The following is a 56359-nucleotide window of genomic DNA, read 5'->3' as shown; positions in this document are numbered from 1 at the left end:
TACGCTCGGCGTTCATGCCGGACAGGATGTAGCGGAAGCCCCTGCCCTCCTCGCCGATCAGGTTTTGCGCCGGCACGCGAAGGTTGTCGAAGAACACCTCCGTGGTGGCGTGGTTCATCATCGTTCGGATCGGCCGGATGGTAAGGCCGTTGCCTCGCGCCTCGCGCATGTCGACGAGCAGCACCGACAAGCCGTCCGTGCGCTTCATGCCCTCGGTGCGCGGCGTGGTGCGGGCGAGCAGCAGCATCAGGTCCGAATGCTCGGCCCGGCTGGTCCAGATCTTCCGACCGTTGACCACGTAGTGGTCGCCCTCGAGTCGCGCGGTGGTCTTGAGGCTGCCGGTGTCGGTCCCGGAGGTCGGCTCTGTCACCCCGAAGGCCTGGAGCCTCAGGCGCCCCTCCGCGATGGCGGGCAGGTACGCGGCCTTCTGCTCATCCGACCCATGCCGGAGGAGCGTGCCCATCGTGTACATCTGCGCGTGGCAGGCGCCGCCGTTGCAGCCCGCCCGCTGAACCTCCTCGAGGATCGCCGCCGCGGCGGAGAGCGGCAGGCCGGCCCCGACGTATTCCTCGGGGATCAGGACAGAGAGATAGCCGCTCTCGCTCAGGGCGTTCACGAACGCGGTCGGATAGGCCATCTCGCGGTCGAGCGCCCGCCAATATGGGCCGGGAAAGCCCGCGCAGAGCTTGGCCACCGCCTCGCGGATCTCGGTATAGGCTTCCATGCCGAAACGCTCCTCAGGCCGTGCGGCCGCCGTCGACCGGCAGGTCGATCCCGGTGATGAACGCCGCCTCGTCGGAGGCCAGGAACAGGGCCGCCGCCGCCAGGTCGCTCGCCTGGGACATCCGCCCCAGCGGAATCGTCGCGATGAATCGCTCGCGATTCTCCGGGGTGTCGGGCAGGCCCATGAACTGTTCGAGGAGGCCCGTGGCGCCCATCACCGGGCACAGGGCGTTGACCCGGATCTTCCAGGGGGCCAGCTCCAGGGCCAGGGATTTGGAGGCGAGGCTCGCCGCGCCTTTGGAAGCGTTGTACCAAGTCAGTCCCGGCCGCGGCCGCAGAGCGGCCGTGGAGCTGACGTTCAGGATCACGCCGCCGCCGTTGTCGCGCATCAGTGGTGTGATCGCGCGGACGGAGTGGAAGATCGACTTCACGTTCACCCGGAACACGCGGTCGAATTCGTCCTCAGTGACCTCCATCAGCGGCTTGTTGCGATGGGTGGTGCCGGCGTTGTTGACGAGGATATGCGGGACTCCGAACCGCTCCCGGGTCTCGGCGACGCTGGCCTCGACATCCGATGCGGCCCCGACATCCGCGGCGATCGGGATCGCGTTCGCGCCGATGCCGTTCGCCACCCGCTCGGCCGCGCCCCGGTCGATGTCCACGCAGGCGACGCGTGCGCCCTCGGCGGCGAAGCGCTGGGCGATGCCGGCGCCGAAACCGCTCCCGGCCCCCGTCACGATCGCGACCTTACCGTCCAGCCTCATCGTCTCCTCCAGATCTGACGTTGCGCTCTCAATCTAGGGCTCGACCGCGGGACGCGAACCCCGCCCGGATGCGCGCATTGTGCTCCCCGATATCCGGCACCCGGCCCAAAGCCCGGACCTTCCCATCGATCAGGACGGGCGGCGCGACGATGCACGCCGGGCCGTCCGGCGTCTCGACTTCGGCGCGCAGGAGCGCCGGATGCGCGGCGAGGTCGGCCAGCGTGTTCACGAAGCCGTAGGCGGTGCCGGCGGCCTTCAGCCGGGAGGCGGCTTCGTCGCGGCTCAGCCGCACCAGGACCGCGCCGACGCGCAGGTCAACCGCGGCCCGGTTGGCCACGCGGGCGTTGTTCGACGAGAAACCCTCGGCCCGGGCAAGGTCTGGCTCGTCCAGCACCCGGTCGCAGAAATTCGCCCATTCGCGCTCGTTCTGGATCGAGATCAGCACGAGGCGGTCATCCGCCGTGGGGTAGGCGCCGTACGGCGAGATCGAGGGATGAGCGAGGCCGACCCGCTGCGGCGCGCGGCCAGTGCCCTCGAAATAGAGCAGCGGGACGTTCATCCAGTCGGCCGCAGCGCTGAACAGGCTGACCTCCAGGGCGCAACCCTGCCCGGAGATGCCCCGGGCGATCAGTGCCTCCAGCACCGCGGCGTGCGCGTTCATTCCGCAGGCGATATCGCAGACCGAGACGCCGACGCGACCCGGCCCGGCCGGGTGCCCGGTGATGCCCGCCAAGCCGCTCTCGGCCTGGACCAGCAGGTCGTAGGCCTTCATGTCGCTGTAGGCGTGGCCGGCGCCGTAACCGGAGATGTCGACCGTGATCAGCCGCGGATAGCGTGCCCGAAGCGCCGCCGAGCCGAAGCCCGCGCGGGCGGCGGCCCCGGGGGCGACGTTCTGAATGAACACGTCGGCCTCGGCCAGGATCGCGTGCAGCAGGCGGGCATCGTCCGGATCCTTGACGTCGGCGACGAGGCTCTCCTTGCCACGGTTAAGCCAGACGAAATAGCTCGCCAGCCCGTTTACGGCGGAATCGTAGCCACGGGCGAAATCGCCCTCACGGCGCTCGATCTTGATCACCCGGGCGCCCGCGTCGGCCAGGCGCGAGGTGCAGTAGGGCGCCGCGACAGCCTGCTCAAGGGCGAGGACGGTCAGTCCGCGCAGCGGCAGGGTCTCGGCCATCCTGATACCTTCGCGTCCGGAACGGCTCGCAGGGCGAGGCCGGGGCCGGGTGAACTGGGTCGGCGTCCCGCCGCGCCAACCGGAAGCGGGTTACATTTGGCGTGGAGCCCTACTCCGCCGCGCGCAGCGCTTGCGGCCCACGAACCTCCTCGGTCGCGAGCGCCTCGACCGCATCGGGCTTGTCGCGGAAGGACAATCTCTGGGCCAGCCGGTCGAGGTAGATGTAGATGACCGGCGTCGTGAACAGCGTCAGCACCTGGCTCACCGCGAGGCCGCCGACCATGGCATAGCCGAGCGGCTGCCGGATCTCTGATCCGGTCCCGGTGGCGATCATCAGCGGGATGCCGCCGAGAAGGGCCGCCATCGTAGTCATCAGGATCGGGCGGAACCGCAGCAGGGCCGCCTGCCGGATCGCCGCCTCCGGATCCAAGCCTTCCTCTCGCTCGGCCACGATGGCGAAGTCGACCAGCATGATGCCGTTCTTCTTCACGATGCCGATGAGCAGGATGATCCCGATGAGCGCGATCAGGCTGAAGTCGAAGCCCGCCCACATCAGCACCGCCAGGGCACCGACACCGGCCGATGGCAGCGTCGAGAGGATGGTGATCGGGTGGATGAAGCTCTCGTAGAGGATGCCGAGGATCAGGTAGACGACGAACAGGGCGGCCAGGATCAGCAGCGGGACCGTCGACAGCGACTGCTGGAACGCCTGCGCGGTACCCTGGAAGCCGGTGACCACGGTCGGCGGAACCTGGAGTTCCTGCATCGCCCGAGCGATGGCGTCCGTCGCCTGCCCGAGCGCCACGTCGGGAGCGAGGTTGAAGCTGATCGTCACCGCCGGGAACTGACCCTGATGGTTGACGGAGAGCGGGGCCACGGGATCCGTCGTCCAGCGGGCGAAGGCGGCCAGCGGCACCTGCCCACCGCCGGTTGGCGCCTTGATGTAGATCCTGTCGAGGCTCTCGGTCTTGCCTTGAAGCGCCGGGAGCACTTCGAGGATCACGTGGTAGCTGTTGAGCTGCGTGAAATACTGCGCGATCTGCCGTTGGCCGAACGCATCGTAGAGCGTGTCGTCGATCAGCTGGGGCGTGATGCCGTAGCGCGAGGCGGCGTCGCGGTCGATCGCCAGCGTCAGGGTGGTCCCCCGGTTCTGCTGGTCGGTGGCCACGTCGCGCAGCTCGGGAAGCGTCTTCAGCCGGTCGAGGATGCGCGGCGCCCAGGTGTTCAGCTCGACCAGGTCGGGGTCCTGCAGCGTGTATTCGAACTGCGTTCGCGAGGTGCGGCCGCCGGTCCGCACATCCTGCGAAGCCTGCAGGAATGCGCGAACGCCCTCCAGCCGCTCGAGCTTGGGCCGCAACCGGCCGATCACCTGGAACGCATCCGCCGTCCGCTGGTCGCGGGGCTTCAGGGTGATGTACATCCGGCCCGAGTTCAGCGCCGCGCCGTTGCCGCCGATCACCATGGCGATCGTGGCGACCGCCGGATCGGCCTGGATCACGGCCCCGACCTTCTCCTGGCGCTCCTTCATGGCGGAGAACGAGATGTCCTGGGCCGCTTCGGTAACGCCGATGATCAGCCCGGTGTCCTGCTGCGGGAAGAAGCCTTTCGGGATGGCGACGAACAGGTACACCGTCAGCCCCAGCGTGGCGAAGAACACCAGCAGCGTGACGAAGCGGAACCGCAGGGCCACGTCGAGGGCGCTCTCGTAGGCCGACAGCAGCCGCTCGAAGGCAGCCTCGCTGATCCGGTACAGGCGCCCATGGCGCTCGGCATCGTGCGGCTTGAGTAGGCGCGCCGCCATCATCGGCGTGAGCGTCAGCGCGACGAAGGCCGAGACCGCGATCGTCATCGACAGCACCACGGCGAATTCGCGGAACAGGCGGCCGATGATCCCGCCCATCAGCAGCAGCGGGATCAGCACCGCGATCAGCGACACCGAGATCGACACGATGGTGAAGCCGATCTCGCCCGCGCCCTTGAAGGCGGCCTCCATGGGCCGCATCCCCTCCTCGATGTAGCGGCTGATGTTTTCCAGGACGACGATGGCATCGTCCACCACGAAGCCGACCGAGATGGTCAGGGCCATCAGCGACAGGTTGTCGAGCGTATAGCCCGCAAGCCACATCAGCGCGCAGGCGCCGAGCAGGGCGAGCGGCACCGTCACGCTCGGGATCACGGTCGCCCAGAAGCTGCGTAGGAAAACGAAGATCACCGCCACGACCAACGCGATGGTCAGGAGCAGCGTGAACTGGACGTCCTCCACCGAGGCCCGGATCGTCTGGGTGCGGTCGCTTAGGATACCGATCTTGATCGCGGCGGGCAGGGTCGCGGTGATCCGCGGCAGCTGCGCCTTGATGCTGTCGACCGTGTCGATGACGTTGGCACCGGGCTGCTTGAAGATCACCAAGAACACGCCGCGCTGGCCGTTGGTCCAGCCCGCCTGCTTGATATCCTCAGGTCCGGCCACCGCGCTCCCGATGTCGCGTACCCGCAGGGGCGCGCCGTCCCGGTAGGCGATGATCACGTCGTTCCAGTTCTGCGCCAAGGTCAGCTGATCATTGGCATAGATCGTGTAGCTGTGGCTCGCCCCGTCGATGCTGCCCTTGGGGTTGTTGACCGTGGTGAGCGAGAGCGGCGTCCGCACGTCCTCCAGCGACAGGCCCTTGGCCACGAGCTTGGCCGGATCGACCTGAATCCGCACCGCGGGCTTCTGCTGCCCGCCGATGAAGACCTGCGCGACGCCGGAGATCTGGCTGATGCGCTGGGCGAGCTGCACGTCCACCGCGTCGTCCACCTCGGTGAGGGGCAGGCTGTCGGACGTCGCCGACAGCAGCAGGATCGGTGAATCGGCCGGATTCACCTTGCGATAGGTCGGCGGGCTCGGAAGATTCTTCGGCAGCTGGCCGCCCGCCGCGTTGATCGCAGCCTGGATGTCGTTGGCGGCGGCGTCGATGTTACGGTTCAGGTCGAACTGCACGGTGATCGACGAGATCCCGAGCGAGCTCGTCGAGGTCATCTGCGAGACGCCCGGAATCTGTGAGAATTGGCGTTCCAGGGGCTGCGCCACAGAGGACGCCATCGTCTCCGGGCTCGCGCCGGGCAGCTGCGCGGTGACCTGGATCGTCGGAAAGTCCACCTGCGGGAGCGGCGCGACCCCCAGCAGCGGATAGGCCACGATCCCGAGGAACAGGATGCCGACCATGATCAGCGTGGTGGCCACCGGGAAGCGGATGAAGGGCGCGGAGATACCGCCTTTCATAGCCGGACTCCGCGCGGATTCGGGCCCGCCACGCCGGAACTCCACCCCATCAGCGGCCGGCCTCGGCCTGCCGGCCTTCGATCGCGTCGGCGGTGTGCGCTGCGTGCGCATCGGCGACGAGGCTGCCGTCCTTGACCTTGTACTGGCCGCCGGTGACCACCCGCTCGCCCGGTTTCAAATCGCCGCCGAGGACCTGTGTCCGGCCGGCCTCGGAGCGCCCCGCCTTCAGGACGCGCTGATGCGCGTGGCCGGATTCATCGATCACGAATGCGAACAGGCCGTCGGGACCATGCTGGATGGCATCGTCCGGCACCGTCGTGGCGACGTCGACGGTGCCGACCCGCATCTTGGTCGAGACGGACAGGCCGGGCCAGAGCGCGTGATTCTTGTTCTCGTAAACGGCCTTCAGGCGGATCGTCCCGGTCGCCGTGTCGACCTGGTTGTTGAATAAAGCGAGCTTGCCGTCCGCGAGCTTGGTCAGGCTGTCTGAACTCCAGGCCTCGACCGGCACATCCCCCTTGCGCAGCGCCGCGACGATCGGGGGAAGCTGGTCCTCCGGCGCCGTGAACACCACGAAGATCGGCTCGACCTGGGTGATCGTGACGATCGCCGACTGGCCCGTCGCGTTGACGATGTTACCGATATCGACCTGCCGGAACCCGGTGACGCCGTCGATCGGCGCGCGGACCGTGGCGTAGCCGACCTGCGTGGTCGCGTTGTCGATCGCGGCCTGGTCGGAGGCGACCTGCGCGGTCAGCTGGGCGACCAGTGCGGTCTGCGTCTCGGTCTGCTGCCTTGACGCGTAGGCGCCTAGACCCGTGTAGCGGACAAGATCAGCCTTGGCGTTGTTGAGGTTGGCCGTATCCTGCTCCTTCTTGGCCTTCGCCTGATCCAGGGCCGCCTGGTAGGGGCGCGGGTCGATCTGCACCAAGATGTCGCCCTTCCGAACGGTCTGCCCCTCGCGGAAGGCGACCTGCTGGATCTCACCGTCGACGCGGGTGCGGACCTGAACGGTATTGTAAGCCTGGACGGTGCCGAGGCCGTTGAGCACCAGCGCGAACGGCCCCTGATCGACGGAGCCGAGCGTCACCGGGACGGGTGCCGGCGCGGACGCCTGCGGCTTGGCGACAGGCTGGCTGATGCGCGTGTAGCCATACGCGCCGCCGGCGACGATGGCGAGCGCCAGGAACGTGGTCACGAGCCCGCGGAAGCGCCGCGGTTTCCGTTCAACCCTCATCCGCTGCGGCTCCCTCCCTGTTGCAACGCGACGACCTCACGCGACCGAGGCCCGGTGCAATGTCCGCCAGCCCTCTCCGGCATCGACCCTTGACCGCATCGAGGTCGGGCAGCGGACGAGGCCAGGCCCCGCCGCCCCGAGCCAAGGTGCCGCCAACCATATTGCATTCCCTAGCATACAATCTGCGCCCTGACACCGGTGCGCCTCGGCGAAGGCGAGGCGGGACGCGGCGTACGATCTCGTAAAGCCCAGCTTGATCGTGAGCGGCACCGTCGCAACTCGGCCGAAAATGGGCCAGAAGACCGGTCCGTCGACGCGTGCCGAACGGCAGTGGACGGCTCGATTTTTGGCGCGGCCGGCGCGTAAGCTCCGCCGACCAGCGATCGCCGAGGCGTTTCGCGCTACGTCGGATACCGCGAGCGGAAGAGAAACCAGGACGCCGCATGGCCGTGAATCTGGAATTGGACGGATTGAACGAGTTGCTGGCCGCCCTCCTCGAGGAGCGGCAGACCATCGTCGCCTCCGTGCGGACATTGCGGGACTCGCGCCGGCAGAAGGGCACGTTCGTGCTCGGCGACGGCGCAGCCGCGGGGCCGCGGCTCGTGGCGGTGCAACGACAAATCGACGTCGTCGAATCTATCATTGCCGCAATCATTAATTCTAATTAGAAGTATTTTCTCTCCGTAAATTTAAATCGATCTTATTTAATAGCGCCTAAAAATGATCGAAACATTTTGTTCGCAAATATGTTCGATCGAACACACGTAAGTATTGTATCCGACCGAAAAAAACCGATGATCGCCCGGTTCGATCGCGGGAGCATTTCAGCATTTGCAGTGTCGACCGGGGCGTCCGTCCGAGCGTCGCTGTACGACTCGCCCTGCATGGAAGACAGCAAGCGACCCCATCGGCTAAACATCCTATCCGGCGTGATCTCGCGGGCAGCCTGTACTGCATCTGCCTCAATTTCAGGCTGGACTGCCAAAGAGGTGTGCTGATACCGGGCTGCAGCTCAAAGCGAAGGATACCCGGACATGGACGCCTTCGATCACACCGATCGCTCAACCGAGGCCGGCCAAGCGATCGAACCGCAGATCAGCCCCGAGGCGGTCGCGCTCTGGACGGCCCTCGAAGCGGATTGGCGGGCGCGCGACGAGCGCACGGCGCGGCTGCGTGCGATGCGCCTCACCGCCGGGGATGACGAAACGATCTGAACGGCTGAGCCGCGTTTAGTCCTCAGCTGTTTCATCCTGGTCGGACAGACGGGCGGCCAGCGCGAATCCGACCGCCATGGCCACAGCTTCGGCCTGCGCGACCAAGCCCAGATCCCCGAGATCACGGGCGGCCTGAAGCAGTCCGACCGCGTGCCGTCCGAGGCGTAGAGCGGCGTCGTCGTGGCCAGGGCCGACCCCGTCCGTGTCCCGTTCGTCCTGGCCTGAATCGATCATTGGCGTGCCGAAGGTTTCGAAGAGGCTGACGCGGGTTTGAAGGGCGCGGACCCAGCGATCCAGGATCGCGTGTCCATGACATCGGCGAAGGCGCGCATGACTGCGCTCACCGTGCGGTGGATGTCCTCGGCCGCTATGTCCTCAAGGTCGTGACTGGCCGAAGCGTCGGCCAGGAAGGTGACCTCCTGACCCCGATGGAAGCCATCGATCGTCGTGGCGAGGCAGGCCGCCTCGCCGGCGAAACCCGCGATCACCAGCCGCGCGCCGCCGCGCTCCATCGCGTCCGCGAAGGCCGGGCTGGCATAGCAGGACGGTCGATCCCGATCGAAGATCATGTCGCAGCCATGCGGCTCGAAACCCTCGATCCAGCGGGCGAAACGCGTCCCCGCCTGGAACAGCGGCCCACCGATCCAGCGCACATAGGCGACCGGGATGCCGCTGTCCCGGGCATGATCCAGGGCGAGGCGGCAATTCTCCAGGGCCGGGGCGATCCCCCGCAGCGCGAGGGGTCGACCGGCAATCTCGTATTCCTGTTGCATGTCGACCAAGACCAGGACCGGAACGCTGCTCGGCCGGCGATACAACGCCGGATTCATGTGCCGGATCATCGCGCCGGCACCCTGCCGTCGAACGAGGGGCGCGTCACGGCGCGGCCGCGTGACCGGTCGAGGACCCCCGCCTTATGCCAGCGTCCCTCGGGCCGGATGATCACGTAGGGATCGACGCCGATCCCGATGGCCTGGGGGTGAGCCTCCGCCTCCATCAGCATCTCGACATAGTCGAAGTCCGAGAACACGAGCTCCTGCGCGCCCTCGAACACCCGGAAGCCGAACCGGCTCCAGAAGCCGACGAGACGCTTCTGCGCGTGCCCGTACAGGCGGCGATAGCCCTTGATGCGGGCCAGCTCGATTCCGGCACGGACCAGCGCGAAGGCCATGCGGGTGTTGCGGAACTCGGCCCGCACGGCGAGGCGCTCGATCTTGGCGAAGTCGGCGAAAAACCGGATCCGCAGGCAGCCCGCCGGCTCGTCGCCGGCATAGCCGATCAGATGGGTGGCCGAGAGGTCGTTGCCGTCGAACTCCTCCTCGTAGGGGCAGGCCTGCTCGGCCATGTAGACCGCCGCGCGCAGCGAAATGACACGGGCGAGATCCTCGAAGCTGCGCGCGACGGCGACACTGACGCCGCTCATACCGGGGCGGTGGGTGTCGTAGGGGGGCGACGCGTCTGGCAGGGGCGCGCGCGCGAAATGATAGAGCCGACCGCTCGCCGCGCAGCCGGGCCTGAAGCCAAGTGCGGTCAGCAGACCGGCACCCTCCCGGGTCGCGCCCCGGGCATAGAAGTCGACTCCCTGGTAGAGCGGGCTCGACAGGCGGTCGAAGAAGAGACTGACGCCGCCCGCGAGCCGCCGGCGCGCGTAGACCGCCCAGACATAGATCGCCGCCGGACGCTCGTGCTGGGCCGCCAAGAGGGCTGCGCGCGGCTCAGCGGCATCGAACGTTCCCGCCTTCAGGGCAGCGAGCCCGTCGGCGTTGAGCATCAGGCAGGCGATGAAACCTTCACCGCGCGGAGCCGCGGCGTCGAACCGATGGCGCTGGGCAATCGCGACCACGCTGTCGGGATTGGCCGATATGACCCGCTGCACCGTTGCAAGCGGTGCGAGATCGGGGAGATCGACTCGTGCAGCCTCGATGAGCCGTCCGAGGTCGTCCGGAGTCGGGCTGAAGACGACGAGGTGTCGGGCGATGCGCCCAACCTGCATCATACCGAGCCCATGTCGCGGCTCCGGCGCGAGCGAAGAAACACTCAATCGAGCATGGTCACGCGCGTCGAAACGGGATCGAGCAACGTGCACCGTCATCGGATGACCTGTCATTCGGAAACGGATTGACGCTGCAGCACTTCGCATCTAGCGCTTCGGCTGTATGTGTATAATTTGAAATAGGGGTGTTCCCCGGATGGAACGCGTCGAGGTCGACCACGGCACGATGCCCGACTGGCATAGTGTCTGGGTGTTCCTGACCCTGCATCGGTGCGGGAGCTTCCGTTCGGCGGCCGCAAAGCTCGGCCTCTCGATCAATTCGGTCCGGAGGCGGATCGGCGACCTGGAGGCGCTGATCGGGGCTCCGCTCATCACCCGCCACGTGGATGGCGTCCGTTTGACTGCCGAGGGTCAGTCCATCCTGGACTCGGCCTGCCGCATGGAGGCTGCGGCGTTCGGGCTGATCCGCGCGGGCGAGGCAAGTCCCTTCGCCGAGGCCGGCGAAGTACGCATCGCGGTCACCGAAGGCCTCGGCGCATTCTGGCTGGCGCCGCGACTGGTGGAGTTCCAGCGGGCCAATCCCCGACTGACGGTCGATCTGCGTTGCGCCATGGAGTCCGCGGATGTCCTGAGGCTCGAGGCGGACGTCGCGATCCAGCTGACACGGCCGACGAGCCCAGACCTGCGGGTCGTCAAGCTCGGGCGCATGCACATCATTCCTTACGCCGGGCGCGGCTACGAGCAACTCTACGGACTGCCCTCCGAACCGGCGGACCTGGAACGTCACCGCATCGTCGTGCAGGCTGCGAGCCAAACGATCCGTCTTGAGGAATACGCCAAGGATCTAACCGGATTTCCCGAGAACATCCCGGTGACACTGAAGATCAACGTCAGCAGCGCGTATTATTGGGCGATCGCCAAGGGGGCCGGGATCGGCCTGTTGCCGACCTACGCGACTGCCATCGGTGCGCAGGTCGTTCCGGTGGACAATCTCGGGCGCTACAACCTGGATATCTGGCTGACGTATCATCCCGATTCCGAGCGGATCGGCCGGGTGCGTCGCGTGATCGACTGGCTGCGCGCCTCCTTCGATCCTGCTCGCTATCCGTGGTTCCGGGATGAGTTCATTCATCCCCGCGACCTGCCGAGCAGGATCAGGGGCGAGCCGCTTCCCGACCTGTTCGCGGGCTTCATGGCAATGCCCGACTGACATGCGTCGGTCTTGACCGCGCCGCGAGCATGATTCTTGCTCCCGCCGCCGCGACGACGAGGTTTCCCGTGCTGCTGACGCCCCGCGAGAAGGACAAGCTGCTGATCGCCATGGCGGCCCAAGTGGCGCGCAACCGCCTGGCACGCGGGGTGAAGCTCAACCATCCCGAGGCCGTGGCGCTGATCAGCGACTTCGTGGTCGAAGGCGCCCGCGATGGGCGGACGGTGGCCGAGCTGATGCAGGCGGGCGCGAACGTGCTCACCGCCGATCAGGTCATGCCGGGCATCCCCGAGATGATCCACGACATCCAGGTCGAGGCGACCTTTCCGGACGGCACCAAGCTGGTCACGGTCCACCACCCGATCCGGGGCGCGGCTTCGGCCGACGTGCCCGGCACCGTGACGACGCTGCCCGGCGAGATCGTCTTCAATGCCGGTGCCGAGCGTACGGTGATTGAGGTCGCCAACACCGGGGACCGGCCGATCCAGGTCGGCTCGCACTACCACTTCTTCGAGGTGAACCCCGGACTCGTGTTCGAGCGCGAGAAGGCGCGGGGCCGGCGGCTCGACATCGCCCCCGGCACCGCCGTGCGCTTCGAGCCCGGCTCGACCCGGGAGGTCGTGCTGGTGCCGCTCTCGGGCGGGCGGACTGTGTACGGCTTCCGCGGCGACGTGATGGGCAAGCTCTGACCATGGCGAATACCCCGAAACCGGCTCGCCTCCCCCGCGCCGCTTACGCCGACATGTTCGGCCCCACCACGGGCGACCGGATCCGCCTCGCCGATACCACCCTCGAGATCACCGTCGAGCGCGACTTCACCACCTACGGCGAGGAGGTGAAGTTCGGCGGCGGTAAGGTCATCCGCGACGGGATGGGCCAGGGCCAGGCGACAAATGCGGACGGCGCCGTCGATACGGTGATCACCAACGCAGTGGTGCTCGACCATTGGGGCATCGTGAAATGCGATGTCGGCCTCGTGCGCGGCCGCATCTTCAAGATCGGCAAGGCCGGCAACCCCGACGTGCAGCCCGGCGTCGATATCGTCGTCGGACCCGGCACGGAGGTGATCGCCGGCGAGGGAAAGATCCTCACGGCCGGCGCTTTCGACAGCCACATCCACTTCATATGCCCGCAGCAGATCGAGGAGGCCCTGTGCTCGGGGGTCACCACGATGCTCGGCGGCGGCACCGGGCCGGCGCACGGCACCTTCGCCACCACCTGCACCCCCGGCCCCTGGCACATCGCCCGGATGATCGAGGCGGCCGATACCTTCCCGATGAACTTGGCGTTTGCCGGCAAAGGCAACGCCTCGCGCCCGGAGAGCCTGATCGAGATGGTTCGGGCCGGGGCTTGCGCGCTCAAGCTCCACGAGGATTGGGGCACGACGCCGGCGGCCATCGACACGTGCCTGTCGGTGGCGGATGCGCACGACATCCAAGTGATGATCCACACCGACACGTTGAACGAGTCGGGCTTCGTCGAGGATACGATCGCGGCCTTCAAGGGCCGCACGATCCATGCCTTCCACACGGAGGGGGCCGGCGGCGGCCACGCGCCGGACATCATCAAGGTTGCGGGGCTGCCCAACGTCCTGCCCTCGTCCACGAACCCGACGCGGCCGTACACGCGCAACACCATCGACGAGCATCTCGACATGCTCATGGTCTGCCACCACCTCGACCCTTCGATCCCCGAGGACCTCGCCTTCGCGGAGAGCCGGATCCGGCGCGAGACGATCGCGGCGGAGGACATCCTGCACGATATCGGCGCGCTCTCGATGATGTCCTCGGACAGCCAGGCCATGGGCCGGGTCGGCGAGGTCGTGATCCGGACCTGGCAGACGGCGGACAAGATGAAGCGGCAGCGCGGGGCGCTCCCGGGCGACACTTCCGGCAACGACAACTTGCGCGCCCGCCGCTACGTCGCCAAGTACACGATCAACCCGGCCATCGCGCACGGCGTATCGCGCCATATCGGCTCGGTGGAACCGGGCAAGCTGGCCGACCTCGTGCTCTGGAGCCCCGCCTTCTTCGGCGTGAAGCCCGATCTCGTGCTCAAGGGCGGCAGCATCGCGGCCGCGCCCATGGGCGACCCGAACGCCTCGATCCCCACGCCCCAGCCTGTGCATTACCGCCCTATGTTCGGCGCCTATGGCCGCGTGCCCTACGCGACGGCGCTCACCTTCGTCTCCCGGGCCGCCATCGAGGACGGATTGCGGGAGCGGCTCGGCGTGCAGAAGGAGCTGGTCGCGGTGGAGAACGTCCGCGGCGGCATCTCGAAGAAGAGCATGGTGCTCAACGACGCCACCCCGGTGATCGAGGTCGATCCCGAGACCTACGACGTCCGGGCCGACGGCGAGCTCCTGGTCTGCGAGCCCGCCGAGGTGCTGCCGATGGCGCAGCGTTATTTCCTGTTCTGAGTGCTTCGGGCCCATGATCCGCGCCACCCGCATCCTCCGCAGCGACAGCCTGACCGGCGGCGAGATCGTCGACCGGGTCGTCCTCGATCATGGAGAGCGCCATCGCCGCCGAGTCGCCATGCGGGGGGCCGGCGGACTCAGTTTCCTGCTCGATCTGCCCGAGGCGGCTGTGCTGGAGGACGGTGACGCCGTGGTGCTGGAGGACGGCCGGCTGATCTGGGTCGAGGCGGCCCCGGAGCGTCTCCTGGAGATCCGCGCCGGCAGCGATCATGCCCTGAAGCGGCTGATCTGGCATATCGGCAACCGCCACATCGCAGCCGAGATTGGCGCGGATGCGGTGTGGATCGCGTATGATCACGTGCTGGCCGACATGGTGCGAGGGCTCGGAGGCACCGCCGAGCCGGTCGAGCGTCCATTCCGACCAGAGGGGGGCGCTTATTCCGGGAGCCAGGGACACGGCCACGATCACCCGCACGGACGACACCACCACCACCCCGTCCATGGCTGAGACCCTGGACGGGCTCCGGCTGATGGCGTGGCTGTCGCCGGGCTATCCCGTCGGCGCCTACGCGTATTCGCACGGTCTAGAATGGGCGGTGGAAGCGGGCGACGTGCGGGATGAAGCCAGCCTCGCGGAATGGCTCGCCGACGTCTGCGAGCGCGGCGCCCTGCGCAACGACTTGATCCTCGCGGCGCATGCTCAGCGGGCCGCGCAGGCGGACGAGCCGGACGTGATCGTGGAACTCAATGAGCTCGCATTGGCGCTCGCACCGTCCCGGGAACTGCATCTGGAGACCAGCCAGCAGGGTCGCAGCTTCCTCGACGCGACCCTGGGCGCTTGGCCCTGCGAAAGGCTTGCCGCATTGGCCGCGCGGCTCCCGGGCACGGTCGCCTATGCGGTCGCGGTCGGTGCCTCAGCGGGCGCACACCGCATGGCGCTCGCGCCCATGCTGGCCGCCTACGGTCTCGCCTTCCTCCAGAACCTCGTTTCGGCGGCCCTGAGGGCGGCACCGGTCGGTCAGGCCGCCGGCACGCGGTTGATCGCCGCCCTGGCGCCGCGCATCGTCCTACTCGCCGAGGCCGCCTGCACCGCGGACCTCGACGCGGTCGGCGCAGCCACGTTCCGCCTCGATCTCGGCTCCTTCCGGCACGAGACCCAGTATTCCCGCATCTTCCGATCCTGAGCGCGCAGCATGACCTACTCGAACGGCCCTCTCCGCGTCGGCATCGGCGGCCCCGTCGGCTCGGGCAAGACCGCCTTGATGGAGCAACTCTGCAAGCGCTTCCGAGATCGCTACGAAATCTGCGCGATCACCAACGACATCTACACAAAGGAGGATGCGCGTATCCTCACGGTGGCCGGCGCCCTGCCGGAGGAGCGCATCCTCGGGGTGGAGACCGGAGGCTGCCCGCATACCGCTATCCGCGAGGATGCCTCGATCAACCTCGCCGCGGTGGCCGAGATGAGCCGGCGCTTCCCGAAGCTCGACCTGGTGCTGATCGAGTCCGGTGGGGACAATCTCGCGGCGACGTTCTCGCCGGAACTCGCCGACCTCACGCTCTACGTCATCGACGTGGCAGGCGGGGAGAAGATCCCACGCAAGGGCGGCCCCGGCATCACCCGCTCGGACCTGCTGATCGTGAACAAGACGGATCTCGCACCGCTGGTCGGTGCGGACCTGTCGGTGATGGAGGCCGACACGAAGCGGATGCGCGGCGCCCGGCCCTACGTCTTCGCCTCCCTGCGCGGGGGCGCCGGCGCTGATGACGTCGCGCGCTTCATCGAGGAGGCCGGCGGCCTCCGTCCCTGATCGACCGGCCGCCCGTTCCCGGACGAGGCGGTCCTGGATGTGTCCTGCAGCGCGTCAGCGTCCGGCCTCGGCGGAGTGCGACCGCGGAGACGAGACCGAGGGCGTACCCATGAGGGCGTCGAGCCGGCTCATCCGCGCGCCGAAATCGTTCATCACGGACTGGCGTGCCTTGATCGCTGCGCTGATCTGGGGCTTGGCCGTCGCGCGAACCGGACGCGCCTCAGCAATCGGAGAAGCGAGAAGCGCGGCCAACGGGAGGAAGGTGAGAATACGAATCATGACGGAGGTCCCTCGCGCATCCATGGCGCAGCTCGGCAAAACCGTCGGGAGCGTATGTTCGCGCTCAGCGTGGCAGCGTGCGCGAGCGCACCGAACGAGCACCCGGACATCTGGCCGCCGGTCCGAACCGGACTGGACTGGGCTTCTGTCGTTCGAGATTGGTCTGCCCCGCTACGTCAGGGTGCATCGATCTGCATCGCCGACGCGAAATCTGCGGTGGCTCGCCGCGCTGCCTTTCCTCGGCAACCTGGTCGGACCATTCGTATTTGAATGGGCGTCGCGCGATTGCCGCGCGGCGGGCGCCCGGGCTGCGGGGTGAGAGACCTCAGGCACGTCCGCGCCGGTCGGTCAGCCAGGAAGCCAGGAGCACGGCCGCACTCACGAGGCCGACGAGGAGTGTCGATGCGGCGTTGATCTCCGGATTCACCCCGAGCCGGACCTGGCTGTAGAGCCGCATTGGCAGGGTGGTCGAGCCGGGACCTGAGACGAAGCTCGCGATGACGAGGTCGTCCAGCGACAGCGTGAATGACAGGAGCGCGCCGGCCACAACCGCGGGCGCGAGCAGCGGCAGGGTGATGGTGGCGAGCACGCGCACCGGCGTCGCGCCGAGATCGGCCGCCGCCTCCTCGAGGCTGCGGTCGAGCCCGCGCAGGCGCGCGGCGACCACCACCGTCACGAAGCCGGTGCAGAACGTGGCGTGCGCGATCACGATCGTTGCGACGCCGCGGTCGAGGCCGATGCCGATGAACAAAAGCAGAAGCGACAGGCCGATCATCACCTCCGGCATCACGATCGGCCCGAAGACCAGCCCGGTGAACAGCCCCCGGCCGCGGAAGCGTCCCTGGCGCTCGAGGGCCAGGGCCGAAAGGGTCCCGAGCACGGTGGCGATCAGGCTCGCCAGGACCGCGACCCTCAGGGAGACCCAGGCGGCGGCCAGGAGTGGCGCATCCGCCATCAGGGTGCCGTACCAGCGGGTCGAGAATCCGCCCCAGACGGTGACGAGGGTCGAGGCGTTGAAGGAATAGACGATCAGCACCAGGATCGGCGCGTAGAGGAAGCCGAGCCCGGCCACCAGCGCGGTGCGGGTCACCCAGGTCACGGACGCTCCTCCTCACCGGCCCGAAGGCTGTCGCGGAACAGCACCACCGGGCCGATCACGATGGCGAGGATCAGTACGGCGACCGCGGAGGCGAGCGGCCAGTCGCGGTTCGAGAAGAACTCGGTCCAGAGCACGCGGCCGAGCATCAGTGTCTCCGAACCGCCCAGAAGATCCGGGATCACGAACTCGCCGATCATCGGGATGAAGCACAGGCCCGCACCAGCGACGATCCCGGGTAGGCTCAGCGGCAGCGTCACGCTCCAGAAGACCCGCATCGGCGATGCGCCGAGATCGGCGGCGGCCTCCCTCAGGGCCGGGTCGAGGCGGTTCATCACCGCGTAGAGCGGCAGCACCATGAACGGCAGGTAGGCATAGACCAAGCCGATGACCACCGCGGCATCGGTGTTCAGGATCGTCAGCGGCTCGGAAATCAGGCCAAGCCGGAGCAGCACGAGGTTCAGCAGCCCCTCGGGCTTGAGGATCGCGATCCATGCGTAGACCCGGATCAGGAAGCTCGTCCAGAACGGCACCACCACCAGCGCGACGAGGCGCGGCTGCCAGCGGGACGGCGCCCGTGCCAGAGCGTAGGCGAACGGCGTGCCGAGCGCCACAAGGATGAGGCTGGCGGCGACAGCGTAGGCGAGCGAGCCAAGGGCGGCGTCGCGATAAAGGGTGTCGGCGGCAAGGGTGGCGTAATTGTCGAAGTTCAGGGCTTCGAGGAAGGTCGACCAGCCCTCGAGGCCACCCTGCCAATCGAGCACCGGCAGGTACGGCGGGATCGCGGTCGCCGGTTCCGAGAGGCTGATCTTCAGCGTGATGGCGAAGGGCAGCAGAAAGAACGTGGTCAGCCAGAGGAACGGCGGCAGCCGGACGAGCCGGTCGAACAGCCTCCTCGGTCCCGCGGCCTTCATCGATCCAGCTCCGTCCTCAGCCACCAGACCGGGCAGGCGAGCGCGGCGGCGATCGCGGCAGACGGCCTCATGCCGGCAGGATCACCGCATCGTCGGCCGCGAAGCCGGCCCGCGTCTCCGAGCCCACGGGCTGGTGCGCGTCTTGGGGCCGGCCGCTGGCCCGCAGGATCGTCCCGTCCGGCAGGTGCAGCGTTCGGCGCAGGCGGTCCCCCAGGAAAGTGGCTTCGGCGACCGTGACAGGCAGCCCCTCGGTCCCGAGGACGATGTTCTCCGGGCGCACGGCCACGACGACCGAGGCGCCCTCCGTCAGCGCTGTCAGGGCAGCGCGCACAGTCCCGTGCGCGGTCTGGACCGCGCGTGTGCCGCCCGGCTCGTCGGGCCCGAGACGGCCGGGGATGAGATTCACGTCACCGAGCAGGCCCGCCACGAAGCGGCTCGCCGGCCGCCGGTAGAGTTCTGCCGGCGGTCCGACCTGAACCAGCCTGCCGCGCTCCATCACGCCGATCCGGTCGGCGAGCATCATCGCCTCCTCGGGATCGTGGGTGACCACCACGAAGGCGGTGCCCAGGCGCCGCTGCACGGCGCGCAGCTCCCCTTGTGTCTCCTCGCGCAGGCCTCTGTCGAGGGCGCCGAGAGGCTCGTCGAGGAGGAGCAGCTTCGGCTCTCGGGCGAGCGCCCGGGCCAGGGCCACCCGCTGGCGCTGCCCGCCCGACAGGGTCTCGGGCCGGCGATCCGCGAAACCGTCCAGGCGCACGAGCCGCAGCAAGTCTGCCACGCGGGAAACCGCAGCCGCCCGGCCCATGCCCTTGAGGCCGTAGCCGACATTGCCGGCCACGCTCATATGCGGAAACAGGGCGTAGGATTGGAACATCATGTTCACCGGCCGGCGGTGAGGCGGCAGCACCGTCAGATCCAGTTCGCCCAGCCGCACGCGGCCGGAGGTCGGGGTCTCGAAGCCCGCGATCATGCGCAGGAGCGTGCTCTTGCCGCAGCCCGAGGGACCGAGCAGGCAGAAGAACTCTCCGGGCTCAAGCTCCAGGTTCACCGCGTGCACGGCTGCGTGCGTGCCGAACCGTTTGGTGAGGTCCTCGAGCCTCAGGCGCAGCGCGGTCGCGTCCGGCAAGGTGTCAGGAATCCTCGCGCAGCGCCTCGGCCACGCGCGCTTCCAGGAGGTCGGGCCTCCGCAACACCAGGGCGCCGCGGGTTCGGTCGACCAGACCCTCGGACGCCATCGCGGTGAACTCGCGGGTCACCTGCTCGCGGCGGCAGCCGATCCGGGCGGCCAGCACATGGTGATAGGGCGGCGGCGACACTACGCGCTCGCCGGAGGCGCCGGCCCTGGGAACCGAGAGGCGCAGCAATTCGGCATAGAGCCGGTGCTTCAGGTCGAGGAGCGCGTGCTCCATGATCCGGGTGTTCAGCTCGCGCACCCGCTTGGCAAGCAGTCGGAACAACCGGTCGGCGATAGCCTCGGAGGCGAATACCATCTGCCGGAACACCGCGGCCGGCACCACGCAGACCTCGCCGCGGGTAAGGGCCGTCACGTTGGCGGAACGGCCGATGCCGTCGATGGCGGCCAATTCTCCGAAGAACGCGCCGCCGCGCATTTCGCCGAGGATCACCTCCTTGCCGGACTGGGTCCGGTTCAGGATGCGCACCTCGCCCGAGGCGATGAAATAGACGTCCGTGGAAATGTCATCGAAATCGACGAGCACCTCGTTCTCGTCGAAGCGGCGCCAGTGACAACGGGACTCGTACGGGCCGAGTTCGATGCCTGGATCCTTGAAGAAGGGTATCGTCCCCAACCGTGCCATCGATCCTGTCCCCCCGACCCCGGCCTCCGTCCCTGCCCTGACGGGTGCCGGCCAGCAACTCTGGGGACGGGAGCAGCCCACATCGTTAGGCGGCGTGCCGTTCCGGCCGCGCTCGATGGGGCCTAAATATCGTGACGACCGCGCGTTGGCCGGTCAAGCCACGCTCTGCTGAACAGGAGTTTATTAGCGTGGACCGATGAACGGGGATAATTTCCCGCGCCGCTGCGGTAGGCGGTTCGCGATGCACGATGAGTACGAAATTGCAGGCCTCAAGTCCGGCACGGTCGCGCCGACGGGCCGCATGCAGGCAACACTGGCCGTTGCGTTCGAGCGCTCGGGGCGAAGCCTGCATTCGGGACGTCATGCCACCGTCCGGGTCTGCCCAGCGCCGGCCGGACATGGAATCGTGTTCCGCCGTCGTTTGAAGGACGGGCGCGCGATCGACGTGCCTGCGCTCTGGAAGTTTCGGGAATCGCAGCCGCTCTCATCGGCGATCCGGCGCGAGGGCGTGCTCGTGCGCACGATCGAGCACCTGATGGCGTCGTTGAGTGCCCTGAAGATCGACAACGCCCTCGCCGAGATCGACGCGGACGAGTTGCCTATCTTCGACGGGAGCGCGACACCCTGGTGCGAAGCGATCCAAGAGGCGCGCCGTGTGGAGCAGCCGCATCCCTGCCGGACGATCCGGCTCCGGCGGACCGTCTCGGTCCAGGATGGACGCCGTCGGATCAAGATCGGTCCGGGGACGGGTCTGCACGTCACCGGCCATGTCGCGCTCGCACATTTCGGCTCGATCGACTGGTCCGGCGCCATCACGCAGGAGAGTTTCGTGCGCGAGATCGCGCCCGCGCGCAGCTTCGGCCGCTATGTCCGTGCCATGGCCGGGCGTGCCTACGGATACGCCACCCGAAAGGACTTTCTGCAGGGCGTCTCCCCGCGCTCGGCGGCACTCCTGGTGCGCGGGCGCGTGCTCGGCGGAATTCGCGTCCCGGGTGAGCCGGTCCGACACCGGATCCTGGATCTCATCGGCGACCTGGCTCTGGCGGGCCACCCCGTGGAGGGCCGGGTGGCGGCCTTCCATACCGGCCACGAATTGAACCACGCGCTGGTCGCGGAACTGATGCGCGACGAATCCGCCTGGGAACTGGTCTGACGGCCGCCGCCGGGTCGGCGCGCGCGTCAGGCCGAGGCGCGATACGGCGGCGGTTCGCAGGCAATGGCGACACGGCCGAAGGCTCGGACGAGATCCGGGTCGAGTTTCGTGCCCATGCGCTCCAATATCGCGTAGGCTTCCCGGGCCGGTTTGGCCGCCTTGTAGGGCCGGGACTCGATGAGCGCCGCGAAGATGTCGCAGATCGTGGTCAGCCGGACGAGGTCCGGGATCTCGGCAGCCCGGAGCCCGTCCGGATAGCCCGTTCCATCGAGATACTCGTGGTGCGAGCGGACGACGGCGAGCGTCAAGGCGTCATAGCCACCATCCAGAAGCATGGCATGGCCGATGGCCGGATGACGATCCATCGCGACCCGCTCCTCCGGGGTCAGCGGGGCCGGCTTGTTCAGGATGGTGATCGGGACCCGGGCTTTTCCGATGTCGTGCAGCAGCGCGCCCCTGGTCAGGTGATGGGAATCCGCATCGTTGAGTCCGAGCGTACGGGCGAAGGCTGCGGCGAGTCCGGCCACGGTCAGGCAATGCCGATGGGTCTGGTCGTCGAAGCTGGCGACGACGTTCAGCCAGTCGCGGACCTTCGACTCGCGAATCGCCCTGTTGACGATGGCGGTTCCGGAATCGACGATCGTCGGCGCCGGCGCTTTGTCGCCGCGGAAGATGACCGTGAACTTGGCGCGGGCCTCCTGGGCGCATTGCCGGAGACTGCCGATTCCGACGGACGTGGGGTCGTCGGTGGCGCCCAGGGCCGCGACGGCGTTGAGGAGCATGGCGATCGCCGTCGAGGCCGGCAGGATCCGGGTCGCGCCGAGGGCTGTGGCCTGGATCTCGCCACGTCCAAGATTGCCGTGGATCAAGGCGAGGAACGGCGTGGACCCGCCCCGCGCTACAGCCAGTGCCCGGCGCAGCCGGAGCACGGCCTCCGAGGTCAGCGCGCTCACGTCGCTGATGACCAGGGTCGAGCCCGAGGGCGGCTCCGCATCGCCGTAGAGATCGTGGAGAACCAGGCTCGGACCGCCGCCAAGGCTGCGCACAAGCCGGTCGCCACGGCCGAGATCGTCTGTCAGGATCAGCGTGCGGCCCACAACGTCTCTCCTTCACAGCCCCCTGACAGGCCTGCGACCCAGAAGATTTTCGTGCCCCCGCGACCCGATGCTTCACGGCCGCGGAGATTCGACCGCCCGGAGCCGGCCATCGATCCGATGAAATGCCGACCGCGACGCAGTCACCGGAACCATTTCGCACAATCAGCGCGCGATTGATGCGATTCCGTTAAAATCAACGTTCCCGGTTCCACATTCAGGCCGCGCTACAGGCAATGTGTTCGTGCGCGCGCTTGCCGTGCAACACGCCGGGCGCCTGTGCGGACGGCGCGCTTGCCTCCCCGCGCCCGGACGGCCAGAACGCCGCCATGCTGCGCGTCAATGACCTCACCTACCGCATCGGCGACCGCCTGATCCTCGATTCCGCGAGCTTCTCGATTCCGGACGGGGCCCGGGTCGGCCTCGTCGGGCGCAACGGTGCCGGCAAGACGACGCTGTTCAAGGCGATCCTCGGCGATCTGCCGGTCGACGCGAAGTCGGTCTCGCTGCCCAAGGGGATGCGGATCGGCGCAGTCGCCCAGGAAGCACCGGCCGGACCGGAGACGCTGCACGCGGTCGTGCTCGCCGCCGATACCGAACGAGCCCGGTTGATGGCGGAAGCCGAGCACGCCGACGGCCTGCGGCGGGCCGAGATCGAGACCCGCCTGGTCGATATCGGCGCACATTCCGCTCCGGCACGCGCCGCCGCGATCCTGCACGGGCTGGGCTTCGACGCAGCCGCACAGGCGCGCCCCTGCTCAGACTTCTCCGGCGGCTGGCGGATGCGCGTCGCGCTGGCCGCGGTGCTGTTCTCCGAGCCTGACCTGCTGCTCCTCGACGAGCCGACCAACTATCTCGACATCGAGGGCACGCTCTGGCTCTACGACTACCTGGAGCGCTACCCGCGCACCGCGATCATCATCAGCCACGATCGCGACCTGCTCGACACCAGCGTCGACCACATCCTGCACCTCGACCGCGGCAAGCTGACGATCTACCGCGGCGGCTATACCAGCTTCGCCAAGCAGCTCTCCGAGAAGCGCGTGCTTCAAGCGAAGGCCAAGGCCAAGCAGGATGCCGAGCGGGCACATCTCCAGAGCTTCATCGACCGGTTCAAGGCCAAGGCCACCAAGGCGCGCCAGGCCCAGTCCCGGGTGAAACGGCTCGCCAGGATGGAGCCGATCGCCGCTCTGATCGACGACGACGTGCCGGTGATCCACCTGCCGAGCCCGGAAAAGCCCCTGTCCCCGCCGATCGTCGCGATGGAGCGGGTGAAAGCCGGCTACGGCGAGCGCGTCGTGCTCAGCGGGCTCGACCTGAACCTCGCCCCCGACGACCGCGTGGCGCTGCTCGGCGCCAACGGCAACGGCAAGTCGACCTTCTGCAAGCTGATCGGCGGCCGGCTCGGGCCGCTCGCCGGCGAGGTCAGGCGCTCCTCCAAGATGGAGGTCGCCTACTTCGCGCAGCACCAGCTCGACGAGCTGCGCCCCTCCGAGAGCGCCTATGCGCATGTCCGCAAGTTGATGCCGGACGTGCCGGAGGCCAAGGTCCGGGCGGCAACCGCCCGGCTCGGCTTCGGCGCCAACAAGGCCGACACGCCCGTGGAGAAGCTCTCCGGCGGCGAGAAGGCCCGGCTGCTGATGGGGCTCGCCGCCTTCCACGGCCCGCATCTCCTGATCCTCGACGAGCCGACCAACCACCTCGACATCGAGAGCCGCCAGGCACTGGTCGAGGCGATCAACGATTACGAGGGCGCCGTCATCTTGGTGAGCCACGACCGCTTTCTGGTCGAGGCCTGTGCCGACCGGCTGTGGCTGGTGGCCGACGGCACGGTGAAGACCTTCGACGGCGACATGGACGATTACCGCCGCTTCGTCCTGTCCGGCCCGGAGCGCGAGGACGAGCGCGATGAGGAGCCCACGGGCGGGCAGAAGGCCGAGGCGCGCCGGGCCGGGGTCGAGCGCCGCGCCGCGCTCGCCCCGTTGCGGAAGAGGCTCGAGGCGATCGAGGCGCGGATGGCGAAGCTGACAGCCGCGATCGAGAAGATCGACGCAGCCCTGGAGGACGGGTCCGCCTTCCGGGAGAACGCCGCCAAGGCCGGCGAGATCGCCAAGATGCGGGCCGACGCCGCGAGCGCTCTCTCGGTTGCCGAGGAAGAGTGGCTGACGGTCAGCGCCGAGATCGAGGCGGCCTGAGCCTGGCTATCCTACAGGCAGTCTTCGAGGGCGCGTTCCAGGATCTCGACGCCCAGGTCGATCTCCTCGTCCGAAACGGTCAGCGGCGGGGCGATGCGGAAGACGCCGCCCATGCCCGGCAGTTGCACGATGTTCATACTGAGGCCGAGTTCCAGGCAGCGCCGGGTGATCGCGTCCCCGAGTTCGGGCGCCGGAACCTTCGTGCGCCGGTCGGCCACGATCTCAAGCCCCTGCAGCAGACCCCGGCCGCGCACGTCGCCGATACAGTCGAACCGCTGCTGTAGCGCGCGCAGCCGCGCGGCGAGCCGCTCTCCGGCCCCGGCGGCCCGGGTGATGAGTCCGTCGCGCTGAACGATCTCCAGCACCTTCAGGCCCACCGCCGCCGGAAGCGGATCGGAGACGTGGGTGGTGTAGAACAAAAAACCGCGCGCATGGCAGAGTTCTTCGATTTCCGCCGTGGTGACGAGCGCGGACAGCGGCAGCCCGGCGCCGAGGGTCTTGGACAGGGTCAGGATGTCGGGCACGACGCCGTCTCGCTCGCAGGCGAACATCAGGCCAGTGCGGCCGACGCCCGTCTGGGCTTCGTCCAGAATGAGCAGCATGCCCCGCGCGATGCATTTACGCTTCAGCGCCGCGAGATAGCCCAGCGGCAACTCGATGATGCCGCCCGAGCTGAGGATCGGCTCGGCAAGGAAAGCCGCGAGGTTGCCGGTCGATTGCTGGTCGACCAGCGAGAACGCGTAGTCGAGTTCGGCCTGCCAGTCCGCGGCGCCGTCCTTCTCGAAGGCCGGCCGGTAGGCGTTCGGAGCCGGGATCGCGAAAGACCCGACCGCGGCCGGACCGTAGCCCTTGCGGCCGGCGCTGTAGGTCGCCGCGGCGGCACCAGCCGTCATGCCGTGCCAGGACTGAGCGAAGCTCACCACCTCCCAGCCCCCGGTTGCGAGCTTGGCCATGCGCAGCGCCGCCTCGTTCGCCTCGGCTCCCGTCGTCAGCAGCATCGCGCGTTCGAGGCCACCCGGTGCGAGGCGGGCCAGCTCCGTGGCGAGATCGACGACGGGCCGGGTCAGCATGCCGCTGAAAAGGTGGTCGAGATGCTCGGCATGATGCGCCACCACCGCGGCGATCTCGGGATGGCCATGGCCCAGGATGGCGCTCATCTGGCCGGAGGTGAAGTCCAGGATCGGCCGTCCATCTGCGTCGTAGACGAAGCTGCCTCTCGCGCGCTCGATGATCAGCGGCGCAAAGGTCCCCCCGTATCGCACGAGGTGCCGGCGTGCCCGCCTCCAGAAGTCAGGGTCCGCATTCCGTGCCATGGCCGCCTCGGGTCTGTCGAAGGTGCGGTCATGCTAGGGACGGCGGAGATCGCATGGTAGCTTATAGAGCTGAACCGAGACTTCAGAATTCCTGATGGCTGCCAGCATGGACATCGATCTGCTGCGGAGCTTCGCGCTCGTGGCCGAGACCGGCGCCTTGAGCCGCGCCGCGGAGCGGATCGGACGCAGCCAGGCCGCGCTCAGCATGCAGATGAAGCGCCTGGAGGACATCGTCGGTCAGCCGCTCCTGACGCGGACTGGGCGCGGGATGCTCCTGACGGTGCAGGGCGAGCGCCTCCTGGTCCACGCGCGCCGCATCCTGGCGTCCCACGATGACGCCCTGGCGGAACTCTCGGGCCGCAGCCTGGACGGGACGCTGCGCTTCGGGTGTCCAGATGATTATGCGGACGCTTTTCTGCCGGCTCTGTTGCGCAGCTTCGCGCAACTCCACCCTGCCGTGGTGATCGAAGTGGTCTGTGCGGCGACACCCCGCCTTGAGGGCCGGTTCGAGCGCGGCGGCCTCGATCTCGCTCTGATCTCGGTTCCCCTCGACACCGAGCACGGGATCCTGCGCCGCGAGGAGCTTGTCTGGGTGGGTCCGAAGGGCGACGCCGCCGACTGGCCGGACCCGCTCCGCTTGGCGCTCGGCGATCCGGACACGCTGGACCATCGCGCGGCGCTTTCAGCGCTCGACAGGGCCGGACGCGCCTATCGGATCGCCTATGCCAGCGGCAGCCTGTCGGGGCTTCTCGCCGTGGTGCGATCCGGCCAGGCTATCGCGGTGCTCACCAAGGCCGCCGTGCCGGCCGATCTGCGGGTCTTGTCGCGCGCGAGCGGGTTGCCCTCCCTGCCCCGGATCGGCCTCCTGCTGCGCATCGCGGATCGCCATGCTTCGCCGCTCACGCGCGCCTTCGCGATGCATATCCGGACCGTGCTTCCGATTCTCTGAACTGACGCGCTTTCCTTCAGCGGACAGTTCCTTTGCCAGCCGAGAGGGCCAATCTGGGATACCTTCGCGGCACGCCGTGACATGGGAGGGGATCGACGCGACCTGCCATCCTCGGCCGTACCCCATAGGACGAAGCTTGCAGGATACGGCTCAGCGGAAAGCGCGATGCGAGTGGCTTATGGCCCCCCGTCGCCGATACGAAGCCCGATCCACGACAGCTTCGCCCGTCACACAAGGACGGGCTCTTAGAGCAAAAACTGCTTTTCGAGCGTTGTCTTTGGCCAGAAAACCATAATTTTTTTGTCGTCCACATTGACCCAATATACATTTAAATTCGGATTTTTGTTCTTGAAATCCTCATAGTGCATATTGTTGCACATGAGGTAAACGCCGATCGCATTGATCCAGTCACAGCCGGGACGGGCCATGACCAATGGCTCATCCTTTGCCGCCGATGCACCGACTGACTTCAGAAAATCTTGATTTCGTTCGTACAAAGGACGCAAATCCAACGGTGTCGCGGCATCCGCTTCGTCCGTCGACAAAAGCGTGATGGAAATTGTCGGATCGACGGCCTCGTCATCGGAATGACGCCCCTGAACTATGGCCGGGCCTGAAGCGCTCTCCCCGCCCTCAAAGCGGATGGACAGGGCGGACCGAGACTCGAACCCGCCGGACTCCGGAAATGCATGTTTCGTCTGTGCCAACGACAGGATGGCATCAGCCGCTACGCTCGACAGGACAAAAGTCGATCTCGGATCCGGTGCCGCCGACTGAACGGGCGAGCTCTTTGTCGCGGATGCAACTTCCCCAGGCGTCTCAACCTGTGGAAGCAGGAAAGCCGCCATCGACCGAGGCGATACTGGGCTTACGGCGAACATATTTAACACCTCACTTCCGATTTTGATAATTGAATATCAGATCTAGTTGTCTTTATACATTATATTTTACTAAAAATTACATCGTAATTATCATATTGAAATCCCCTGACTGGGACCGGAAGCCGCCACTGCGACCGCAGACACATGGCTCCAGCATGGATACGCTCTGACAGCAGTCATTCGTGTCGTCGCTCGACAATCGCGCCCGATGACTGGCTCTTCCCACGGCTGATGCCAGTGGCAACCGAGCGTCTTGAGCGAGTCCGGAATTCAAAATAACTGCGCCTATCCGACCTCCGAAGGTCATCATGACCCAAGAGGCCCCGTTCTGAAGCCTCACGCTCCAGCACAGGCATTAGGCGCACTGGACGAGAACCGTGTCAATGAACGATTGGAAGAAAATCTAAGATATTTTTCGGTTGATATACATGGAATAAAATCACATTTTGTCATTTTTTAATTTCATTTTTTGGATTAATCAGAATATTAGTCATACACATTTACCAAGTATGATCGATAACAGGACTTCATCTGTCTCATTTGCCATACCGAACACGCTTCACAGCGCCCACGCGTCACAAAATACGGTTGGAAGCGACGATCCAGGCATGCGCCGACGAGGAAAGCGCCTGCCGTCGGCGTGAGCTTGCCGCGGGTTCGCGATCGTAAAAGATACGGCGCCGGGCTGACCGGCGAATCAGGCCTGCGCCGGCTCGATCGCTTTGGCACGCCGCCGCCCAAGGAGCAGAGCGAGCAGGCAGCCGGTGCCGGAGAGCACGGCCAGCGGCAGCAGCCCGAGCGGGTAACTGCCGGTGGCGTCCTTGATCAGGCCGAGCAGGTAGGTGCCGATGAAGCCGCCGATATTGCCGATGGCGTTGATTTGCGCGATGCCGGCCGCCGCCGCGCCGGCCGAAAGCCATTCGGTGGAGAGCGCCCAAAACGGCCCCTTCACCGTATAGGTGGCGGTCACGGCGAGGCAGAGAATCAGGATCGTCGGCACCAACTGTGTAGTGGCGGTCGAGGCGGCGAGGCTCAGCGCCAGCAGCCCCAGCGGCAGTGCCGTGTGCCAGACCCGCTCGCAACTCCTGTCCGAGGACCGGCCCCATAGCACCATCAGCACCGAGGCGATCCCGAACGGGATCGCGTTGAGCAGCCCGGTCTCCAGGTTGGAGAGGCCGAACGATTTGATGATCTGCGGCTGCCAGAGCGACAGGCACTGGCTGGCTCCCGACGCGCCCGCGTAGATCAGCGAGGCGGCGAGCACGTAGCGATTGCGCATCACCTGCCAGACCGAGAGGTGCCGGGCAGGAGCGGCCTTACCCGGGACCACCGACGCACGCTCGCTCGCCAGCCTGTCCTGAAGCCAAGCGCTCTGCTGGGGTGTCAGCCAGCGCGCATGGCCCGGACCGTCCGGAAGGAAGACCAGGGCGAAGAAGCCGAGCAGCACCGCCGGCACCGCCTCCAGGATGAACAGCCACTGCCAGCCGCGCAGGCTGAGCATGCCGTCGATGCCGAGGATCGAGGCCGAGATTGGTGAACCGAGGAAGCTTGAGATCGGGATCGCCACCATGAACACCGCCACGATTCGCCCGCGATAGGCGCGTGGGAACCAGTAGGTCAGGTACAGGATGACGCCCGGGAAGAACCCGGCTTCGGACGCGCCGAGGAGCAGCCGCACCGCGTAGAACGAGGAGGGCCCGACCACGATGGCCATCGCGGCCGAGACGAGGCCCCAGGTGATCATGATCCGGGCGATCCAGATCCGGGCGCCGAAGCGCTCCATGGCGAGATTGCTCGGCACCTCGCACAGCACGTAGGAGATGTAGAAGAGGCCGCCGCCGAGCCCGAACTGCGCCGCCGAGAGCCCGATGTCGTGGTTCATCTGCAGCGCGGCAAAACCGGCATTCACCCGGTCGACGAAGGCGACGAAGTAGGCGAGCATCAGGAACGGCAGGATGCGCCACGCCACCCTGCGCAGGGTCGCCCGCTCGATGTCCGGAACCGCGGCCGGCGCCAGCGTCGGGACCATGTCGCTCTCCTCCCCGTTCCAGCAGCCCGGCTCGGAGCAGGCGCATACTGGCCGCCAGTGCTGGTGCACGACAGCTTTGCTCGACTGTCATAGCCATGAATCGGGCGCGATCGTGCCGGCCCGAGACCTGCGAATAGCCGCCATGTCCGCGCCGGTTCGGTTTGCCCGCGGCCCGCGGACATGCGAGAGAAGCCCGCATGTTGACCGTCGATAGCCTTTGGCGCGCGCGGCACCGGATCGCGCAGATCGGAAAAAAGCGAACGGGATCGCCCCGCATTCTGGTGGTGGGTGTCTGCCAGGCCGGCGCCATCGCCAAGGCGACGCGATACCTACTGCCCGACGCGCAGGTGGATTTCGTCTCGGCCTTCACGGCGGGACGCCGCTTCGCGAAGCTCGCCGACCTCATGGCCCATGCCGATGGCTACGACCATGTCTACTCCAGCATCTACCTCCCGCGGTTTAAGGACGGGGGTACGATCGACACGCTGCGGACGCACCCTAAGGTCCGCCTCATCCCGACGATCGTGTTCGGCGCCTACCACCCCGATCTCGTCCATGTCGGCATACAGGATTCCGTGACGCTCAAGGGCCTGATCTCCGGGCCGATGGGGCATTCGCACTCCGCCATCACCCTCTACGCCTACCTCGCCGGCTTCTCGCAGGCGCAAGCCCTGCGCCTTTTCGCGGAACCGGTCTTCGAACGCCTCGGCTACTTCGATCTCTGGACGGATTCCGTGGCCTACCTGCGCGGCCTCGGTGCCCAGGCGCAGTACGACCTCGACACGCATCTCACCCGCTGGGCGCGTAGGGGGTGCTTCATGCACTCGATCAATCACACCAAGCTCTACGTGGTCGCCGACCTCGCCCGCGGCCTGCTGAGCAGGTCGGGCGTCGCCTACCCCGATTGCGACCTCGACGCGTTCCTTCCGGACGATCTCGGCGGTCAGGGCAGCTGGCCGGTCTATCCCGAGATCGCAGCGCATTACGGCGTCCCCGGCAGCGCCCTGTTCTTCAAGGCTGAGACGCGGCGCTCCGGACCGGCTCGTACGATGACGCGGGCCGAGTTCGTGGCAGCGGCATACGCGAATTACGACAAGCGCCCGCGCGAGGTCCTCATTTCCCAGCGCGTCCAGGGCTGGCGCGCCGATCCGGCGACCGTTGACTTCCTCCGCGAAGCCGCGGGCCGGGGCAGCGGCACGATCCGCCCGGCCGGCCGCGCCCCGTCGCTCGCCGCGGGCAGCCTCGCCGGCCACGCATCCTGAACCGGGGGCACTTTCGCCCGCCCCTGGCGTTGTCGCCCACCTAGGTCGGGGTGACCGACGCCGAGGCTACGATGAGCAGCCAAACTCCGGATCGAGGCCGCGCCGGTTCCTATCTGGCCGCAGCGGCTCTGAGTCTCGTGGGCGCGGCCGCCGGCCTGGTCGGCTGGACCCGGTTGGCGGTGGACCGCCGCATGCCTCTCCCAACCGCCCTCCCCGGCCAGCATGAACGCCTCGCCGCCGGGCCCGCCGGCGACGTCTCGCTCTACAGCTCTGCCGAGGCCGAGGGCGTGCCGCTCCTGTTGATCCACTCCATCAACGCGGCGGCGAACGCCTACGAGGTCCGCCCCCTGTACTTGCATTACCGTACGTCCCGGCCGGTCTACGCTCTCGAACTGCCGGGCTTCGGCTTCTCCGAGCGGTCGCGCCGGCGCTACACCCCACGCGTGATGGTGACGGCGATCGATGCGGCCGTCGCCGAGATCCGCCGACGCCACCGCGGCAGCATGGTCGATGCCGCGGCGTTGTCGCTGTCGGCGGCCTATCTGGCCCGGGCGGCCCTTGAGCGGCCCGACGACTATCGCAGCCTCGCCCTGATCAGCCCGACCGGCTTCGACGCGCGGCTCTCCGGCGAGCAACCGCCGGACGGGCATCGCGGTCGCGACTGGCTGCGCGACGTGCTGGATCGGCCGCCCTTCGGACGGGCGCTCTTCGACGCCCTGGTCACGCGCCCGAGCATGCGCTTCTTCCTCCGGAAGACCTTCGGTTCCAAGGACGTCGACGAGGGCCTGTTCGCCTACGATTACGCCTCGGCGCACCAACCGGGCGCCGAACACGCGGCCTTCTGCTTCATCGCGGGCCACCTGTTCCCGACCGACACCACGCGCCTCTACGAGGATCTGCGCCTGCCGGTGTGGATGGTCCATGGGACCCGGGGCGACTTCGTCGATTACCGGCTGGTGCCGCGGGTCGCCGACCGGCCGAATTGGCGCATCACCCGTCTGGATACCGGCGCATTCCCGCATTTCGAGCAGCTCGACGCAGTGACGGCAGCCTACGACGCCTTCCTGGCGGATCTCACGCGCGATCGGCGTCCGTGACGGGGTTGATGCGGTAGCGCAGCCACACGACGCCACCGGGGAGTTGCTCGCAGGCGGTCAGCACGAGCTTGGCCCGGCTTCCCATGGAATCCGCCTCCTCGCCGGGAACATCGAACACCGCGGGGGTGCCCGGAAGCCCGTCGACCGCCGGCGCGAGCAGAAGGCTCAGTTCGTCGATCACGCCGGCCTTGAGCATGGAGCCGTTGATGCGGCCGCCGCCCTCGACCAGCAGCCGCTCGATTCCGAACAACGACCGCAGCTTGGCGAGTGCCAGCGCGAAATCGATCTCCCGTTCGCCCGCGAACAGATAGGACTGGCCTCCGGCCCGCAGTGCCCGGAGATGTGCATCGGGTACGGATCGCGTGAGCACGACAACGACATGGTCGCCCTCGATCTCGTTCCGCGCCCCCCAATTAAGACGCCCGCTCGCATCGAGGGCGACGGCGTAGCCGGACGCTCCGCGCCGGGCGAGGTGATCCTCCCGGGATACCGCGCTGGCGTCATCCGGGACCGGGTCCGGCAGGGGATCCGCACTGTCGGCATAGCCCTGCATGGTGACGCGTCCGCACATCCAGGCATCACCCTTCAATTCGGCGTGGACGCGCTCGTAATGGCCATCGGCGTCGAGGGTCTTCCAGCGGCGAACCATGATCCGGCCGTCCACCGACGAGGTCATGTGGCAGATGACGTAGGGGCGCTGCGCGTCGGCCATGGAACTTCCCGGGCGTTTGATCCGGCAAGAACGATAGGGGCAGAGTGTGTCGCGGCAACGCGCGCGCTCGCGACGAACGGATTTCTAGCCGTCAGCGAAGGCGCGACAGGGCGAGGAGGCGGTCGATGGGACCGGGATTCAATTCCCGCCGGACCCTGCGCTCCGCGAACGCGTCAACCGAGAAGCGGTCGGTTGGCACCCGCCGCAGAAAACGCTCGGCGATCTCATAGACCACGAGGTCGGGCTTCACCGCCGCCACGTAGGTCCAGTCGATCTCGGCGGACCAGATCGTGTGCACTTCTCGAAAGCTCTCGGCCAGCATCGCCGTGAGGCGTGGCCCCTGGTCGAACACGTAGGAATCGCCGAACAGAACAACGCGCCGGGGGTCGCTCGCCTCAGAATTGCGCATCACCGCGCGCGACCCCACGAAGAAGCCGCTTCGCCCGGCGACGCGCCCCGTCTCGCGCAACTGCACCAGCGCGTTGGCCTCGCTCCTGTGCGCGCGCCTCGGGAAGTCGTGGGCGAAGTATGCCTCGTCGACGGGCGGGGTTAGCTTGCCCCCTAGGTCGAACACGAAGCGCGCGGAATGTCCCGTGCCGTCGAGCACATGGGCTGCGGGGGTGACACCCAGCGCGGCACATAGAGTACGGTAGGCCGCGATGTAGCCGCGATGGTTCCAGTGGGTATCGGTGCGGAGGTAGACAGGCCCCTCGCACCGCGCCTCCTGCAGGGGCCCGTAGAGGTCGACCACTTCGGCGCCGGTGCCGCCTACCAGAAACCGGCCGAGCCGCGCCCCGGGCGGATCTTCAAGGTTCGGGAACGGCCTATCCAGCGTGTCGGCGTGGACCGCGATCTTCTCGGGCACGATCATGTGAACGTAGGTCGCGCCGACGGCCTTCGCGCGGCGGACGCGTCCGTCGACGAGGCGCAACCAACGTTGCAGCAGGCGGCGGGACGCCGCGGTATCGGCGTACAGGCTGGCCAGTTCGTTCGCCCGCCCGACCCAGAAGAGCCAACCGTCCCGCCCGACCGCGATGCCGCGCGCGCCTGCCTGAGCCACCAATCGACCGTCCCCGAAGAATCCTTCCCGGCATTGCCATACCCATGCTGTCCGCCGGCCGCGGACACAAGCCGGAACCACACTTCACTACGGCGAAGCGGGGCGAGAGGTCGCGCGAGGTGACGGCGCGGTGCTGGGCAGGCTTTTGCGCGCAGGCTGAGGACGGCCTGCCTGTCGGCATGCCCGCGCTGTGGTGCCGCCACGTCCCGATCCGTTGAAGCACGATACCTTTTCGCGGACGCATCATCATGCTCTATCTCTTTGGTGTCGCATGATGATTTCGAACAATCGGATTCCACTTCTGCACATCATGCTCTAAGGAGATGACCGCCGCCCGGAGCGGCGCCGGCACGTGGAATCCGATGATCGACCTAACCCTCGAGGCCGCCAACACCATCGTGGACACCGCCCTGCGCGAGGCCCGTACCCGCGGATTGAAGCCTTTGGCGGTGGTGGTCTACGACGCCCGCGGTTCGCTGAAATCCGTAGCGGTCGAGGACGGCACGTCCCTGCGCCGGGCCGAGATCGCCTGCGGGAAGGCCAACGGTGCCCTGGCGCTCGGCCTCGGCTCCCGGGCGATCCACGCCCGCGCGGAGGCACAGCCCTATTTCGTGGCGGCGGTCAGCCATGTGGCCGGCCCCGCTGCGCTCGTTCCGGTGCCGGGTGGCGTACTGATCCGATCCGGCGAGGGTCGCCTGCTCGGCGCGGTCGGTATTTCCGGCGACACCTCCGACAACGACGAGATCTGCGCGGTAGCGGGCATCGAGGCCGCCGGCCTGGTGCCCGAGACCGGCGCCTGAGGATGCCGGTGCGCCGGCGCGACTGGCTGGCTGGCGCGGCCGCCATCGCCGCTGTCGGTCCCGCCCGCGCCGGCGCGGCGACGCTCTACCGGCGCGGCAACGACGCGGATCCCGAGACGCTGGATCCGCACAGGTCCTCCACGGTCGCCGAGGCGCATCTCCTGCGCGACCTCTGCGACGGCCTCCTCACCTACGACAATCGCGGCACCATCATCCCCGGCGCCGCCCGGTCCTGGACCGTCTCAGGCGACGGCCTGACCTTCGGCTTCGCGCTGCGACCCGACGGAAAATGGTCGAACGGCGAACCGGTAACCGCGGAGGACTTCGTCTATTCGCTCCGCCGTATCCTCGATCCGGCCACGGGGGCGAAATACGCCGAGGTGCTGTTCCCGATCCGCGGGGCGGCAGCCGTGAACCGCGGTGAGATTCCGGCCAACGCGCTGGGCGTCGTCGCGCAAGAGCCGCTCCGGCTCACGATCGCGCTCGAGCAGCCGACGCCATATTTCCTGGAACTCCTGACCCACCAGACCGCCCTGCCGGTGCACCGGGCGTCGGTCGAGCGCCACGGCGAGTCCTTCACCCGGCCGGGAAACTTCGTGACCAACGGCGCCTATCGGCTGCTCGACCGGGTGCCGGGCGGCGCGATCACCCTGGAGGTCAATCCGCACCATCCCGAGGCGACGACCATCTCGATCCCGCGCGTCGCCTTCATGCCGACGCCGGATCTGTCGAGTGCCGTCCGCCGCTATGCCGCAGGCGAAATCGATTCCCTCGCACAGCTCCCCGTCGATCAGATCGCAGATCTGCGCCGCCGCTTCGGCACGCAGGTGGTCCTGGGACCCTCGCTCGGTCTCGAGGCCCTGGTGGTCAACACCCGGAAGTTGCCGTTCTCGGACCGGCGGGTCCGCCAGGCCCTGTCCCTCGTGATCGACCGCGAGTACCTCGCCGACGGGCTCTACGGCGGCACCATGAGCCCGGCCTATTCCCTGTGCCCCCCCGGCCTCGACAATTACCGGACGCCCCCCGAGACCGAGGGGCGGAAGGGCTTGCCGATCGACCACGAGGCGCAAGCGTGCCGGCTGCTGGCCGAGGCAGGGTTCGGGCCCGGCCGGCCGCTCACGATCGAGTACCGCTTCAACGTCAGCGACAACAACCGCAACACCGCGGTCGCGGTGAGCGAGATGTGGCGCGATCTCGGGGTCGTGACCCGCTTCGTCTACACCGATTCCAAGACGCATTTCGCCCATCTGCGAGACGGCGGCGACTTTGACATCGCGCGCTACAGCTGGATCGCCGACTATTCCGACCCGCAGAACTTCCTGTTTCTGCTCCAAAGCGGAAACGACGGCCTCAATGCCGGGCACTGGTCGGACCCCGCCTATGACGGCCTGCTGGCCGCGGCTTCCGCTGAGCGAGACCTCGCCCGCCGCGCCGACCTCCTTTACGACGCCGAGGCCATCGCCCTGCGCGAGCTGCCCTGGATCCCGCTCATGCACTACCGGTCCAAGGCACTGATCGCGCCGCGGCTGCACGGCTACCATCCCAACCTGCGCAACGCAGCGCCGACACGCTTCATGAGACTCGACGCGTGATCCGCTTCATCCTGCGCCGCCTCGCGCAGGCGGTGCCGACGCTGCTCGCGGTCGTGACCGTCAGCTTCTTCCTGATGCGGCTCGCGCCCGGCGGCCCGTTCGATCTGGAGCGTCCCCTGGCGCCGGCCGCCATGGAGAACCTGCGCCGGGTCTACGGTCTCGATCGGCCGCTGATCGTGCAGTTCGGCAGCTATCTGGCGGCGCTGGCGCACGGGGATCTCGGCCCGTCCTTCTCGTTCCGCGACATGAGCGTCCTCGACCTGATCGCCCGGGGGCTGCCGGTCTCCGCGACCCTGGGGGCGCTGGCGCTGGTCCTGTCTGCCATCCTCGGCATCGGGCTCGGCACGGTCGCAGCGCTCCGGCGCGGCGGCGCCGTCGACCGGCTCCTCGGGCTCGGCGCAGCGCTCAGCCTGTCTCTGCCGAGCTTCGTGGTCGCGCCGCTCCTGCAGATCGCCTTCGGGCTCAGCCTCCGCTGGCTCCCCGTCAGCGGCTGGGATGGCGGCGCGCCGAGCCACCTCGTTCTGCCGGTCGTAACCCTGGCGTTGCCGCAGGTGGGCGCCCTGGCGCGGCTGACGCGGGCGTCCCTGGCGGAGGTCCTGCGCACCCAGCCGGTGCAGACGATGCGCAGCCTCGGTCTGCCGCCGTCCCGCATAACCCGGCACGCACTGCGGGGCGCGCTCCTGCCGGTGGCGGCCTATCTCGGACCGCTCGCAGCGGCGCTGCTGACCGGATCTGTGGTGGTCGAGACGATCTTCGGGCTACCCGGGATCGGGCGCTATTTCGTCGAGGGGGCGCTCAACCGCGACTACACGCTGGTGATGGGCACGGTGCTGCTGGTCGCCGGTCTCGTAATCGCCCTCAACCTTGCCGCCGATCTCGCCTGCGCGTGGCTCGACCCGCGCCTGCGGGTGGCGGCGTGAGCGCCCGCCTTCCTCTGGTCGGGCGAGGTCGACGCACCTTCCACCGCCTCGCCCGCGAGCGGGTGGCGATCGTCTGTCTGGCCGTGCTGGCCCTGATCGCTCTCACCTGCCTCTTTGGCCCTGGCCTGACCGGACACGAACCCGAGCGCACCTATCCGGACCTGCGCCGGCTCCCGGCCGGAATCGCGGCGCAGCCGGATGCCGATCACCTGCGCCCGGCGCTTGAACGTCTCGCCTTCCGCATGCGCGTCCGCCTCGATGACGTATCGCGCGAGGGCGACGCATTGCGCCTGACCCTGGGTTCCGATTCCGGGATCGACCGGCGCAGTCTCGTCTACCTGCCGCGCTCCGACCTGTTCGGGGAGCCCCGGGTCGTGGCAGACGCGGAGAGCGGAAAGCGGCTCGTGGTATCGGTGCCGGTCCGGCACCTGCGCTTCCCGCTCGGCACCGACGTGCACGGCCGGGACCTGCTCACCCGCTGCCTCGTGGCCGGGCGGATCTCACTGTTGATCGGGCTCACCGCCACCCTGGTCGCGCTGCTGATCGGTGTCGGCTACGGCGCCTCGGCGGGATTTCTAGGGGGGGGCGTCGATGCCGCGATGATGCGCCTCGTCGACGTGCTCTACGCCCTGCCCTTCGTGTTCTTCGTCATCCTGCTGCTGGTGTTCTTCCGCGCCAGCCTCGTGCTGATGCTGGTTGCGATCGGTGCCGTCGAATGGCTCGACATGGCCCGGATCGTGCGCGCGCAGACCCTGTCCCTGCGCGAGCGCGACTTCGTCCGCGCGGCCCGCGCCCTCGGTCTCGGCGCGCCCCGCATCATCCGCCGGCACATCGTCCCCAACACCCTCGGGCCGGTGGCGGTGGCCGCCACCTTGTTGGTGCCGCGGGTGATCCTGCTGGAGAGCTTTTTGTCGTTTCTCGGACTCGGCGTGCAGGAACCGCAGACGAGCTGGGGAGTGCTGATCGCCGAAGGCGCCCGGGCGATCGAGTCGGCCCCGCACATGCTGGCGGCCCCCGCGGCCTTCCTGATCGCGACACTGGTCGCCCTCAACCTCCTCGGCGACGCCCTCGCCGACGCCCTCGATCCGCGGGCCGAGTAGAGCGCTCGGCACAGGGTAAAGCCTGGGGAGACCGAGTATCGATCCGAAGTCACCGGCGATCTTAGCTATCGCGGTGCGTCAGGGGCACTTCACCTCTCGGCAGCAGGCGGCGAACCGTTCGAGGAAATCCTCGGCCGCAGAGCGATGGGCCGGGCCTCTGACGATCGTCATGATCGCGTCCGGTGTCTCCGTCAGCAAGGGAAGCCGCCAGAAAAGCTCGGGCCTGAAATTGGAGCTTATCGTCGAAAGCACGACCCGCAAAGCTTGCAACATCTGGTCTCCGCGGTGGGAAGCGTGCACGAGCGCTATTGGCTTGTCGATTACGTAAGGGGTCGAGACAAGCCAATCGATCGCGTTCTTCAGGCCTCCCGGGATGGCCCGGACATATTCCGGACTTGATATGATCACCCCGTCGCTGTCGCCTATCTTGCACATGAAGTCTTGTACATTTCCCGGTACGCGATCACCTTCCAGATCCGGGGAGAAGACAGGCAGGCTCCCAATGCGATCGAAGACTTCGATGTCGATTGTGCCGGGCGCCACGGCCCGCAAAGCTCTTAAAAGCGCAGTGTTCGTCGAGGCCTGACGCGCACTTCCCGATATCGCGAGAATATTCATATCTGCCTGAGCTATAGAACCGCCCTCACCGGCGGTCCATCGTGCACCGGGGAGCCGGAGCCGGGCAAAACCTCCACTTCGACCTCGGCGCTCAGCCGGCTGCGGCAAGCGCTCGGAACGCCTCTGCGACGCCCGCAGCCCCGGGATCCTGCACGCCGACGAGATCTGCGACCGCGAGATAGCTGGATCGGCCGGTCGCGGCGCGCTCCATCCGGGCCGTAGCGTCTGCCCCTTCACGCGCGGCGGCCGCCGCGGCTTCGAACCCACCGCTTTTCAGGGCTTCCACGGCGGGGATCAGGGCGTCCAGCAGCGTGCGGTCACCCGGCCCCGCGCCGCCGTAGCCCTGCACCCGGGCGACGCCTTGCGCCAAGGCATCAGGCCAGGGCGCACCATCGGACAGCGCCGCCGCGGTTGCGGCGAAGAAGGTCGAGGCCAGCACCCCGCTTGAGCCGCCGACGGCGCGGCCGATCCGCTCGGCCAGGGCCCGGCACAGGGCGGCCGGGTGTGCCTGCGGCAGCCGGTCGAGATCGGCCTCGACGGCGCGCGCTGCGCCCGCGAAGGTCGTGCCGGTGTCGCCGTCGCCGACCTTGGCGTCGAGGGCGTTCAGCGCGCGCTCCGCGGCGATCAGCGCCCGCGTCACGGCGGCGATCCGGGCGGACGCCACGGGATCGCGCGAGGGCGTGAAGGCTTCGCCCGCGAGCCCCTCCGGGACCGGTCGCAGGACCGGCGACGCGATCCGCACCGCGCCGGGCCAGGCCGGCACAGGCACCGGCGCGAGGAGCGCCGCCTCGAGTTCGTCGTCCAGCGGCAGGATCGACAGGGACGCTCCATGCATGTCGAGGGCTGTCATCAGCGGGGCCGGGCCGATCAGCAGGCGCACATTCCGGCCGAGATCAGTGGCGAGGACGGCCCGGGTCAGGACCTGCATCTCCAAGGCGCAAGCCGAGCCGAGATTGTTGACGAGGAGGGCCAGGGGCTGGGCGCCGACGCCCGTGAACCGCTCGGTCATCAGCCGCGCGAGGTCGCTCGCCTTCGGCATCGTGATCCGTTCCGCTCCCGGTTCGCCGTGGATGCCGAGGCCGAGCTCAGCCTGCCCCTCGGCGAGGCGCTCGCTGCGCGGCGAGCCGGGAATCGTCGCCGTGGAGACCGCGATGCCCAGGGACTGCGCCGCCGATGCCGCCCGGCGTGCCAGCGCGGCGACCGCCTCCAGCGGCGCGCGGGACTGCGCCGCATGACCCGCGACCTTGTGCACGAACAGGGTACCGGCGATCCCGCGGGGCTGCTTCACCCCCGGCAGCGCGATGTCGTCGGCCACGATCACGGCCTCGACCTTGAGGCCCATGGCGCGCGCGCGCTCTGCGGCGAGGCCGAAATTCAGCCGGTCCCCCGCGTAGTTCTTGATGACGAGCAGGCATCCGGCCGGTCCCGTCACCGCCAGGATGGCGGCCAGCACCGCGTCGACGCTCGGTGAGGCGAAGACGTCGCCGCAGACCGCCGCGGTGAGCAGGCCCGGGCCCACGAAACCCGCATGGGCCGGCTCGTGGCCGGATCCGCCGCCTGAGACCACCGCGACCTGGCCGGCATCCAGCTCGGCGCGCAGCACAACGCGGATCTCGGGATCGCCGTCGAGGCGTGCGAGACGGCCACCACTGGCCGCCAGGAAGCCGTCGATGGCGTCGTTGACGAGGCTGGCACGGGTCTCAATGAAATGGGCCATGCGTGACCTTCCGCGCTTTCGGTCCGCGATTCGGGATCCGCGGCCTCAGGACCGCTCGTCTGAGCGCTCGCGCCCGCCGTTACAATGGCTGCCGCCGCGGTTCATCGGCGGCAGGGCCGCCCTTGCCGATGTCCGACCCTGCGGATGCTCAGTTCCCGCGGCAGAACCCGACCCCGCACAGATCACTCCTTAACGGCGCCGGTGAGCGCCGACACGTAATATTCCACGAAGAACGAGTACAGGATCACCAGCGGTAGGGAGCCCAGCAACGCGCCGGCCATCAGTGAGCCCCACTTGTAGACGTCGCCGTCGACGAACTCGCTGACCACCGCGATCGGGACGGTCTTGTTCTGGGTCGAGGACAGGAATGTCAGCGCGTAGATGAACTCGTTCCAGCACAGCGTCAGCGAGAAGATTCCCGCCGAGATAAGGCCCGGGAAGGCGAGCGGCAGGATAATCTTGGTCAGGATCTGCCACCGGCTCGCGCCGTCCATCAATGCGCATTCCTCCAGCTCGTACGGAATCGTCTTGAAATAGCCCATCAGCAGCCAGGTCGAGAACGGGATCAGGATGGTCGGGTAGGCCAGGATGAGGGCGATCGGCGAATCGAACAGCCCGTAGGCCTGGATGATCGTGGCGAGCGGGATGAACAGGATCGAGGGCGGCACCAGGTAGGCGAGGAAGATCGCCGCGCCGACCCAGTTCGCGCCGCGGTAGCGCACGCGCACACAGGCATAGGCGGCGAGCACGCTCGCGAACAGCGACAGGACCGTGGCCGCCACCGATACGTACATCGTGTTCCAGAGCCAGCGCGGATACTGCGTCTCGAACAGAAGTTTATGGATGTGCTTGAACGTCGGCTGCACGACCCAGAACGGGTTGTACCGCTCCATGTCGATCAACTGCTCATCCGGTTTGATCGCCGTGAGCGCCATCCAGTAGAACGGGAACAGCAGGACCGCGAGGATGACGAGGAGCGGCAGGTAGGTGGTCACCAGCCGCCGCGGCAGGCGCTCCAGGTAGGCCATCCCCTCGGAATCGTCGGTCAGCGCCGCTTGTCGGGCGTCCATGGCGGGCGACAGGCGCGGATCGGCGTGGGCGGGGGGTGCGGGCGCGCTCATCGGTCGGTTCCCCCGGACTGCCAGGCCCGGCGCTGCAGGCCGAACCACGAGATCCCGATGGCGGCGAGCAGGAACGGCACCATCGCGGTGGCGATCGCCGCGCCCTCGCCGAGGGTCCCGGAGAGGATGCCGCGCTGGTACGACAGGGTCGCCATAAGGTGCGTGGCGTTGACCGGCCCGCCACGGGTCATCGCCCAGATGAGCTGGAAATCGGTGAAGGTGAACAGCACCGAGAACGTCATCACCACGGCGATGATCGGCGTGAGCAGCGGCAGGGTGATGCGCGAGAAGATCTGCCAGTTCGAGGCGCCGTCCAGCGTCGCGGCCTCGTAGAGCGAGGGCGAGACCGTCTGGAGCCCGGCCAACAGGGTGATGGCGATGAACGGTACCCCGCGCCAGATGTTGGCGAAGATCACGCAGGCCCGCGCCATGTTCGGCTCACCCAGGAAATCGATGTTGCCGTCTATCACCCCGAGATGGCGCAGAGACCACGAGATGATCGAGAACTGGCTGTCGAAGATCCACCAGAACGCGATCGCCGATAAAACCGTCGGCACGACGAACGGGATCAGCACGATCGACCGGATGATCGACTTGAACGGCATGTTCTTGTTGAGCAGGAGCGCCAGATAGAGGCCGACCGCGAACTTCACCACGGAAGCGACGGCGGTGTAGAGGCAGGTGTTGAACACCGACAGCCAGAACACGTCGTCGTCCCAGAGCCACGCGTAGTTCTCCAGGCCGATGAACGTGCCTTCGCGACCGATCCGGGTGTTGGTGAAGGACAGCCAGATGCCCTTGAGCAGGGGATAGGCCAAGAACAGGCCGAGGATCAGGGCGGTCGGCAACATGAACCAGAAGCCCGCCCAGCCACGGCTCGCGCGCAGGCGCTGCCAGGCCGAGCGGGTCGGGACCGCGACCGGGACAGGCTGTGTCAGGGCCGTGTGCGCCATGGGCTCGCCTCGAGGTCGTGGCCGGGATAGACGTCCGCGTCAGTTGTTCCGGAAGATGCGCTGAGCGGCGCGCTCGGCGTTGCGGATCGCGCCCTTGACGTCCTCCCGTCCTGTGCAGTGGCTCGCGAACATGTCGACGACCACGAAATCGGCGAGCACGGCGGCGATGCGCTCGCTGACCGGCGCCAAGCCGCCCGCCGCGAGCGACCGCCGGCCAGCCTCGGCGAAGACGGCATTCTTCGGGTCGCTCGTCCAGATCGGGTTCTTCGGATAGTTGGACAGCGGTTCGCACAGGTAGCCCTGCGCCGCCTCGAGCCACGGCCCGTAGTTCGCGGCCTCCATCATGAAGGCGATGAAGGCCTTACAGGCGTTGGGCGCCTTCGTGTACTTGAAGGCCAGGATCGGGAAGGCGAGCTGGAACTCCGTGGGCTTGCCGACAGGACCGATCGGCCAGACGGCATGATCCATGTCCTCGGCGAGCTTCGGGTTGTCCTTCTTGGCGGCGGCATAGATCGAGATACCGTTGTTGGTGAGGTACAGGTCCCCCGCCAGGAACGCCTTGTTGTTGGACGAGTCGTTCCACGAGACCGTGCCCGGGACGAAGGTCTCGTAGAGTGCCTTCACGTATTCGAGCGCCTTGGCCGTCTCGGGCGAGTTGATCACGATCTTCTCGTTGGCATCCACGAGATTGCCCCCGTGCGACCAGAGTGCCCAATGGCACCAGGTGTTTCCGTCGCCCGTCGCGTGGCCCAGCGCGAAACCGGCCGGCGTGTTGTTCTTCTTCAGCCCCTTGCACAGGTCGAGAAAGCCGCCCGTGTCGGTCGGAAACTTATCGAAGCCGGCCTTCTTCATCGCCGAGATACGGTAGTTCGGATAACCGCCGTTGAATGCGACCGGGACGGCGATCCATTTACCCTTGACCTTCCCGTAGGCCTCCGCAGACGGGAACCAGGGGCCATATTTCTTGCCCAGCGTGTCGGCGACATCCTCGAGCGGCAGGCACTTGTCGGGAAAGAGTGCGGGGAACGAGAACAGACCCCAGACCAAGTCGGGCCCCTGACCGGTATTGGCGGCCACCGAGGCCTTGGGCTGAATGTCGTCGAAGGACTCGTTGGTGACGGTCACCTTGACACCGGTCGCCTTCGTGAAGGCGTCCACGAGCTTCATGAAGGCCTCGTCCTCGCTGGGCACGAAGCGCTTCCAGCGCAAAAGCGACAGGCTCGCCCCCGGTTCGGGTTTCCATTCGGCGTTCTGCGCCCAGGCCCTGGCAAAGCCGAGCAGGTCCCCGCCAGCGGCGAGGCCCGTCGCGGCGGCACCCGCGAGCAGGGAACGGCGGTCGAGAACGGACATCGTGGCGTCACTCCCTGGGTGGTTCGGTCCGGTTTTCGGTCTCTGGCGGACGGCGCGGGTCACCCCTCCGGCGGCCCGGATCAGGTCGGCAGGCGTCGCCCAGTCTCGGCATCGAAGAAGTGTACCCGGTTGGGGCGCAGGTGGATCGTCTCGCCCGGACCCTCGCCCACCCGTTCGCGCAGGACGCAGGTGAGATCCTGACCACCGGCCCGCACCGCCAGCATCGTCTCGGAGCCGGTTGGCTCGACCACCACCACCTCGGCGGCGATCCCATCCGCGGCGAGGTCGAAATGCTCGGGCCTCAGGCCCAAGATCAGCGGACGGCCTAGCGTGCCCGCCGGAGCCTCGTTCAACGGTATCGTCAGCCCCGAATCTGCGGCGAAGACCAACTGCCCGTTCGACCGGACCGTCCCGGCCACGAAATTCATCGCCGGAGACCCGATGAAGCCCGCCACGAACAGGTTGTCGGGCCGGTCATAGAGTTCCAGGGGCGGGCCAATCTGCTCGACGACACCGTCGTGCATCACCACGATCCTGTCGGCCATCGTCATGGCCTCGATCTGGTCGTGGGTGACGTAGATCGTGGTGGTCTTCAGGCGCTGATGCAGTTCCTTGATCTCGGTGCGCATCGCCACGCGGAGCTTGGCATCGAGGTTCGAGAGCGGCTCGTCGAACAGGAAGACCTGGGGATCGCGCACGATCGCCCGACCCATGGCCACGCGCTGGCGCTGACCGCCGGAGAGCTGGCGCGGGTAACGGTCAAGGAGGTGGGTCAGCCCGAGAATCTGCGCGGCCTTGCTGACCCGCTCATCGATCTCGGGGGCCCGCGCCTTCCGGATTCGCATCGAGAACGCCATGTTCTCGCGGACCGTGAGATGCGGGTAGAGCGCGTAATTCTGGAACACCATGGCGATGTCCCGCTCTTTGGGCGGTACATCGTTGACGACGCGCTCACCGATGCGGATCTCGCCGCCGGAGATGTTCTCCAGGCCGGCAATCATCCGGAGCAACGTCGATTTTCCGCAGCCCGAGGGCCCGACCAGGATCACGAATTCGCCGTCACGGATGTCCACAGACACGCCGTGCAGGACGTTCGTCGATCCGAAAGCCTTGCGGACCTCGCGGATTCCCACCGAGGCCATGCTTCCTCCCGATCAGTGTCGCTCTAACGGCAACTCCTGTGGTGTCAGTACAGGTGAGTGAGCGCCGGAAAGCAAGCGTGCCCCGGCTCATTCCCGCAGGATGTTTCCGATCTGTCAGCGGATCCGCTCCGAACATGGCATGCCCGGCGCCTGGCCGGCCCGGTTCTCGTCCGTAGACGGCTCGTGCGCAGATCCCTCGGCGAAGGGCCGGTGGCCACCTGCGGGACCGCGCCGGATCCGCAAGCGGCCAGAGGTGGGTCACCCACCCCTGCATCGGACTCGCCGCGCTCCGGACCGGTGACGAGCATGCCGGCATGAAACATCCTGCCGGTCCGCCGGCCGCCAGGAATGCTAGACCGGGCGCCGCTCCGCCCGCGATGCCCGGTACGGTTCGGGAGGATCGAGCGCGATCGCCGGGCGCCGCTGCTTGCGCGGCACCGGATGTCCCGGAGGCGAAGGCCGCGCCGGGCTTCCTGAAGGATGGGAACTGCATGTCATTTTCCGGTCTGATGGCACGCGAGATCCTGCCCGCCGACGGCAGCCGCGGTGCGCTCGTGGGTCGGGTGTGGCGACCGGAGGTGAGCGGGCCGAGCGTAGTGGCCGTCCGGGCGGACGCGGACGGCGATGCACGGGTCATCGACGTCACGGCCCGCTTCCCGACCGTGAGCGACTTGTGCGAGGCGAAGGACGCCGCCGCCGCCCTGCGCGATGCGGAGGGCGAGGACATCGGCAGCCTCGACGCGATCCTGGCCAACACGCCGCCGGACAGCCGGGATGCGGGACGGCCGTGGCTCCTCGCCCCGGTGGACCTCCAGGCGCTCAAGGCGGCGGGCGTCACCTTCGCGACCTCCATGCTGGAACGGGTCATCGAAGAGCGTGCGCGGGGCGACCTCGCCGCCGCGGCGGCGATCCGCGCCGAGGTCGAGCGCCTCGTCGGCCACGACCTGCGCCGGCTCAAGCCGGGCTCGGCCGAGGCCATGGCGCTCAAAGAGGTGCTGGTCGCCCAGGGCGCCTGGAGCCAGTATCTCGAAGTCGGGATCGGGCCGGACGCGGAGATCTTCACCAAGGGGCAGCCGCTCTCGGCGGTCGGCTGCGGGGCCGATGCGGGCCTGCACCCGGACTCGCACTGGAACAATCCCGAGCCCGAGGTTGCACTCGCGATCACTTCCGACCAGCGCATCGTGGGGGCGACGCTCGCCAACGACGTGAACCTGCGCGACTTCGAGGGCCGGTCGGCCCTCCTGCTCGGCAAGGCCAAAGACAACAACGCTTCCTGCGCCCTCGGGCCGTTCCTGCGGCTGTTCGACGAGACCTTCGGCCTCGACGACGTGCGGCGCACCACCGTGAGCCTGGAGGTCACCGGCACGGACGGGTTCCGCCTGGAGGGCACATCGCCGCTTGCCGAGATCAGTCGCGCCCCGGAGGACCTGGTGGGGGCCCTGATGGGGCGCACGCACGGTTATCCGGACGGGGCGATCCTCCTGCTCGGCACGATGTTCGCGCCGATCCAGGACCGGCACGGGCCGGGCCTCGGCTTCACCCATGTCGAAGGCGACCGCGTCGTCGTGGCGAGCCCGGAACTCGGGAGCCTGATCAATCGCATGCGCCCCTGCGACGCCTGCGAGCCTTGGTCGTTCGGCACCCGCGCGCTGATGCGCAACCTCGCCGCGCGCGGGATTCTATGACAGAGCCTCGCGCCGAAGCCCCCCGGAAGGCGGTCCCCGCCGCAGAGGCCATGCCGATGATTGCCGCCGAATCCTTCCTCGCGCACCTGTCCGCGATCGTCGGGCCGTCGGGCCTCGTCACCGGTGCTGAGCTGCGCGGCCGGTCGGCCAACTGGACCCGGCCGACCGAACCCTGCGCGGCGCTGGCGCTGGTCCGGCCGCGCAGCACCGCCGAGACGAGTGCCGTCATGGCCGCCTGCCATGAGGCGGGCGTCGCCGTGGTGCCGCGGGGCGGCGCCACCGGCCTCGTCGACGGGACGCTCTGCGCGCCCGACGAGATCACCCTGTCCACCGAGCGCATGACCGGCATCCAGCCGGTGGACCAGCTCGGGATGACGGTCGTGGTCGGCACCGGCGCCACCATCGAGAGCGTCCAGAATGCGGCCGCGGAAAGCGGCCTGTTCTTTCCCCTCGACCTCGGCGCCCGGGGCTCGGCCACCATCGGCGGCGCGATCTCCACCAATGCCGGCGGCCTGCGCGTCCTGCGCTACGGCATGATGCGCGAGATGGTGCTGGGCTTGGAGGCGGTGCTGGCCGACGGCACGGTGGTGTCGTCCATGCGCCCGCTGATCAAGAACAACACCGGTCTCGACCTCAAGCAGCTGTTCATCGGGACCGAGGGGACGCTCGGCATCGTCACCCGGGCGGTGCTGCGGCTGCGCCCGGAGGCGGCCGGCTACGCGACTGCCCTCGTCGCCTGCCCGGGCGTCGATGACGGTGCCCGGGTGCTGCGCGCGGCCCAAAGCGCCTTCCAGGGGCGCGTCTCGTCCTTCGAGGGCCTGTGGCCGGACTTCTACCGGTTGATGACGGCCCACGGCCGGGCGACCCCTCCGCTGGGTCACGAATACCCGTTCTACGCGATCATCGAGGTGGAGTGCGTGCCCGAGGAGTCCGACCGCTTCCTCGGCCTGCTGGAAGGCCTGATGGGCGATGGCACGGTCCTCGACGCCGCCATCGCCTCCTCGGAGGAGCAGCGCCGGTCGATGTGGCGCATTCGCGACCGGGTCGAGCACCTGAACGCAGACGGCATCGAGCGCGCCTTCGACGTCAGCGTGCCGCTGGCGAAGATGGACGGCTACGTCCGCGGCGCGCTGGAGCGGCTCGCCGCCATCCCGGGCTGCCGCGCGGTGGTCTACGGGCATATCGGCGACAACAATCTGCATTGGAACACGACCCGCCTCGACGCCGCGGGCAACGCGGCGATCGACGCCGCGATCTACGAGCCGCTGGCAGACCTGAACGGCTCGGTGTCGGCCGAGCACGGGATCGGCCTGGAGAAGCGGAGCAAGCTGCCCCTGTCGCGCTCCCCGGAGGAAATCACCGCCATGCGGCTGGTCAAGCGCGCGCTCGACCCGGACAATCGGCTGAATCCGGGCAAGATCTTCTAAGGACGCGACCGGTGGCGGCGACTCGGCTGTCCGTGCGCCTCACGCCCCGCGGCGGCCGGGATGCCGCGGAGGGGTGGGCCCGGGACGAGAAGGGCGCGCCCTATCTCAAGGCGCGTGTTGCCGCTCCGCCCGTGGAGGGCGCGGCCAATGCAGCCCTTGAGAAAATGATCGCCAAGGCGCTGAGAGTCGGCCGCGGCGCGGTTCGGATCGTCGCGGGTGATCAGAGCCGGCTTAAGGTCCTGGAGATCGACGGCATCTCTCAAGGCGATCTCGAGCGGATCTTCGGTGTGCCGGAGTGAGTGATGGGCCGGGACCGCATCGGTCCCGGCCCGCGCCCTCAGAACGCGACCTTGTCGCCGCCCTTCAGCGCCAGCATCTCGCGCGCCTCGTCCGGCGACGCAATGGCGAGGCCGAGCCCCTCGATGATCGAGCGGACGCGCCGCACCTGCGCGGCGTTGGTCTCGGCGAGCTTGCCGGGACCGTCCCAGAGGCTGTCCTCCAAGCCGACCCGGACGTTGCCGCCCATCGCGGCCGCCATGGCGGCGATGTTCATCTGATTGCGACCAGCCCCCAGCACCGACCAGCGGTACTGGTCGCCGAACAGCCGGTCGGCGGTGCGCTTCATGTGCATCACGTCGTCGGGATGGGCGCCGATGCCGCCCTGGAGGCCGAACACGGTCTGGATGAACAACGGCGCCTTCACCAATCCGCGGTCGAAGAAGTATTTCAGGTTGTACAGATGCGCCGTGTCATAGCACTCGAATTCGAACCGCGTCCCGTTCGGGCCGCAGGTGGTGAGGATGTGCTCGATCTGGCCGAAGGTGTTGCGGAAGATGATGTCCTTGTTACCGAGATAGTCCCGCTCCCACTGGTGCTTCAGGTCCTTGAAGCGGTCGAGCATGCCGAACAGGCCGAAATTCATCGAGCCGAGATTGAGCGAGGCGACCTCAGGCTGGAAGGTCGCGGCGGGGCGCACACGCTCCTCGATCGACATGGTCGGCGCGCCCCCCGTGGTGAGGTTCACCACGCAGGCGGAGCGCTGCTTGATGACGGGCAGGAACTTGGCGAACGCTTCCGGCGACTGGTCCGGCTGTCCGGTCTCGGGGTTGCGGGCATGCAGGTGGATGATCGCAGCGCCCGCCTCGGCCGCGCCGATCGCGGCATCGGCGATTTCTTCCGGCGTCACCGGGAGATGCGGTGACATGCTCGGTGTATGGATCGCGCCGGTGACAGCGCAGGTGATGATGACTTTCCGTTGTGAGGCCATGCTCAGTCCTTCCGTGAAATCTTGTGGGCCCTCAGGGCCGCAAGCCGCTCGTCCCGGCGGCGCATGCGCGCGGGCAGGTCGCGTGGAGCCTGCCAGTTCGCCAGGATCGCCTCGGTGGCCGGCGCCTCGTAGACGGTGGGGGGCGCCGGATCGGCGGCGAGTCTCTTGTAGAAGCCGGTGTAGCGCGCGCAGTAATCGGCGATACCGCCGGGGGCATTGAGCTCGATGGTCTCGAAGGGTCCCATGAAGCTCCAGCGCAAGCCGAGCCCGTCCGAGACGGTCTTGTCGAGGTCCTGCGGCGTCACGTAGCCCTCCGAGGCGAGCCGGAACGCCTCCGCCAGCAGGGCACCCTGGAGCCGGTTGAGGATGAAGCCCTCGATCTCCTTGAGCACGGTGATCGGCACTTGGCCGATGGCTTCGTACGTCTGTCTGGCGCGAATGAGCGCCGTCTCGTCCGTCCACGGTGCGCCGGAGATCTCCACCAGCGGGATCAGGTGGGGCGGGTTGACCGGGTGGCCGATCAGGCAGCGTCCGCGGCCGGGCAGCGCCTCCGTGAAGAGCGAGCAGCGGATCGCCGAGGAGGACGAGGCGATGATCGCATCCGGAGGCGCGAGAGCGTCGAGTTGGGCGAACAGGGACCGCTTCACGTCAAGCGATTCTGGGCCGTTCTCCTGCACGAAGCCGACGCCGTCGAGGCAGGCGGCGAGGCTGTCGGGCGCCCGAATGTGACCGGACGCCGCCTCCGGATCAGGGCAGAGTCCGTGGGCCGCGAGGTTGCGCAGCCCCTCGCTGCAGAGTGGGATCGCTGCTTGGGCGACGCCCTCGGCGGCATCGAACAGGCGCACGTCCCAGCCGGCGCGGGCGAAGATCATCGCCCAGGCCCGGCCGATCAGGCCGGCGCCGACGATCGCGACGCTGTCAGTCATGCTGCGCTCCGGTCGATCTGAGCCGCCGCACCGATCCATTCCCTCACCCGGACACGCGGGGGAGCCGCCTCGACGGAGGCCACAAGGGATCGCGCGGCCGGCCCGAGGGCTCGTTCGCGGCCGCCGCTCCGCGGCCGGATCCCACGATGCAGTCTGGGGGTGGGATACACGTGTTCTTCGGACGTGCGAATCATGAACTGCCTCAAAGCCACAGAACCTTCCGCCGCAGTTCCTGATCCTCGCGCAGCAGGCGCGACGTCCCGGTCCACTGCACGCTGCCCCGCTCCAACGCCACGGTGCGGTCCGAGAGAGCGAGCGCGAGATCGAGATGGTGGTCCACCAGGATGATCGCGATCTCCCGGCGCAGGCGGTCGAACGCCTCGAACAGCTCTTCTGTCACGGCGGGCGACAGACCCTCGAACGGCTCGTCGAGGAGCAGGAGCCGGGTGTCGCCGGACAGGGACCGGGCCACGGCCACCATCTGCTGCTCGCCCCCCGAGAGGCGCGAAGCGTCCACGCTCCAGCGCTGTTTCAACCGGGGGAAGAACTCCAGGACCTTGTCCTCGTCCCAATGGATGCCGGCGCCCGTGAGCCGCCGCAGACGACCGAGGCCGAGATTCTCCGCGACGCTCATCCCGGAGAACAGCGCCCGCCCCTGCGGCACATAACCGATGCCGAGCCGGGCGATCCGGTCGGGCGTCAGACCGGCGATGTCCTGGCCCGCGAGTACGATCCGGCCAGACGCCGGCGGCGCCATGCCGATCAGCGTCTTCAGAAGGGTCGACTTGCCGGCGCCGTTGCGGCCGAGCAGGGCCACGACCTCACCCCTGTGCACCGCAAGGTTCACGCCGTTGAGGATGTGCGACTTACCGTAGAAGGTGTCGACGCCGTCCATGGACAGCAGCGTCTCGGAGGCGGCGGCGCTGGCCCGCGGCTTGGCCGCGATCGCCTCGGTACCCGAGCCGAGATAGACCGCCTGCACCCGCGCGTCGTCCCGGGCATCGGCCACGGAGCCGTCGACCAGCACGGCGCCGTCGGCCATCACGGTGACCCGGTCGGCCAGCCGGAAGACCCGGTCGATGTCATGTTCCACGAGCAGCACGGGGATATCGGCCGAGAGCGCCTTGATCAGGTCGCCGACGCGCTCGCGCTCGGCGGCGGCGAGGCCGGCGAGCGGTTCGTCGAGGAGCAGCACCCGCGGCCGGGTAGCCAGCGCGAGCCCCATATCGAGGAGCCGTTGGCCCCCGTAAGAGAGGCTTCCGGCCTCCGCGTGCTCGATCCCGGAGAGCCCTGTCCAGCGCAGCAGTTCGGCCGTATCGTCGGCGATCTCCCGGATGGACAGCGCGTCCCGCCACGGGCTGAAATGGCCGGGGTGGCGCGCCTGGACGGCGAGCCGGACGTTCTCCTCCACCGACAGGCCCGGGAACAGGTTCGTGATCTGGAACGAGCGTCCGAGGCCCGCCCGGGTGATCGCGTGCGGCTCCATGCCGCCGATCTCGGCGCCGTCGAGGAGGATACGCCCGGCATTCGGCCGGAACATCCCGGAGAGCAGGTTGAACGCCGTGGTCTTGCCGGCGCCGTTCGGGCCGATCAGCGCGTGCAAGGTCCGGTCGGCCACCGCGAAGGACACGCCGCGCACCGCCGCCACCGGCCCGAAACTCTTCCGGATGTCCTCGGCGACGAGGACAGGTCCATCGGAACGGCTTTCTGCGATGAAGCGTGCCGGCACGCGGCCGGACGCGCCGGCGCGGCGGGCCGACATCGCGGCGCCCTCGGAGGGGACGCGGCGGAACGGCCGCATCAGGCGCGCGGCGATACCCACGAGCCCATCCGGGGAGAACACGATGAAGGCGACGAACAGCAAGCCGAAATACAGCAGCCAGTCGCCGGTGTAGATCGACAGGAACTCCCGGAACAGGATGTAGAACAGAGCCCCCAACGCCGGCCCGAGGAACGAGCGCATTCCGCCGATAACCACCATGGCGAGCAGCTCGCCCGAGAAGGCGATGGAGATCGGGTCAGCCGAAGTGAAGCGGTGGCTGTAGGCGGAGAGCGCCCCGGCGAGCCCGGTGATGGAGGCCGAGATCACGAAGGCCGCAAGCTTGTAGCGGTTGGTCGCGTAGCCGAGGAAGCCGGCGCGCTGCTCGTTCTCGCGGATCGCGACCAGCACGGTCCCCATCGGCGAGCGGCGGAACCGCCAGAGCCCGATCAGTACCAGGAAGGCGATGCCCGAGACCGCCGCGTAATAGGCGCCGGGCTGCTGGAGCGCCTCCCAGCGGTGCAGATTGCCGATCCCGTTCTCGCCGCCGGTGAGGTCGGTCCAGCGAAACGCGATGGCGTAGAGCATCGCCGTGAAGGCGAGCGTCAGCAGCGAGAAGTAGACGCCGCGCCGGCGCAGGATCAGCGCCCCCCCGGCCAGGGCCGCGAGGCCGGTGATGGCGAGCGCGCCCAGCAGCGGCAGCGCCATGTCGCCGGGGGCCAGACGGGCCTGCAGGATCGCCACCGCGTAGGCGCCGATCCCGAACCATGCCCCGTGCCCGAAGGAGACGAGGCCGGTCCAGCCGACCAGGATGTTGAGGCCGAGGACGGCCAGCGCGAAGATCACCACGTCGGTGGCGGTGATCAGCGTCAGGCCGATTGCGTCGAGGGCGAAGGGCAGGACGATCAGCGCGGCGAGCGCCGCCCAGAGCTGGCGGCTCTCGCGCCGGATCGGGCCGCGCTGGGGGATGGCGAGCGGCAGCGGCTCGGCGGCTCCGGACATGAAACCCTCTCCGCTCACTCGAATCGGGCGATCTGCTCGCCAAACAAGCCGCGCGGACGCAGCAGCAGCACGAGCACCATCAGGGCATAGACGGCGGCCTCCGTGGCCGGCGGGTAGGCATAGGCGGTGAGCCCTCGGACGACGCCGACGATCAGCGCGGCGAGCACCACACCCCAGAACGAGCCCAGGCCGCCGATCACCACCACGACGAACGCGAAGGTGAGGATCTCGGCGCCCATGGCGGGCTGCACGCCGGTCACAGGCGCCATCATGGTCCCGGCGAGCGCCGCAAGGCCGACCGCGAGGGTTACCACCGCGGTCATGTAGGGCCGGAGTGAGATGCCGAGCGCCGCCACCATGTCGGGATTCTGGACGCCGGCCCGGACCACCCGCCCGAAGCTGGTGCGGGTCAGGAGCAGCCACAGGCCGCCGACGCAGGCCAGCGCCACCACCAGGATCGAGAGCCGGTAGCGCGAGTAGATCAGGTCGCCGATGAAGACTTGTCCGCGCAGCCAGGTCGGTATTCCGTATGGAAGGGGTGCCGCCCCAAAGGCCATGCGCAGGGCCTGCTCGGCCACCATGGCGAGGCCGAAGGTCAGGAGCAGCCCGAGCGTCGGGTCGCCCCGGTAGAACCGGCGGAGCAGGAACCGCTCTATGACGAGGCCGAGGATCGCCACCAGCAGCGGCGAGGCGACGAGAGCGCCGCCGAAGCCGATCGTCGGGGTCAGCACCACCGTCAGATAGGCGCCGATGGCATAGAATGCGCCGTGGGCCAGATTCACGATCCCGCCGAGGCTGAAGATCAGCGACAGACCGAGCGCGATCAGCAGGTACTGCACACCGATCAGCAGCCCGTTGAGCACCTGCTCCAGGATGAAGACGAGCTGCATGGCCGCCTCACGCCGGGAACGTGCATGCGTTCTCGTCGCGCGTGGTGGCGAGCACCTCCAGGCTCTCGCCGGGACCGGGGAGCGGCCCGGTCGCGGTGAAGATGTCGTAGGGATTCTTGACCTGTTCCGCCGGCAATGCGGTGATCGCGTACATCTCCTGCATCAGCTCGTGATCCCAGGGGCGGAAATAGCCCTCGCGGGTCTTGGCGATGTCGAAGGTCGCACCCTTCTCCAGATGTTCGACGATTTTGATCGACTCGGTCGATTTCAAATCGTTCATGGATTGCGCGACGATCTTCATTGCGGTGTAGTCGCCCCACCCCTGGTTCTCGGGCGGCTTCTTGTACTTGGCCCGGAAGGCCGCCACGAACTTCTTGGCGGAAGGCGAGTCGACCTGATGGTGCCAGATCACCGGCCAGGTGCCGAGGAAGTTCCCGGGACCGGCGCCCCAGGCGAGCGCCGTGTCGAAACCGAACCCGGCAACAGGATAGGGAAGTCCGAATTCGCTGTACTGCTTGAGGAAGTTCGTGATCTGCGTGCCCGAGAGGTTGCAGATCACCAAGTCCGGCCGGCCCTGCCGCAGCTTCAGCAGGAACGGCGAGAAGTCGGTGAGCTCCGTGGGGATCAGGTCCTCGCCCGCGATGGTCGCGTCGTTGGCGGCGAAGAATTTCTTGGCCTGCTTGAGGAGATCGTGCCCGAAGGCGTAGTCGGCGGTCAGCGCGTAGACCTTCTTGCCCTTGATCAGGCCTTTGTCGACCAGGGCGCGGCCGGCCGCCCGGACCATCATGGTGTTCTGCGCTTCCACGTGGAACATGAACCGCTTGCAATCGGCGCCGCGCAGCGCGTCCGAGTTCGCCCCGGTGTTGATGAACAGCACCTTCTCGCGCAGGGCCACCTGGCTGATCGCCAGCGCCGAGGCGGAGTTGATCTCGCCCACCAGGCAGGCGACGCGGTCGCGCTGGACCATGCGCTCGGCCTTGGCCGAGGCGGTCTGCGGATTGACACTGTCCTCGGCGAGCAGCTCGACCTTCCGGCCGCTGATGCCGCCACTGGCGTTGATCTCCTCGACGGCGAGCTGAGCGGCCTGCACGGCGAATTCGCCGAGCGGCCCGAGGAAGCCCGTGCGCGGCGTCAGGTGGCCGATCCGGATCACGTCCGACTGCCCCTGCGACAGCGCCGGACTCGCCAGCACCGGCGCGATCAGCGCCGCGCCACCGGACCGCAACAGGTTCCGGCGAGAGAGAGAATCCCCGAACCGATCCGTCATCGTTCCGCTCCCGTGCGTTTCCTCCAGCCGGGTTTTTCCGATGGGCTCTGGTGGCCCTCACCCAAACTGTGATCACAGATCACTAGCGCGATAGTGCCGATCTCGTCTAGTGTCGGCATATGAGTTCCACACCGGCCCTGGCGGAATTGCCGCTGCTCGAGCGGCGCACCCTCGCCGACACGGCTCACGAGGCCCTCTCGGACCTGCTCGCCTCCGGGCGCCTGGCGCCGGGCGACCGACTGTCCTTGCGGCAGAGCGCGGCGGCATTCGGCGTTTCCGTGATGCCGGTGCGAGAGGCGGTGAGCCGCCTCGTGGCCGACGGCGCCCTGGAAGTGGCCCCGACCCGGGCGATCCGCGTGCCGGTGATGACCGCGCAGGACTTCCGGGCGCTCGCCGAGACCCGCATGGCGGTGGAGGGGATCGCCGCTTCCCGGGCCGCGGAACGCCGGGGCGAGCCCGAACTCGCCGCGATCCGCCGCGCGGAGGCCGCGTTCCGGGCCGAGGCCGAAGCCGCGCTGCCGGACCGCGCCCGGGCGGTTCGCCTCAACCGGGATTTGCACTTCGCGATCTACGCGGCCTGCGGCCTGAATCCTCTGCGCGAGATCATCTCGCGCCTCTGGTTGAAGGCGGGCCCAGTGATCAACCTCGACTTGCGTGCCCATCCGGAAAGGCTTCTCCAGGGCTTTGCACTGCACCGGCATGCCGAGGCCCTGGCGGCGATCGAGGCCCGGGACGGACCGGCCGCCGCCGCGGCGATCGCGGCCGATATCCGCGAGGCGGCGGAGTTCATCATGTCCCGCGGCGGTCTGCGGGACGCGTAACTGGAGGAACGACCATGGATCTCGGGATCGCCGGCCTGCGCGTACTCGTGACGGCGGGAGCGGCCGGCATCGGGCGCGGCATCGTCGACGCCTTCGTGGAGGAAGGTGCGCGGGTCTTCGCCTGCGACATCGACGCGGAGGCCCTCGCGAGCCTGCCCGCAGAGGTGGGACGCAGCCGGACCGACGTGGCCGACCGGGACGCGGTCGGCGCCATGATGGCCGCTGCGGTCGATCACCTCGGCGGCCTCGACGTGCTGGTCAACAATGCCGGCATCGCCGGCCCGACCGGGCGTGTCGAAGAGATCGCCCCCGAGGAATGGGACCGCTGCCTGACCGTCTGCCTGACC

Annotated in this window: 52 protein-coding genes (2 of these 52 running past the window's edge); 22 read left to right on the top strand and 30 right to left on the bottom strand. The window is 68.1% G+C overall.

Features of this window, described 5'->3' with window-relative positions:
• The 5 genes from Q8W67_RS14855 to Q8W67_RS14835 all read right to left on the bottom strand — a co-directional run.
• Positions 1-724: the 5' portion of an acyl-CoA dehydrogenase family protein gene (locus tag Q8W67_RS14855; protein WP_305546774.1), read on the bottom strand. The gene continues 425 nt to the left of window position 1, outside the view; only the first 724 of its 1149 coding nucleotides appear in the window; it begins with the start codon at positions 722-724; its stop codon lies off the left edge, out of view.
• A gap of 13 nt (positions 725-737) precedes the next feature.
• The gene (locus Q8W67_RS14850) at positions 738-1487 is read right to left on the bottom strand and encodes a glucose 1-dehydrogenase (RefSeq protein ID WP_305546772.1); all 750 of its coding nucleotides are present in this window, start codon (positions 1485-1487) and stop codon (positions 738-740) included.
• Between the two features lie 28 nt (positions 1488-1515).
• The gene (locus tag Q8W67_RS14845; protein WP_305546770.1) at positions 1516-2664 is read right to left on the bottom strand and encodes a CaiB/BaiF CoA-transferase family protein; all 1149 of its coding nucleotides are present in this window, start codon (positions 2662-2664) and stop codon (positions 1516-1518) included.
• Positions 2665-2773: 109 nt separating this feature from the next.
• Positions 2774-5923, bottom strand: a complete 3150-nt coding sequence (locus Q8W67_RS14840; RefSeq protein WP_305546768.1) for an efflux RND transporter permease subunit — start codon at positions 5921-5923, stop codon at positions 2774-2776.
• A gap of 49 nt (positions 5924-5972) precedes the next feature.
• A complete protein-coding gene (locus tag Q8W67_RS14835; protein WP_305546766.1) occupies positions 5973-7160 on the bottom strand; it encodes an efflux RND transporter periplasmic adaptor subunit in 1188 nt (395 codons plus the stop codon).
• Positions 7161-7603: 443 nt separating this feature from the next.
• Between Q8W67_RS14835 and Q8W67_RS14830 the strand changes: the two genes are divergently transcribed.
• Positions 7604-7828, top strand: a complete 225-nt coding sequence (locus Q8W67_RS14830; protein WP_305546764.1) for an HOOK family protein — start codon at positions 7604-7606, stop codon at positions 7826-7828.
• Positions 7829-8194: 366 nt separating this feature from the next.
• Positions 8195-8374, top strand: a complete 180-nt coding sequence (locus Q8W67_RS14825) for a hypothetical protein (protein ID WP_305546762.1) — start codon at positions 8195-8197, stop codon at positions 8372-8374.
• Between the two features lie 15 nt (positions 8375-8389).
• Here Q8W67_RS14825 and Q8W67_RS14820 read toward each other — a convergent pair whose 3' ends face one another.
• From Q8W67_RS14820 to Q8W67_RS26855, 3 genes are read right to left on the bottom strand one after another with little or no spacing between them, the layout of a single operon-like run.
• Positions 8390-8608, bottom strand: a complete 219-nt coding sequence (locus Q8W67_RS14820; protein ID WP_305546760.1) for a hypothetical protein — start codon at positions 8606-8608, stop codon at positions 8390-8392.
• Positions 8605-9204 carry a cysteine hydrolase family protein gene (locus Q8W67_RS14815; RefSeq protein ID WP_305546758.1) on the bottom strand — a complete coding sequence of 200 codons (600 nt, stop codon included), beginning with the start codon at positions 9202-9204 and terminating at the stop codon, positions 8605-8607. Before Q8W67_RS14815 ends, Q8W67_RS14820 begins: the two co-directional genes overlap by 4 nt.
• A gap of 8 nt (positions 9205-9212) precedes the next feature.
• Positions 9213-10370 carry a GNAT family N-acetyltransferase gene (locus tag Q8W67_RS26855; RefSeq protein WP_370693884.1) on the bottom strand — a complete coding sequence of 386 codons (1158 nt, stop codon included), beginning with the start codon at positions 10368-10370 and terminating at the stop codon, positions 9213-9215.
• 193 nt (positions 10371-10563) lie between these two features.
• Between Q8W67_RS26855 and Q8W67_RS14805 the strand changes: the two genes are divergently transcribed.
• The 6 genes from Q8W67_RS14805 to ureG all read left to right on the top strand — a co-directional run bounded on the left by Q8W67_RS14805 (position 10564) and on the right by ureG (position 15807).
• Positions 10564-11577 carry a LysR family transcriptional regulator gene (locus Q8W67_RS14805; RefSeq protein WP_305546756.1) on the top strand — a complete coding sequence of 338 codons (1014 nt, stop codon included), beginning with the start codon at positions 10564-10566 and terminating at the stop codon, positions 11575-11577.
• A gap of 68 nt (positions 11578-11645) precedes the next feature.
• The gene (locus tag Q8W67_RS14800) at positions 11646-12266 is read left to right on the top strand and encodes an urease subunit gamma (RefSeq protein WP_305546754.1); all 621 of its coding nucleotides are present in this window, start codon (positions 11646-11648) and stop codon (positions 12264-12266) included.
• Positions 12267-12268: 2 nt separating this feature from the next.
• Positions 12269-13996, top strand: coding sequence for an urease subunit alpha (ureC, locus tag Q8W67_RS14795; RefSeq protein WP_305546752.1), 1728 nt, complete (start codon positions 12269-12271; stop codon positions 13994-13996).
• A gap of 13 nt (positions 13997-14009) precedes the next feature.
• Positions 14010-14504: an urease accessory protein UreE gene (locus Q8W67_RS14790; protein WP_305546750.1), complete on the top strand. Its 495-nt coding sequence runs from the start codon at positions 14010-14012 to the stop codon at positions 14502-14504.
• Positions 14497-15180, top strand: a complete 684-nt coding sequence (locus tag Q8W67_RS14785) for an urease accessory protein UreF (protein WP_305546748.1) — start codon at positions 14497-14499, stop codon at positions 15178-15180. The genes Q8W67_RS14790 and Q8W67_RS14785 overlap by 8 nt, the downstream gene beginning before the upstream one ends.
• Before the next feature lie 9 nt (positions 15181-15189).
• Positions 15190-15807: an urease accessory protein UreG gene (gene ureG / locus Q8W67_RS14780; RefSeq protein WP_305546745.1), complete on the top strand. Its 618-nt coding sequence runs from the start codon at positions 15190-15192 to the stop codon at positions 15805-15807.
• Between the two features lie 54 nt (positions 15808-15861).
• Here ureG and Q8W67_RS14775 read toward each other — a convergent pair whose 3' ends face one another.
• The 5 genes from Q8W67_RS14775 to Q8W67_RS14755 all read right to left on the bottom strand — a co-directional run bounded on the left by Q8W67_RS14775 (position 15862) and on the right by Q8W67_RS14755 (position 19910).
• The gene (locus Q8W67_RS14775; RefSeq protein WP_305546743.1) at positions 15862-16110 is read right to left on the bottom strand and encodes a hypothetical protein; all 249 of its coding nucleotides are present in this window, start codon (positions 16108-16110) and stop codon (positions 15862-15864) included.
• Positions 16111-16411: 301 nt separating this feature from the next.
• Entirely contained in the window at positions 16412-17185 is a 774-nt protein-coding gene (locus tag Q8W67_RS14770; protein ID WP_305546741.1) for an ABC transporter permease, read from the bottom strand.
• On the bottom strand, positions 17182-18096 hold the full coding sequence (locus tag Q8W67_RS14765) for an ABC transporter permease (protein ID WP_305546739.1): 915 nt from the start codon (positions 18094-18096) through the stop codon (positions 17182-17184). Before Q8W67_RS14765 ends, Q8W67_RS14770 begins: the two co-directional genes overlap by 4 nt.
• Positions 18097-18163: 67 nt before the next feature.
• Positions 18164-19219 carry an ABC transporter ATP-binding protein gene (locus tag Q8W67_RS14760; protein WP_305546737.1) on the bottom strand — a complete coding sequence of 352 codons (1056 nt, stop codon included), beginning with the start codon at positions 19217-19219 and terminating at the stop codon, positions 18164-18166.
• Between the two features lie 4 nt (positions 19220-19223).
• Positions 19224-19910: a Crp/Fnr family transcriptional regulator gene (locus Q8W67_RS14755; protein ID WP_305546735.1), complete on the bottom strand. Its 687-nt coding sequence runs from the start codon at positions 19908-19910 to the stop codon at positions 19224-19226.
• A gap of 196 nt (positions 19911-20106) precedes the next feature.
• Here Q8W67_RS14755 and Q8W67_RS14750 point away from each other — a divergent pair, with 196 nt between their 5' ends.
• Positions 20107-21063: a UDP-3-O-acyl-N-acetylglucosamine deacetylase gene (locus Q8W67_RS14750; protein ID WP_370693883.1), complete on the top strand. Its 957-nt coding sequence runs from the start codon at positions 20107-20109 to the stop codon at positions 21061-21063.
• 26 nt (positions 21064-21089) lie between these two features.
• Here Q8W67_RS14750 and Q8W67_RS14745 read toward each other — a convergent pair whose 3' ends face one another.
• Positions 21090-22160: an HD-GYP domain-containing protein gene (locus tag Q8W67_RS14745; protein WP_305546731.1), complete on the bottom strand. Its 1071-nt coding sequence runs from the start codon at positions 22158-22160 to the stop codon at positions 21090-21092.
• 326 nt (positions 22161-22486) lie between these two features.
• Here Q8W67_RS14745 and Q8W67_RS14740 point away from each other — a divergent pair, with 326 nt between their 5' ends.
• Positions 22487-24352, top strand: a complete 1866-nt coding sequence (locus Q8W67_RS14740) for an ABC-F family ATP-binding cassette domain-containing protein (RefSeq protein ID WP_305546729.1) — start codon at positions 22487-22489, stop codon at positions 24350-24352.
• Between the two features lie 11 nt (positions 24353-24363).
• On the opposite strand, the gene Q8W67_RS14735 is transcribed toward Q8W67_RS14740, so the two are convergent.
• Positions 24364-25665, bottom strand: coding sequence for an aspartate aminotransferase family protein (locus Q8W67_RS14735; protein WP_305546727.1), 1302 nt, complete (start codon positions 25663-25665; stop codon positions 24364-24366).
• A 94-nt stretch (positions 25666-25759) separates the two neighbouring features.
• Here Q8W67_RS14735 and Q8W67_RS14730 point away from each other — a divergent pair, with 94 nt between their 5' ends.
• Positions 25760-26614, top strand: a complete 855-nt coding sequence (locus Q8W67_RS14730) for a LysR substrate-binding domain-containing protein (protein ID WP_305546725.1) — start codon at positions 25760-25762, stop codon at positions 26612-26614.
• Positions 26615-26859: 245 nt separating this feature from the next.
• On the opposite strand, the gene Q8W67_RS14725 is transcribed toward Q8W67_RS14730, so the two are convergent.
• On the bottom strand, positions 26860-27462 hold the full coding sequence (locus Q8W67_RS14725; protein WP_305546723.1) for a hypothetical protein: 603 nt from the start codon (positions 27460-27462) through the stop codon (positions 26860-26862).
• Positions 27463-28192: 730 nt separating this feature from the next.
• The gene (locus Q8W67_RS14720; protein ID WP_305546721.1) at positions 28193-29524 is read right to left on the bottom strand and encodes an MFS transporter; all 1332 of its coding nucleotides are present in this window, start codon (positions 29522-29524) and stop codon (positions 28193-28195) included.
• A gap of 197 nt (positions 29525-29721) precedes the next feature.
• On the opposite strand from Q8W67_RS14720, the gene Q8W67_RS14715 reads away from it, so the two are divergent.
• Together Q8W67_RS14715 and Q8W67_RS14710 are read left to right on the top strand one after the other, a co-directional pair.
• A complete protein-coding gene (locus Q8W67_RS14715; RefSeq protein ID WP_305546719.1) occupies positions 29722-30786 on the top strand; it encodes a WcbI family polysaccharide biosynthesis putative acetyltransferase in 1065 nt (354 codons plus the stop codon).
• A gap of 71 nt (positions 30787-30857) precedes the next feature.
• Entirely contained in the window at positions 30858-31883 is a 1026-nt protein-coding gene (locus tag Q8W67_RS14710; RefSeq protein ID WP_305546717.1) for an alpha/beta fold hydrolase, read from the top strand.
• On the opposite strand, the gene Q8W67_RS14705 is transcribed toward Q8W67_RS14710, so the two are convergent.
• Together Q8W67_RS14705 and Q8W67_RS14700 are read right to left on the bottom strand one after the other, a co-directional pair.
• Positions 31861-32595 (bottom strand): RibD family protein, encoded by a 735-nt coding sequence (locus Q8W67_RS14705; RefSeq protein ID WP_305546715.1) that lies wholly within the window; start codon positions 32593-32595, stop codon positions 31861-31863. The genes Q8W67_RS14710 and Q8W67_RS14705 overlap by 23 nt on opposite strands.
• Positions 32596-32686: 91 nt before the next feature.
• The gene (locus tag Q8W67_RS14700; RefSeq protein WP_305546713.1) at positions 32687-33655 is read right to left on the bottom strand and encodes a hypothetical protein; all 969 of its coding nucleotides are present in this window, start codon (positions 33653-33655) and stop codon (positions 32687-32689) included.
• A 362-nt stretch (positions 33656-34017) separates the two neighbouring features.
• Between Q8W67_RS14700 and Q8W67_RS14695 the strand changes: the two genes are divergently transcribed.
• From Q8W67_RS14695 to Q8W67_RS14680, 4 genes are read left to right on the top strand one after another with little or no spacing between them, the layout of a single operon-like run.
• Positions 34018-34455 (top strand): heme-binding protein, encoded by a 438-nt coding sequence (locus tag Q8W67_RS14695; RefSeq protein ID WP_305546711.1) that lies wholly within the window; start codon positions 34018-34020, stop codon positions 34453-34455.
• A gap of 2 nt (positions 34456-34457) precedes the next feature.
• Positions 34458-36047 (top strand): peptide ABC transporter substrate-binding protein, encoded by a 1590-nt coding sequence (locus tag Q8W67_RS14690; RefSeq protein ID WP_305546708.1) that lies wholly within the window; start codon positions 34458-34460, stop codon positions 36045-36047.
• Positions 36044-36967 (top strand): ABC transporter permease, encoded by a 924-nt coding sequence (locus Q8W67_RS14685; protein WP_305546706.1) that lies wholly within the window; start codon positions 36044-36046, stop codon positions 36965-36967. The genes Q8W67_RS14690 and Q8W67_RS14685 overlap by 4 nt, the downstream gene beginning before the upstream one ends.
• On the top strand, positions 36964-38067 hold the full coding sequence (locus Q8W67_RS14680) for an ABC transporter permease (RefSeq protein WP_305546704.1): 1104 nt from the start codon (positions 36964-36966) through the stop codon (positions 38065-38067). The genes Q8W67_RS14685 and Q8W67_RS14680 overlap by 4 nt, the downstream gene beginning before the upstream one ends.
• A 78-nt stretch (positions 38068-38145) precedes the next feature.
• Here Q8W67_RS14680 and Q8W67_RS14675 read toward each other — a convergent pair whose 3' ends face one another.
• From Q8W67_RS14675 to Q8W67_RS14650, 6 genes are all read right to left on the bottom strand, one after another.
• Positions 38146-38685, bottom strand: coding sequence for an NADPH-dependent FMN reductase (locus tag Q8W67_RS14675; protein ID WP_305546702.1), 540 nt, complete (start codon positions 38683-38685; stop codon positions 38146-38148).
• A gap of 91 nt (positions 38686-38776) precedes the next feature.
• The gene (locus tag Q8W67_RS14670) at positions 38777-40402 is read right to left on the bottom strand and encodes a dihydroxyacetone kinase subunit DhaK (RefSeq protein ID WP_305546700.1); all 1626 of its coding nucleotides are present in this window, start codon (positions 40400-40402) and stop codon (positions 38777-38779) included.
• Between the two features lie 182 nt (positions 40403-40584).
• Positions 40585-41472 carry a carbohydrate ABC transporter permease gene (locus Q8W67_RS14665; protein WP_305546796.1) on the bottom strand — a complete coding sequence of 296 codons (888 nt, stop codon included), beginning with the start codon at positions 41470-41472 and terminating at the stop codon, positions 40585-40587.
• 47 nt (positions 41473-41519) lie between these two features.
• A complete protein-coding gene (locus tag Q8W67_RS14660; RefSeq protein ID WP_305546698.1) occupies positions 41520-42476 on the bottom strand; it encodes a carbohydrate ABC transporter permease in 957 nt (318 codons plus the stop codon).
• A 39-nt stretch (positions 42477-42515) separates the two neighbouring features.
• Entirely contained in the window at positions 42516-43826 is a 1311-nt protein-coding gene (locus Q8W67_RS14655) for an ABC transporter substrate-binding protein (protein WP_305546696.1), read from the bottom strand.
• A gap of 80 nt (positions 43827-43906) precedes the next feature.
• Positions 43907-44968, bottom strand: a complete 1062-nt coding sequence (locus Q8W67_RS14650) for an ABC transporter ATP-binding protein (protein ID WP_305546694.1) — start codon at positions 44966-44968, stop codon at positions 43907-43909.
• Between the two features lie 491 nt (positions 44969-45459).
• Between Q8W67_RS14650 and Q8W67_RS14645 the strand changes: the two genes are divergently transcribed.
• From Q8W67_RS14645 to Q8W67_RS14635, 3 genes are read left to right on the top strand one after another with little or no spacing between them, the layout of a single operon-like run.
• Positions 45460-46653 (top strand): fumarylacetoacetate hydrolase family protein, encoded by a 1194-nt coding sequence (locus Q8W67_RS14645; protein WP_305546692.1) that lies wholly within the window; start codon positions 45460-45462, stop codon positions 46651-46653.
• A 50-nt stretch (positions 46654-46703) separates the two neighbouring features.
• Positions 46704-48080, top strand: coding sequence for an FAD-binding oxidoreductase (locus Q8W67_RS14640; RefSeq protein ID WP_305546690.1), 1377 nt, complete (start codon positions 46704-46706; stop codon positions 48078-48080).
• An 11-nt stretch (positions 48081-48091) separates the two neighbouring features.
• Entirely contained in the window at positions 48092-48379 is a 288-nt protein-coding gene (locus Q8W67_RS14635) for a DUF167 family protein (RefSeq protein ID WP_305546688.1), read from the top strand.
• A 38-nt stretch (positions 48380-48417) separates the two neighbouring features.
• Here Q8W67_RS14635 and Q8W67_RS14630 read toward each other — a convergent pair whose 3' ends face one another.
• From Q8W67_RS14630 to Q8W67_RS14610, 5 genes are all read right to left on the bottom strand, one after another.
• On the bottom strand, positions 48418-49347 hold the full coding sequence (locus Q8W67_RS14630) for a 3-keto-5-aminohexanoate cleavage protein (protein WP_305546686.1): 930 nt from the start codon (positions 49345-49347) through the stop codon (positions 48418-48420).
• 2 nt (positions 49348-49349) lie between these two features.
• A complete protein-coding gene (locus tag Q8W67_RS14625; protein ID WP_305546685.1) occupies positions 49350-50273 on the bottom strand; it encodes a 3-hydroxyacyl-CoA dehydrogenase in 924 nt (307 codons plus the stop codon).
• A 202-nt stretch (positions 50274-50475) separates the two neighbouring features.
• Positions 50476-53034, bottom strand: coding sequence for a branched-chain amino acid ABC transporter ATP-binding protein/permease (locus Q8W67_RS14620; protein ID WP_305546683.1), 2559 nt, complete (start codon positions 53032-53034; stop codon positions 50476-50478).
• Between the two features lie 14 nt (positions 53035-53048).
• Positions 53049-53924 carry a branched-chain amino acid ABC transporter permease gene (locus Q8W67_RS14615; RefSeq protein WP_305546681.1) on the bottom strand — a complete coding sequence of 292 codons (876 nt, stop codon included), beginning with the start codon at positions 53922-53924 and terminating at the stop codon, positions 53049-53051.
• A 7-nt stretch (positions 53925-53931) separates the two neighbouring features.
• The gene (locus Q8W67_RS14610; protein ID WP_305546679.1) at positions 53932-55191 is read right to left on the bottom strand and encodes an ABC transporter substrate-binding protein; all 1260 of its coding nucleotides are present in this window, start codon (positions 55189-55191) and stop codon (positions 53932-53934) included.
• A 119-nt stretch (positions 55192-55310) separates the two neighbouring features.
• Between Q8W67_RS14610 and Q8W67_RS14605 the strand changes: the two genes are divergently transcribed.
• Positions 55311-56012, top strand: a complete 702-nt coding sequence (locus tag Q8W67_RS14605; RefSeq protein WP_305546677.1) for a GntR family transcriptional regulator — start codon at positions 55311-55313, stop codon at positions 56010-56012.
• Positions 56013-56026: 14 nt separating this feature from the next.
• Positions 56027-56359, top strand: partial view of an SDR family oxidoreductase gene (locus Q8W67_RS14600; protein ID WP_305546675.1) — the 5' portion only. It continues 435 nt past the right edge of the window; 333 of the gene's 768 nt are visible here — the first part of the coding sequence; it begins with the start codon at positions 56027-56029; its stop codon lies off the right edge, out of view.

The sequence above is a fragment of the Methylobacterium sp. NEAU K genome (assembly GCF_030700285.1).
GTDB lineage: Bacteria > Pseudomonadota > Alphaproteobacteria > Rhizobiales > Beijerinckiaceae > Methylobacterium.
Note: the sequence above shows the minus strand (reverse complement) of the source record. Positions and strands in the feature narration are given on the sequence as shown.

Bases quoted from the DNA above. Each gene is read 5' to 3' on its own strand.
- Q8W67_RS14850 (WP_305546772.1), bottom strand. From the start codon at position 1,487: ATGAGGCTGGACGGTAAGGTCGCGATCGTGACGGGGGCCGGGAGCGGT.
- Q8W67_RS14845 (WP_305546770.1), bottom strand. From the start codon at position 2,664: ATGGCCGAGACCCTGCCGCTGCGCGGACTGACCGTCCTCGCCCTTGAG.
- Q8W67_RS14840 (WP_305546768.1), bottom strand. From the start codon at position 5,923: ATGAAAGGCGGTATCTCCGCGCCCTTCATCCGCTTCCCGGTGGCCACC.
- Q8W67_RS14835 (WP_305546766.1), bottom strand. From the start codon at position 7,160: ATGAGGGTTGAACGGAAACCGCGGCGCTTCCGCGGGCTCGTGACCACG.
- Q8W67_RS14830 (WP_305546764.1), top strand. From the start codon at position 7,604: ATGGCCGTGAATCTGGAATTGGACGGATTGAACGAGTTGCTGGCCGCC.
- Q8W67_RS14825 (WP_305546762.1), top strand. From the start codon at position 8,195: ATGGACGCCTTCGATCACACCGATCGCTCAACCGAGGCCGGCCAAGCG.
- Q8W67_RS14820 (WP_305546760.1), bottom strand. From the start codon at position 8,608: ATGATCGATTCAGGCCAGGACGAACGGGACACGGACGGGGTCGGCCCT.
- Q8W67_RS14815 (WP_305546758.1), bottom strand. From the start codon at position 9,204: ATGAATCCGGCGTTGTATCGCCGGCCGAGCAGCGTTCCGGTCCTGGTC.
- Q8W67_RS26855 (WP_370693884.1), bottom strand. From the start codon at position 10,370: ATGATGCAGGTTGGGCGCATCGCCCGACACCTCGTCGTCTTCAGCCCG.
- Q8W67_RS14805 (WP_305546756.1), top strand. From the start codon at position 10,564: ATGGAACGCGTCGAGGTCGACCACGGCACGATGCCCGACTGGCATAGT.
- ureC (WP_305546752.1), top strand. From the start codon at position 12,269: ATGGCGAATACCCCGAAACCGGCTCGCCTCCCCCGCGCCGCTTACGCC.
- Q8W67_RS14790 (WP_305546750.1), top strand. From the start codon at position 14,010: ATGATCCGCGCCACCCGCATCCTCCGCAGCGACAGCCTGACCGGCGGC.
- Q8W67_RS14785 (WP_305546748.1), top strand. From the start codon at position 14,497: ATGGCTGAGACCCTGGACGGGCTCCGGCTGATGGCGTGGCTGTCGCCG.
- ureG (WP_305546745.1), top strand. From the start codon at position 15,190: ATGACCTACTCGAACGGCCCTCTCCGCGTCGGCATCGGCGGCCCCGTC.
- Q8W67_RS14775 (WP_305546743.1), bottom strand. From the start codon at position 16,110: ATGGATGCGCGAGGGACCTCCGTCATGATTCGTATTCTCACCTTCCTC.
- Q8W67_RS14765 (WP_305546739.1), bottom strand. From the start codon at position 18,096: ATGAAGGCCGCGGGACCGAGGAGGCTGTTCGACCGGCTCGTCCGGCTG.
- Q8W67_RS14755 (WP_305546735.1), bottom strand. From the start codon at position 19,910: ATGGCACGGTTGGGGACGATACCCTTCTTCAAGGATCCAGGCATCGAA.
- Q8W67_RS14750 (WP_370693883.1), top strand. From the start codon at position 20,107: ATGAACGGGGATAATTTCCCGCGCCGCTGCGGTAGGCGGTTCGCGATG.
- Q8W67_RS14740 (WP_305546729.1), top strand. From the start codon at position 22,487: ATGCTGCGCGTCAATGACCTCACCTACCGCATCGGCGACCGCCTGATC.
- Q8W67_RS14735 (WP_305546727.1), bottom strand. From the start codon at position 25,665: ATGGCACGGAATGCGGACCCTGACTTCTGGAGGCGGGCACGCCGGCAC.
- Q8W67_RS14730 (WP_305546725.1), top strand. From the start codon at position 25,760: ATGGCTGCCAGCATGGACATCGATCTGCTGCGGAGCTTCGCGCTCGTG.
- Q8W67_RS14725 (WP_305546723.1), bottom strand. From the start codon at position 27,462: ATGGCGGCTTTCCTGCTTCCACAGGTTGAGACGCCTGGGGAAGTTGCA.
- Q8W67_RS14720 (WP_305546721.1), bottom strand. From the start codon at position 29,524: ATGGTCCCGACGCTGGCGCCGGCCGCGGTTCCGGACATCGAGCGGGCG.
- Q8W67_RS14715 (WP_305546719.1), top strand. From the start codon at position 29,722: ATGTTGACCGTCGATAGCCTTTGGCGCGCGCGGCACCGGATCGCGCAG.
- Q8W67_RS14710 (WP_305546717.1), top strand. From the start codon at position 30,858: ATGAGCAGCCAAACTCCGGATCGAGGCCGCGCCGGTTCCTATCTGGCC.
- Q8W67_RS14705 (WP_305546715.1), bottom strand. From the start codon at position 32,595: ATGGCCGACGCGCAGCGCCCCTACGTCATCTGCCACATGACCTCGTCG.
- Q8W67_RS14695 (WP_305546711.1), top strand. From the start codon at position 34,018: ATGATCGACCTAACCCTCGAGGCCGCCAACACCATCGTGGACACCGCC.
- Q8W67_RS14690 (WP_305546708.1), top strand. From the start codon at position 34,458: ATGCCGGTGCGCCGGCGCGACTGGCTGGCTGGCGCGGCCGCCATCGCC.
- Q8W67_RS14675 (WP_305546702.1), bottom strand. From the start codon at position 38,685: ATGAATATTCTCGCGATATCGGGAAGTGCGCGTCAGGCCTCGACGAAC.
- Q8W67_RS14670 (WP_305546700.1), bottom strand. From the start codon at position 40,402: ATGGCCCATTTCATTGAGACCCGTGCCAGCCTCGTCAACGACGCCATC.
- Q8W67_RS14665 (WP_305546796.1), bottom strand. From the start codon at position 41,472: ATGGACGCCCGACAAGCGGCGCTGACCGACGATTCCGAGGGGATGGCC.
- Q8W67_RS14660 (WP_305546698.1), bottom strand. From the start codon at position 42,476: ATGGCGCACACGGCCCTGACACAGCCTGTCCCGGTCGCGGTCCCGACC.
- Q8W67_RS14655 (WP_305546696.1), bottom strand. From the start codon at position 43,826: ATGTCCGTTCTCGACCGCCGTTCCCTGCTCGCGGGTGCCGCCGCGACG.
- Q8W67_RS14650 (WP_305546694.1), bottom strand. From the start codon at position 44,968: ATGGCCTCGGTGGGAATCCGCGAGGTCCGCAAGGCTTTCGGATCGACG.
- Q8W67_RS14645 (WP_305546692.1), top strand. From the start codon at position 45,460: ATGTCATTTTCCGGTCTGATGGCACGCGAGATCCTGCCCGCCGACGGC.
- Q8W67_RS14640 (WP_305546690.1), top strand. From the start codon at position 46,704: ATGCCGATGATTGCCGCCGAATCCTTCCTCGCGCACCTGTCCGCGATC.
- Q8W67_RS14630 (WP_305546686.1), bottom strand. From the start codon at position 49,347: ATGGCCTCACAACGGAAAGTCATCATCACCTGCGCTGTCACCGGCGCG.
- Q8W67_RS14625 (WP_305546685.1), bottom strand. From the start codon at position 50,273: ATGACTGACAGCGTCGCGATCGTCGGCGCCGGCCTGATCGGCCGGGCC.
- Q8W67_RS14620 (WP_305546683.1), bottom strand. From the start codon at position 53,034: ATGTCCGGAGCCGCCGAGCCGCTGCCGCTCGCCATCCCCCAGCGCGGC.
- Q8W67_RS14615 (WP_305546681.1), bottom strand. From the start codon at position 53,924: ATGCAGCTCGTCTTCATCCTGGAGCAGGTGCTCAACGGGCTGCTGATC.
- Q8W67_RS14610 (WP_305546679.1), bottom strand. From the start codon at position 55,191: ATGACGGATCGGTTCGGGGATTCTCTCTCTCGCCGGAACCTGTTGCGG.
- Q8W67_RS14605 (WP_305546677.1), top strand. From the start codon at position 55,311: ATGAGTTCCACACCGGCCCTGGCGGAATTGCCGCTGCTCGAGCGGCGC.